General features: G+C 71.3%; 48 protein-coding genes (1 of these 48 running past the window's edge). 14 read left to right on the top strand and 34 right to left on the bottom strand.

The window, feature by feature from the left end:
- The first annotated feature begins 26 nt into the window (after positions 1-26).
- The gene (locus DEJ47_RS27365; RefSeq protein WP_150172598.1) at positions 27-644 is read left to right on the top strand and encodes a YceI family protein; all 618 of its coding nucleotides are present in this window, start codon (positions 27-29) and stop codon (positions 642-644) included.
- Positions 645-666: 22 nt separating this feature from the next.
- On the opposite strand, the gene DEJ47_RS27360 is transcribed toward DEJ47_RS27365, so the two are convergent.
- From DEJ47_RS27360 to DEJ47_RS27330, 6 genes are all read right to left on the bottom strand, one after another.
- Positions 667-1,578 (bottom strand): alpha/beta fold hydrolase, encoded by a 912-nt coding sequence (locus tag DEJ47_RS27360; protein ID WP_150172596.1) that lies wholly within the window; start codon positions 1,576-1,578, stop codon positions 667-669.
- A 107-nt stretch (positions 1,579-1,685) separates the two neighbouring features.
- The gene (locus DEJ47_RS27355; protein ID WP_223828527.1) at positions 1,686-3,071 is read right to left on the bottom strand and encodes a hypothetical protein; all 1,386 of its coding nucleotides are present in this window, start codon (positions 3,069-3,071) and stop codon (positions 1,686-1,688) included.
- A 53-nt stretch (positions 3,072-3,124) separates the two neighbouring features.
- Positions 3,125-4,729: a citramalate synthase gene (gene cimA / locus DEJ47_RS27350; protein WP_150172594.1), complete on the bottom strand. Its 1,605-nt coding sequence runs from the start codon at positions 4,727-4,729 to the stop codon at positions 3,125-3,127.
- 351 nt (positions 4,730-5,080) lie between these two features.
- Positions 5,081-6,343 (bottom strand): TolB family protein, encoded by a 1,263-nt coding sequence (locus DEJ47_RS27340; protein WP_150172590.1) that lies wholly within the window; start codon positions 6,341-6,343, stop codon positions 5,081-5,083.
- A 114-nt stretch (positions 6,344-6,457) separates the two neighbouring features.
- On the bottom strand, positions 6,458-7,066 hold the full coding sequence (locus DEJ47_RS27335; RefSeq protein WP_150172588.1) for a TetR/AcrR family transcriptional regulator: 609 nt from the start codon (positions 7,064-7,066) through the stop codon (positions 6,458-6,460).
- Positions 7,067-7,080: 14 nt separating this feature from the next.
- On the bottom strand, positions 7,081-8,118 hold the full coding sequence (locus DEJ47_RS27330) for an agmatine/peptidylarginine deiminase (protein WP_150172586.1): 1,038 nt from the start codon (positions 8,116-8,118) through the stop codon (positions 7,081-7,083).
- 162 nt (positions 8,119-8,280) lie between these two features.
- Here DEJ47_RS27330 and DEJ47_RS27325 point away from each other — a divergent pair, with 162 nt between their 5' ends.
- Positions 8,281-9,693 carry a cytosine permease gene (locus DEJ47_RS27325; protein WP_150172584.1) on the top strand — a complete coding sequence of 471 codons (1,413 nt, stop codon included), beginning with the start codon at positions 8,281-8,283 and terminating at the stop codon, positions 9,691-9,693.
- A gap of 4 nt (positions 9,694-9,697) precedes the next feature.
- A complete protein-coding gene (locus DEJ47_RS27320) occupies positions 9,698-9,892 on the top strand; it encodes a hypothetical protein (protein ID WP_150172582.1) in 195 nt (64 codons plus the stop codon).
- Between the two features lie 131 nt (positions 9,893-10,023).
- On the opposite strand, the gene DEJ47_RS27315 is transcribed toward DEJ47_RS27320, so the two are convergent.
- Both DEJ47_RS27315 and DEJ47_RS27310 read right to left on the bottom strand, forming a co-directional pair.
- A complete protein-coding gene (locus DEJ47_RS27315; RefSeq protein ID WP_150172580.1) occupies positions 10,024-11,115 on the bottom strand; it encodes a branched-chain amino acid aminotransferase in 1,092 nt (363 codons plus the stop codon).
- A gap of 246 nt (positions 11,116-11,361) precedes the next feature.
- Complete coding sequence (locus tag DEJ47_RS27310) at positions 11,362-12,411, bottom strand: 3-isopropylmalate dehydrogenase (protein WP_150172578.1); 1,050 nt, start codon at positions 12,409-12,411, stop codon at positions 11,362-11,364.
- A 128-nt stretch (positions 12,412-12,539) separates the two neighbouring features.
- Here DEJ47_RS27310 and DEJ47_RS27305 point away from each other — a divergent pair, with 128 nt between their 5' ends.
- The gene (locus tag DEJ47_RS27305; RefSeq protein WP_150172576.1) at positions 12,540-14,132 is read left to right on the top strand and encodes a purple acid phosphatase family protein; all 1,593 of its coding nucleotides are present in this window, start codon (positions 12,540-12,542) and stop codon (positions 14,130-14,132) included.
- Between the two features lie 11 nt (positions 14,133-14,143).
- Here DEJ47_RS27305 and DEJ47_RS37440 read toward each other — a convergent pair whose 3' ends face one another.
- Positions 14,144-14,272 (bottom strand): hypothetical protein, encoded by a 129-nt coding sequence (locus DEJ47_RS37440; RefSeq protein WP_263398816.1) that lies wholly within the window; start codon positions 14,270-14,272, stop codon positions 14,144-14,146.
- Positions 14,273-14,480: 208 nt separating this feature from the next.
- Positions 14,481-15,389 (bottom strand): LysR family transcriptional regulator, encoded by a 909-nt coding sequence (locus tag DEJ47_RS27300; protein ID WP_190415587.1) that lies wholly within the window; start codon positions 15,387-15,389, stop codon positions 14,481-14,483.
- Positions 15,390-15,487: 98 nt separating this feature from the next.
- On the opposite strand from DEJ47_RS27300, the gene DEJ47_RS27295 reads away from it, so the two are divergent.
- Positions 15,488-16,489, top strand: a complete 1,002-nt coding sequence (locus DEJ47_RS27295; RefSeq protein ID WP_150172572.1) for an NADP-dependent oxidoreductase — start codon at positions 15,488-15,490, stop codon at positions 16,487-16,489.
- A gap of 6 nt (positions 16,490-16,495) precedes the next feature.
- Here the strand turns inward: DEJ47_RS27295 and DEJ47_RS27290 are convergent, their stop codons facing one another.
- Complete coding sequence (locus DEJ47_RS27290) at positions 16,496-17,065, bottom strand: GNAT family N-acetyltransferase (protein WP_398338292.1); 570 nt, start codon at positions 17,063-17,065, stop codon at positions 16,496-16,498.
- An 85-nt stretch (positions 17,066-17,150) separates the two neighbouring features.
- On the opposite strand from DEJ47_RS27290, the gene DEJ47_RS27285 reads away from it, so the two are divergent.
- Positions 17,151-17,858 (top strand): nitroreductase family protein, encoded by a 708-nt coding sequence (locus tag DEJ47_RS27285; RefSeq protein ID WP_150172568.1) that lies wholly within the window; start codon positions 17,151-17,153, stop codon positions 17,856-17,858.
- Here DEJ47_RS27285 and DEJ47_RS27280 read toward each other — a convergent pair.
- A complete protein-coding gene (locus DEJ47_RS27280; protein WP_150172565.1) occupies positions 17,837-18,955 on the bottom strand; it encodes an alkene reductase in 1,119 nt (372 codons plus the stop codon). The genes DEJ47_RS27285 and DEJ47_RS27280 overlap by 22 nt on opposite strands.
- A gap of 81 nt (positions 18,956-19,036) precedes the next feature.
- Between DEJ47_RS27280 and DEJ47_RS27275 the strand changes: the two genes are divergently transcribed.
- Positions 19,037-19,420 carry a MerR family transcriptional regulator gene (locus tag DEJ47_RS27275; protein ID WP_150175899.1) on the top strand — a complete coding sequence of 128 codons (384 nt, stop codon included), beginning with the start codon at positions 19,037-19,039 and terminating at the stop codon, positions 19,418-19,420.
- Positions 19,417-20,331 carry a class A beta-lactamase gene (bla, locus tag DEJ47_RS27270; protein WP_150172563.1) on the top strand — a complete coding sequence of 305 codons (915 nt, stop codon included), beginning with the start codon at positions 19,417-19,419 and terminating at the stop codon, positions 20,329-20,331. The genes DEJ47_RS27275 and bla overlap by 4 nt, the downstream gene beginning before the upstream one ends.
- Before the next feature lie 117 nt (positions 20,332-20,448).
- Here bla and pruA read toward each other — a convergent pair whose 3' ends face one another.
- On the bottom strand, positions 20,449-22,089 hold the full coding sequence (gene pruA / locus DEJ47_RS27265) for an L-glutamate gamma-semialdehyde dehydrogenase (protein ID WP_150172561.1): 1,641 nt from the start codon (positions 22,087-22,089) through the stop codon (positions 20,449-20,451).
- 40 nt (positions 22,090-22,129) lie between these two features.
- Positions 22,130-23,056: a proline dehydrogenase family protein gene (locus DEJ47_RS27260; RefSeq protein WP_150172559.1), complete on the bottom strand. Its 927-nt coding sequence runs from the start codon at positions 23,054-23,056 to the stop codon at positions 22,130-22,132.
- A gap of 201 nt (positions 23,057-23,257) precedes the next feature.
- Here DEJ47_RS27260 and DEJ47_RS27255 point away from each other — a divergent pair, with 201 nt between their 5' ends.
- Positions 23,258-24,418: a PucR family transcriptional regulator gene (locus DEJ47_RS27255; RefSeq protein WP_223828525.1), complete on the top strand. Its 1,161-nt coding sequence runs from the start codon at positions 23,258-23,260 to the stop codon at positions 24,416-24,418.
- A 95-nt stretch (positions 24,419-24,513) separates the two neighbouring features.
- Positions 24,514-24,864, top strand: coding sequence for a hypothetical protein (locus DEJ47_RS27250; RefSeq protein WP_150172555.1), 351 nt, complete (start codon positions 24,514-24,516; stop codon positions 24,862-24,864).
- A gap of 60 nt (positions 24,865-24,924) precedes the next feature.
- Here the strand turns inward: DEJ47_RS27250 and DEJ47_RS27245 are convergent, their stop codons facing one another.
- Positions 24,925-25,509 carry a TetR/AcrR family transcriptional regulator gene (locus DEJ47_RS27245; protein WP_150172553.1) on the bottom strand — a complete coding sequence of 195 codons (585 nt, stop codon included), beginning with the start codon at positions 25,507-25,509 and terminating at the stop codon, positions 24,925-24,927.
- A gap of 97 nt (positions 25,510-25,606) precedes the next feature.
- Here DEJ47_RS27245 and DEJ47_RS27240 point away from each other — a divergent pair, with 97 nt between their 5' ends.
- The gene (locus DEJ47_RS27240) at positions 25,607-27,142 is read left to right on the top strand and encodes an MFS transporter (RefSeq protein WP_150172551.1); all 1,536 of its coding nucleotides are present in this window, start codon (positions 25,607-25,609) and stop codon (positions 27,140-27,142) included.
- A gap of 61 nt (positions 27,143-27,203) precedes the next feature.
- Here DEJ47_RS27240 and serA read toward each other — a convergent pair whose 3' ends face one another.
- From serA to DEJ47_RS27210, 6 genes are all read right to left on the bottom strand, one after another.
- Positions 27,204-28,808, bottom strand: a complete 1,605-nt coding sequence (gene serA, locus DEJ47_RS27235; RefSeq protein ID WP_150172549.1) for a phosphoglycerate dehydrogenase — start codon at positions 28,806-28,808, stop codon at positions 27,204-27,206.
- Between the two features lie 224 nt (positions 28,809-29,032).
- Positions 29,033-30,034 (bottom strand): ketol-acid reductoisomerase, encoded by a 1,002-nt coding sequence (gene ilvC, locus DEJ47_RS27230; RefSeq protein ID WP_150172547.1) that lies wholly within the window; start codon positions 30,032-30,034, stop codon positions 29,033-29,035.
- A gap of 104 nt (positions 30,035-30,138) precedes the next feature.
- Positions 30,139-30,666 carry an acetolactate synthase small subunit gene (gene ilvN, locus DEJ47_RS27225; protein ID WP_055568881.1) on the bottom strand — a complete coding sequence of 176 codons (528 nt, stop codon included), beginning with the start codon at positions 30,664-30,666 and terminating at the stop codon, positions 30,139-30,141.
- A 29-nt stretch (positions 30,667-30,695) separates the two neighbouring features.
- A complete protein-coding gene (locus DEJ47_RS27220; protein ID WP_190415585.1) occupies positions 30,696-32,543 on the bottom strand; it encodes an acetolactate synthase large subunit in 1,848 nt (615 codons plus the stop codon).
- 234 nt (positions 32,544-32,777) lie between these two features.
- The gene (locus DEJ47_RS27215) at positions 32,778-35,813 is read right to left on the bottom strand and encodes a putative bifunctional diguanylate cyclase/phosphodiesterase (protein ID WP_398338290.1); all 3,036 of its coding nucleotides are present in this window, start codon (positions 35,811-35,813) and stop codon (positions 32,778-32,780) included.
- Between the two features lie 384 nt (positions 35,814-36,197).
- Entirely contained in the window at positions 36,198-37,151 is a 954-nt protein-coding gene (locus DEJ47_RS27210; protein ID WP_150172541.1) for a 2-hydroxyacid dehydrogenase, read from the bottom strand.
- Between the two features lie 118 nt (positions 37,152-37,269).
- Between DEJ47_RS27210 and DEJ47_RS27205 the strand changes: the two genes are divergently transcribed.
- Complete coding sequence (locus DEJ47_RS27205) at positions 37,270-38,304, top strand: aldo/keto reductase (RefSeq protein WP_150175898.1); 1,035 nt, start codon at positions 37,270-37,272, stop codon at positions 38,302-38,304.
- A gap of 91 nt (positions 38,305-38,395) precedes the next feature.
- Positions 38,396-39,559, top strand: coding sequence for a PQQ-dependent sugar dehydrogenase (locus DEJ47_RS27200; RefSeq protein WP_150175897.1), 1,164 nt, complete (start codon positions 38,396-38,398; stop codon positions 39,557-39,559).
- Position 39,560: 1 nt separating this feature from the next.
- Here the strand turns inward: DEJ47_RS27200 and DEJ47_RS27195 are convergent, their stop codons facing one another.
- The 7 genes from DEJ47_RS27195 to DEJ47_RS27165 form a co-directional block, all read right to left on the bottom strand.
- Entirely contained in the window at positions 39,561-39,770 is a 210-nt protein-coding gene (locus DEJ47_RS27195) for a DUF6191 domain-containing protein (protein ID WP_150172539.1), read from the bottom strand.
- 81 nt (positions 39,771-39,851) lie between these two features.
- Positions 39,852-42,935, bottom strand: coding sequence for a helix-turn-helix transcriptional regulator (locus DEJ47_RS27190; RefSeq protein WP_150175896.1), 3,084 nt, complete (start codon positions 42,933-42,935; stop codon positions 39,852-39,854).
- A 67-nt stretch (positions 42,936-43,002) separates the two neighbouring features.
- On the bottom strand, positions 43,003-43,182 hold the full coding sequence (locus DEJ47_RS27185; protein WP_150172537.1) for a hypothetical protein: 180 nt from the start codon (positions 43,180-43,182) through the stop codon (positions 43,003-43,005).
- 198 nt (positions 43,183-43,380) lie between these two features.
- Positions 43,381-44,073 (bottom strand): hypothetical protein, encoded by a 693-nt coding sequence (locus tag DEJ47_RS27180; RefSeq protein WP_150172535.1) that lies wholly within the window; start codon positions 44,071-44,073, stop codon positions 43,381-43,383.
- Positions 44,074-44,108: 35 nt separating this feature from the next.
- Positions 44,109-44,693 carry a GNAT family N-acetyltransferase gene (locus tag DEJ47_RS27175; RefSeq protein ID WP_150172533.1) on the bottom strand — a complete coding sequence of 195 codons (585 nt, stop codon included), beginning with the start codon at positions 44,691-44,693 and terminating at the stop codon, positions 44,109-44,111.
- Complete coding sequence (locus DEJ47_RS27170; protein WP_150172531.1) at positions 44,662-46,923, bottom strand: MMPL family transporter; 2,262 nt, start codon at positions 46,921-46,923, stop codon at positions 44,662-44,664. Before DEJ47_RS27170 ends, DEJ47_RS27175 begins: the two co-directional genes overlap by 32 nt.
- A 213-nt stretch (positions 46,924-47,136) precedes the next feature.
- Positions 47,137-49,266 carry a phosphocholine-specific phospholipase C gene (locus DEJ47_RS27165; RefSeq protein WP_150172529.1) on the bottom strand — a complete coding sequence of 710 codons (2,130 nt, stop codon included), beginning with the start codon at positions 49,264-49,266 and terminating at the stop codon, positions 47,137-47,139.
- 215 nt (positions 49,267-49,481) lie between these two features.
- On the opposite strand from DEJ47_RS27165, the gene DEJ47_RS27160 reads away from it, so the two are divergent.
- Complete coding sequence (locus DEJ47_RS27160) at positions 49,482-50,702, top strand: SMI1/KNR4 family protein (protein ID WP_223828524.1); 1,221 nt, start codon at positions 49,482-49,484, stop codon at positions 50,700-50,702.
- A gap of 81 nt (positions 50,703-50,783) precedes the next feature.
- On the opposite strand, the gene gatB is transcribed toward DEJ47_RS27160, so the two are convergent.
- The 6 genes from gatB to ligA all read right to left on the bottom strand — a co-directional run.
- Complete coding sequence (gene gatB / locus DEJ47_RS27155; protein WP_150172527.1) at positions 50,784-52,298, bottom strand: Asp-tRNA(Asn)/Glu-tRNA(Gln) amidotransferase subunit GatB; 1,515 nt, start codon at positions 52,296-52,298, stop codon at positions 50,784-50,786.
- Positions 52,299-52,314: 16 nt separating this feature from the next.
- Positions 52,315-52,554 (bottom strand): hypothetical protein, encoded by a 240-nt coding sequence (locus tag DEJ47_RS27150; protein ID WP_150172525.1) that lies wholly within the window; start codon positions 52,552-52,554, stop codon positions 52,315-52,317.
- Positions 52,551-54,044, bottom strand: coding sequence for an Asp-tRNA(Asn)/Glu-tRNA(Gln) amidotransferase subunit GatA (gene gatA, locus DEJ47_RS27145; protein WP_150172523.1), 1,494 nt, complete (start codon positions 54,042-54,044; stop codon positions 52,551-52,553). Before gatA ends, DEJ47_RS27150 begins: the two co-directional genes overlap by 4 nt.
- Positions 54,045-54,049: 5 nt before the next feature.
- Positions 54,050-54,346 (bottom strand): Asp-tRNA(Asn)/Glu-tRNA(Gln) amidotransferase subunit GatC, encoded by a 297-nt coding sequence (gene gatC / locus DEJ47_RS27140; protein WP_010984178.1) that lies wholly within the window; start codon positions 54,344-54,346, stop codon positions 54,050-54,052.
- Positions 54,347-54,453: 107 nt separating this feature from the next.
- Complete coding sequence (locus tag DEJ47_RS27135; protein WP_411757267.1) at positions 54,454-56,667, bottom strand: putative bifunctional diguanylate cyclase/phosphodiesterase; 2,214 nt, start codon at positions 56,665-56,667, stop codon at positions 54,454-54,456.
- Positions 56,668-57,095: 428 nt separating this feature from the next.
- Positions 57,096-57,671: the end of an NAD-dependent DNA ligase LigA gene (gene ligA / locus DEJ47_RS27130; RefSeq protein WP_150172519.1), read on the bottom strand. 1,608 nt of this gene lie beyond the right edge of the window; only the last 576 of its 2,184 coding nucleotides appear in the window; its start codon lies beyond the right edge, outside the window; it ends in the stop codon at positions 57,096-57,098.

Raw genomic sequence — 57,671 nt, 5'->3', positions numbered from 1 at the left:
GAGCTCGTCCCCCCAAGGAGCACGCCATGGGAATCTTCGGCCGCAAGAACGACACCGTCACCGCCCCCGCTGCCACCACCCCCGTCGCGGTCAGCCCCGACCTCGCCGCACTGACGGGCGAGTACACGATCGACCCGACCCACACGACGATCGGTTTCGTCGCCCGCCACGCCATGGTCACCAACGTCAAGGGCTCCTTCCTCGACTTCACGGGCACCCTGCACCTGGACGGCACGGACCCGTCCCGTTCGACGGCCTCCCTCGACATCACGATGGAGAGCATCGACACCGGCAACGCCGACCGCGACGGCCACCTGAAGAGCGCGGACTTCTTCAAGACCGACGAGTTCCCCGAGATGACCTTCCGTTCCACGAAGACGGAGGCACTGGGCGGCGACGACTACCGCGTCACCGGCGACCTGACGATCCTGGGCACCACGAAGCCCGTCACGATCGACCTGGAGTTCAACGGCTCGGCCAAGGACCCGTTCGGCAACGAGCGCGTCGGCTTCGAGGGCAAGGCGGAGATCCTGCGCTCGGACTGGGGCCTCACCTGGAACGCCGCACTGGAGACCGGCGGCATGCTCGTCTCCGACAAGATCAAGCTGAACTTCGACATCTCGGCGATCAAGGCCGGTTCCTGAACCGCCCCGCGACCGTCGTGAGTCAGCGACCGGCCGGCACGCTCTCGACCGCACCTCCCGCCGCGTGCTCCAGGATCGCCTTCCCGAGCGGTCGGAGCACCGCCGGCGGCAGGGCGTGCCCCATGCCCGGGATCTCCACCAGTCGCGCACCCGCGACCACCTGAGCGATGTGCTGCGGGTGCGGGACCGGGAAGACGGGTTCCGCCGTGGCGGAGACGACGAGCACCGGCACCCGGTTCGCGGCGAGTTCGGCCGTGCGGACCATGCCGGAGCTGTCGGCGAGAGCGTGGGCCGATGACTCCAGGTGGCGGCCCGCGTGGTGGATGATGCCCCGCTCCAGTTCCCTGAAGTACGGTGCGTCGAACGGCAGCTGGTCGCCGCTCAGCAGGCGCCAGTGCTCCACGCGCCGGTCCAGCTCGGCCTCCGGACCATGGTCCTCCACGGGACGCGACCACATCTCCAGGATCTCGGGCGCGATGCCGGGCAGCTCCGCGACGGGAACACGCACGCCGTCCGGCCGCACGTACGGCGTCTCGCTCAGCGCACACGTCCCCATCAGGGTCGCGCTCAGCACCCGCTCGGGATGATCGGCGAGCACCAGCTGACAGAGCATGCCACCCAGGGACATCCCTACGAGGTGGGCCCGCTCGACACCGAGGCCGTCCAGGACCGCGATCGCGTCCCGGGCCAAGTCGGTGACGGCATAGGGGTTCTCGTCGAAGGGGCGGTCGGAGCGGCCCGTGTCGCGGTGGTCGTAGCGGATCACGTGGTGGCGCGCCGCGAGGGCCTCGACGAGCGGCTCGGGCCAGCCGAGCCCGGAGGCCTGGGCGCCCATGACGAGCAGCAGCGCGGGGGCGTCGGGCGCGCCGCGCCGCTCGGTCCACACGCGGACCCCCGGCGCGACCTCGACGTACTGCTCATGGACCTGGCTCATGGCGGCCTCCCGCATGCGAACGACGACGAACAACGCACTGACTCAACAAGACGGACCGTATCGTCTCGCTAGTGGGTCGTCAAGCGTCCGCCCCAGAGCCCCGCACCTCAGAACCCGCCCCCACCGCCGAAGTCCCCGCCACCGCCGAAGTCCCCTCCCCCGAAGTCGCTCCCGCCCCCGAAGTCCGACGGGTCGAAGTCCGCCCCCGAAAAGTCGCCGCCTTCGTGGCCGCCGCCGAAGTCCCCGTATCCGGAGCCGTGGTCCGCCGCGTACGCAGGGGTCGACATCAGGCCGCCGAGCATCGTGCCGACGAGGAGTCCCGGCAGGATGCCGCCGCCGAAGTAGCCGCCCGCCCACGGCCCGTACGCGGGACCGGCCTCCCAGTAGGGGCGCCGCTCCCCGGACTCCGTGGCCACGGTCCGCACCATCGGGTCCTCGCCGTCCGCCAGGCGCGCCGCGTCCGCCGCGCACACGGGGACCGAGCGTTCGGCGCCGTTCGCGGGTGCCCACGTCGCGTCCTCGACCGAGGGACCGTGCCGCGGGTCGAAGAAGCAGGGGGCCCGCCGCTCGGGCAGCTCACGTCCTTCCCGGCGCGCGGCGAGCAGGGCCAGCGAGAAGCGGCCGTCCTCCAGCGCCTGGGTGACGGCCCGCACATCCTCGGGGCGCGTCGCGGCCGCCATGTACGACTTCGCCTTCTCGTACGAGTCCAGCGCACGTTCGTAGTCCGCGCGCATCGCGTCGTCCGCGCCGGACTCCGCGGGGTGGAAGTCGAGCCGGTCGAGCTCCTCGCCGAACGCGGTGATGTCCTCGTCGACGACGACGGACAGCTTGCGCAGCGACTCGCGCTGCATCTCCTCGTGGCGCCGCTTCTTGCGCCGGACGATCGCGTACGCGCCTCCCGCCCCGGCCACCACGACCACGCCGACCCCTACGAGGGCGCCCGGCGAGACGCTGTTGTCGGAGCCGCCGCCCCAGGACTCGGGGGCCTTGCCGCCGGTCTGCACGAGGGCCTGGCCGACGAAGCGGTCGAGCTGCTGCGGAGCGCTCTCGCCCTGGACCAGGGAGACGAGGTTGGCGACGGCGTTGCCGGTCAGCACGGACCGGTCGGCCTTCGCGTCGAAGCCGTCGCCGAGCCGGACCGCGTACAGTCCGGTCACACCGGTCTCGGTGCGCAGCTGGCGGAAGAGGGCCTGCCGCGGGAAGTCGTCCGGCAGCACGGCCACGAAGACCGGCTTGTCGGCCTTCTTGATCTTCTCGGCGAGGGCGTCGGCCTGTCTCTCGGAGAGCTGGTCCGACGCCGCGGGATCGACGTAGACCGGGCTCTTCTTCCAGGCGTCGGCCACCACCGAGACGCTGGAGGCATCCTGCGCTCCGGATGCCGCCGAAGTTCCGGGTGCCGCCGAAGCCCCGGGCGCCGCCGTGAACGACACGGCACCCAGGGCGAGCAGCAGTCCGGAGAGTCCCACCGTGATCCGCTTCGTCCGATTCCTCATACTTCGAACGTAACCCAGACGGACCAGGCGGACCCCCTACGGGTGGGCGCGGACTACTCCACCGGCTCGACCCCGGCCCGCAGCAGCCCGTAGGTGTAGGCGTCCTCCAGGGCGCCCCACGACGCGGCGATGACGTTCTCGGCGACGCCGACCGTCGACCATTCGCCGACGCCGTCGGTCGTGGAGATCAGGACGCGCGTGGTGGAGGACGTGCCGTGCTTGCCCTCCAGGATGCGGACCTTGTAGTCCACGAGCTCCAGCTTGGCGAGCTGCGGGTAGATGCGCTCGAGGCCGACCCGCAGCGCCCGGTCGAGAGCGTTGACCGGGCCATTCCCCTCCGCGGTGGCGACGATGCGCTCTCCCTTGGCCCACAGCTTCACGGTGGCCTCGTTGGCGTGCGTGCCGTCGGGGCGGTCCTCGACGATGGCCCGCCAGGACTCGACACGGAAGTAGCGGCGGGCGCGGCCCTCGGCCTCCTCGCGGAGCAGCAGTTCGAAGGAGGCGTCGGCGGCTTCGTACGTGTAGCCCTGGAGTTCACGCTCCTTGACGCGGTCGACGACGCGCCCGATGAGCTCGCGGTCGTCGCCGAGGTCGACGCCGAGCTCCTTGCCCTTGAGCTCGATGGAGGCGCGACCGGCCATGTCGGAGACGAGCATGCGGATGCGGTTGCCGACGAGGTCGGGGTCGATGTGCTGGTAGAGGTCCGGATCGACCTTGATCGCGGAGGCGTGGAGTCCGGCCTTGTGCGCGAAGGCGGAGACACCGACGTAGGGCTGGTGCGTCGAGGGGGTGAGGTTCACGACCTCGGCGATGGCGTGCGAGACGCGCGTCATCTCGCGCAGCGAGCCCTCGGGCAGGACCCGCTTTCCGTACTTGAGTTCCAGGGCGGCGACGACGGGGAAGAGGTTGGCGTTGCCGACGCGCTCGCCGTAGCCGTTGGCGGTGCACTGGACGTGGGTGGCGCCCGCGTCGACGGCGGCGAGGGTGTTGGCGACGGCGCAGCCGGTGTCGTCCTGGGCGTGGATGCCGAGGCGGGCGCCGGTGTCCGCGACGACGGTGGAGACGACGGCCTGGACCTGGGCGGGCAGCATGCCGCCGTTGGTGTCGCACAGGATGACGACGTCGGCGCCTGCCTCGGACGCGGCGCGGACGACGGCCTTGGCGTACTCGGGGTTGGCGCGGTAGCCGTCGAAGAAGTGCTCGCAGTCGACGAAGACCCTGCGGCCCTGCGCGACGAGGTGGGAGACGGTGTCGCGGACCATCTCCACGTTCTCGTCGAGGGTGGTGCGCAGGGCGAGCTCGACGTGCCGGTCGTGGGCCTTGGCGACGAGGGTGATGACGGGCGCACCCGACGCGAGGAGGGCGTTGACCTGTGGGTCGTCGGCGGCCTTTGCGCCCGCGCGGCGCGTCGCGCCGAAGGCGACGAGCTGCGCGTGCCGGAATGTGATCTCTTCCTTGGCCCGCGCGAAGAACTCGGTGTCGCGCGGGTTGGCGCCCGGCCAGCCGCCCTCGATGAAGCCGACGCCGAAGTCGTCCAGGTGCCGCGCGATGGTCAGCTTGTCCGCGACGGTGAGGTTGATGCCTTCGCGCTGCGCGCCGTCGCGCAGCGTCGTGTCGAAGACGTGGAAGGAATCGTCGGGTGTGCTGGTTTCCGTCATGCTGATCTGGCTCCTGTGTCGGATCTCGGTCTACCGGAATGACCGGCTCCACCACCCCCATGATCCCTCGCGCTCCGTGTCCGGCTGCAGTTGGGCCGGGAAACGAAAAAACCCCTCGCGGGTGCGAGAGGTCTGCGCGCGGGTCGAGGCGACGGTGTCCGCCCGTACGTGATGGGTACGAGGCGGTCACTGCGGACCGGCGCGCCTGCTGCCAATAATCATGGCGAACGAGAGCACGGAGGCAGCTTGCCACGCTTCGCCGTGCCGCGGAGGCCCTGTCTCACGATGCGGGCGACGCGACGGACGCGCCGCCCGCGGGGTGGACCCGTACGGGTCCGCACAGCTGAGGCGTCAGCGCAGGTGGCGTACGAAGGCGTCGGCGCCGTCGTTCGTGTCACCCGGAAGGAGGGTCGCGTCCGGCGACATGAAGGTGACGCGGGCGCCGTTCCGCGCGATGCCGCCGGGCAGGACGTCCGCCGTCGCGGCGCCGCCGCCGGTGTCCGGGGAGACGAGCGTGGTGGTGCCCTTCCGCAGGTCGCGGAGGTAGGTCGGCCACTCCTTGCCGTACGCGCTGCCGGGCTCGGTGATCTCCGACATGTACGTCAGATACCGGCCGTCGGAGCTGATGGCGGGCGAGCGGGTATGGGCCTTGCCGGGGCCGCCCTGCGTGCCGTGGACGCGCTGGTTGCGGCCGGAGGCCACGTCGTGCACGAACACGTTCCATGCGGCGTCGTTGTCGTCGGGCACGAGGTGGGTGTCCCGTGACTCGAAGACGACGGTGCGGCCGTCGCCGCTGAGGGACGGCTTCAGGGACTCCTTCTCCGTCTTGGTGCCGTCGTGCGAGCGGTCGACCTGGGAGAGGGCGCCCGTCCTGCGGTCGCGCAGCCAGAGGTCGCTCCAGTCGTCGCCCCGCGGTCCGTTGACGAACGAGTCGGCGTAGACGACGTACCGGCCATTGTCGCTGACGGTCGCCGAGTGGGCGTCGCGTTCGCCGTCGCCGCCCGTGCAGGGGTGGCTGACCTTCTCCGTGGTGCCGGTCCTGCGGTCGCGCAGGAAGACCGCGGTGCCGTCGGAGCGCGGCCCGTCCGTGTCGAAGACCGCGTAGCGCGCGTTCGCGCTGAGGGAGACGCCGCCCGCGCTGTCGCCCGGGTAGCCGTCGGGCAGTTCGACGTCGAGGCGCTCGGTCCGCCCCGTCCCGCGGTCGTGGAGCCGCACGTCGCGGTCGGAGGAGGAGCCCGCGGGGCTGGAGACGAACGCGACGTAGCGGCCGTCGGCGCTCAGGGACGGGCCGCTGACCTGACGCCCGGCGACGGAGACGCGCTCCGTCTCCCCGGTGCGCAGATCGCGTACGAAGATGTCGCGCGCCCCGTTCGTGTCGCCTGCCACCAGGTCGGTCGCCTCGGAGTCGAAGGCCGCGAACCTGCCGTCGCGGCTGATCACGGCCCCTTGGGACCGGTCGTTCGCCGCGTTGCCCTGTGCGGTGACGCTGATGCCCTCGGTGCGGGGCGCCACGGACGCGTCGGCGGCGAAGGCGGCCGGCAGGGCGGTGACGGCGGCCGCGACGATGCCCGCCGCGGCGGCCAGGGCGAGGCGCTTGCGATGGGTGCAGTACATGTTCGAGTCCCCCGTTGTTCCCGCCGCTCGCCATTGAGCGATACCCACCGGGATACAAGCGCACCGGCAAGGGGGCAGGCAATCAGCCGGATTGCGTACAACCTCGACGGTCGGCTAGGCGTCCGGGGTGAGCGCGGCGTCCAGGAACTCCCTTACGTGTACGAGGACTTGGTCCCGGCCCGTCCCCCGAAGCCCGATGGCCACGTGGATGGAGAACCCGTCGAGCAGCGCCCGCAGCCGGGACGCGAAGCGGTCGGGGTCGACCGCGCCGAACTCGCCGCGCGAGACCCCCTCGGCGAGCAGCGCCACCAGGTCGCGGTGCCAGGCGCCCTCGATCGCTGCCTGCCGGTCGCGGCCCTCCTCGTCGGCGTTGAGGGACCGGTTCCAGACCTCCAGCCAGAGGGTCCAGTGCGGGTCGCCGACGGCGTCGGGGACGTACAGCTCGACGTACGCGTCGAGGCGTTCGCGTGCCGGGGCGGGCCGGGCGAGGAGCCGGCCTCGCTCGGCGCCGAGGCGGCCCTCGCTCCACTCCAGGGTGCGCAGGAGCAGCTCGTCCTTGGTGCGGAAGTAGTAGAGGAGATGGCCGGAGCTCATGCCGACCGCACGGCCGAGCGCGGCCATGGTCAGTTTCTCCAGGCCGCGCTCGGCGATCATCTCCATGGCGGCCGCCAACACGTCCTCACGCGGCGGGGCGTTCTTCCGCGCGCGGGCCTGACCGGCCATCCCGTACTCCTTGATCACACCTTCGGCTGCTGCTGGGTGATGCAGTGGATGCCACCGCCCCCCGCGAAGATCGTACGGGCGTCGACGAGCGTCACGGTCCGGTCCGGGAAGAGACCGCGGAAGATGCCCGCCGCGATCTCGTCGTTCGGGTCGCCGAAGGCGCACAGGACGACGCCGCCGTTGCAGAGGTAGTGGTTGATGTACGAGTAGTCGACCCAGCCCTCGTCGTCCTTCAGGACGGTCGGTGCGGGCACCTCGACGATCCGCAGGGTGCGGCCGCGGGCGTCCGTCTGCCCGGTGAGGGCCGCGACGACCTCCTTGCTGACCTCGAAGTCGGGGTGGGCGGGGTCGCGCTGGGAGTGCACGACGACGACGCCGGGCGCGGCGAAGGCGGCGACGATGTCGACGTGGCCGAGGGTGCCGAAGCCGTGGCCGGGGTAGTCGGCGGTGAGGCCGCGCGGCAGCCAGATCGCCTTGGTGGTGCCGAGGTGGGCGTGGACCTCCGCCTCGACCTGCTCCTTCGTCCAACCGGGGTTGCGCTCGGGGCCGAGCTGCACGGTCTCGGTGAGCAGCACGGTGCCCTCGCCGTCGACGTGCAGGCCGCCGCCCTCGTTGACGAGCTTCGAGGCGTACGTCCGCGCTCCGGCGAGGTCGGCGACGTACGCCCCGATCCTGGAGTCGTGGTCCCAGCGGGCCCACTCCTGGGCACCCCAGCCGTTGAACGTCCAGTCGACGGCGGCGAGTCCGCCCTTGCCGTCGGTGAGGAACGTCGGCCCGATGTCCCGCATCCAGGCGTCGTCGAGCTCCCGCTCGGTCACCTCGATGTCCGGGCCGAGGAGCTCCGCGGCGTACGCGGACTGCGCGGGCCCGCACACGACGGTGACGGGTTCGAAGCGGCGCACGGCGCGGGCGACGCGGGCCCAGGCCAGCCGCGAGTCGTCGAGGCCCTCCGGGTCGTCGAACGTGGGGTTGGGGCACGGCCACGCCATCCAGGTGCGCTCGTGCGGGGCCCACTCGGCGGGCATGCGGAAGCCGTCGGCGGCAGCGGTCATGGCGTACACCTTCACCAGGGGAGAACAAGACTTTAGAGCAACACTCTAACTGCGAAATCCGCAAGCGGGAAGGATTGACGACGGGGGGCCGGACAGGTCACATTGAGCGCTGCTCAAATTTGGGGCAACCATTGGGACCAAGCGAGCGTCAGGGGCACCCTCATGCCGATAGAACAGCGCGGAGTCGACACCATCCCGGACGGGGAGCGCACCAGCGGCCCCCGCGATCTCGTATCGATCCTCGTCGGGTCGAACCTCTGCCTGGGGGTGATCGTCTTCGGCTGGCTGCCGGTGTCGTTCGGCCTCGGCTGGTGGGAGTCGGTCAGCGCGGTCGTGGCGGGCACGGTGATCGGCACGGCGCTGACCGCGCCGCTCGCCCTGGTCTCGCTGCGCACCGGCACGAACCTCTCCACGTCGTCCGGCGCGCAGTTCGGGGTGCGCGGCCGCCTCGTCGGCTCGGTCGTCGGCCTGCTCCTGTCCCTCGGCTACACGGCGCTGACCATCTGGATCGGCGGCGACGTGATGGTCGGCACGCTGCACCGGCTGCTCGGCCTGCCCGCCGGCGGACTCTCGTACTCCCTGGTCTACGCCCTGCTCGCGGCGGCCACGGTGACCGGCGCGGTCTACGGCTACCGCGTCCTGCTGCGCCTCTCGCGCGTCCTCGCCGTCGGCATGACGGCACTGCTCGCGCTCGGTGTCATCGCCTACGCCCCGGACTTCACGACCGCCGCGCTGCCCGGCGCCGGGGGTTACGCGCTCGGTTCGTTCTGGCCCACCTGGTTGCTGGCCCTGGTGGCGGCGGGCCTCTCCGGCCCGATCGCCTTCATCACGCTCCTCGGCGACTACACGCGCTACATCTCCCCGGCCCGCCACAGCTCACGGGCGGTCCTCGGCGCGGCGTGGCTCGGTCTGCTCGCCGGACTGCTGCTCCCCCAGCTCTTCGGCACGTTCACGGCGTACGCGGCGCGCGCGGCCCTCGACTACGCGGGTGGCCTCGTCGAGGCGTCCCCCGCCTGGTACCTGATCCCCCTCCTCCTCGCCGCGTCCGCGGGATCGGTCGGCAACGCGGGCCTGATGCTCTACTCCATGGGCCTCGACCTGGACGCGATCCTGCCCCGCGCGTCCCGCGCCCGCGCCACGTACACGGTCGCCGCCGTCGCCACGGTCTGTGTCTTCGTGGGCCACTACGCGTGGGAGGCGCAGGACGCGATGACGTCCTTCGTGCTGCTCCTCACGGCGATCGGCACGCCGTGGGCGGTCATCACCCTCATCGGCTTCGTCCGCTGCCGCGGGGAGTACGACGCGGAGGCCCTCCAGGTCTTCAACCGCCGTGCCCGTGGCGGCGCCTACTGGTACCGCGGCGGTTGGAACGCGCGGGCCACCGCGGCGTGGGCGCTGGGCGCGACGGCGGGCGTCCTGGCCGTGGCCCTCCCCTCGTACGAGGGCCCGCTGCTCCCCCTGACCGGCGGGGTCGACTGCAGCTTCCTGCTCTCGGGCGTGGTGGGAGGCGCGGGGTACCTGGCCCTGACGGCCCGCGAACGGCAGCCGGTCGCACCCCTTGATCAAGTAGCCTGACCGCATGGAAGAACTCATAGGCCTCGGTGTCCGCGCGGCGAAGGGCGCGGGCGCGGCAGTGCTCTCCGCGGTGGACGCCCTGACGAGCGGCCCCCTCAACCCCGTCGGCTCGAACACCCCGAAGCCGGAGGACGTGAAGTCCGACGAGGGGGCCGCCGAAGGCTCGGGCGTGACCGAAGGCCGGCAGACGGACAAGTAGGGGAAAGGTCTGTCTCGCCCGCACTGGACGTCCACCTCAGGGACCGCCGGGCGCTCCGCCAGAACCCGTGTCGGCCCCCGGAACGTATGTTCCGGGGGCCGACCGACCTCCAAGTGCGTACCGCAGAGCCCTCAGCCGAGCCCGTGCATCCACCCGTGCCGGTCCCCCGCCTTGCCCCGCTGGATGTCGAGGAGTGCCTCGCGCAGCTTCAGGGTGACCTCGCCGGGCTGTCCCCCGCTCTGCTGCCACTCTCCCGCATTGCACTTGACCGTGCCGACCGGCGTGATGACCGCCGCCGTGCCGCAGGCGAAGACCTCCGTCAGCGTGCCGTTCTCGGAGTCCGTCTTCCACTGGTCGATGGAGACCCGTGCCTCCTCCGACTCGTACCCGAGGTCGCGGGCGACCGAGAGCAGGGAGTCGCGGGTGACGCCCGCGAGCAGCGAGCCCGTCAGGGTGGGGGTGACGATCTTGTTGCCGTACACGAAGTACAGGTTCATGCCGCCCAGTTCCTCGACCCACTTGTGCTCGACCGCGTCGAGGTAGGCGACCTGGTCGCAGCCCTTCGCCGCCGCCTCGGCCTGCGCGAGCAGCGACGCCGCGTAGTTGCCGCCGGTCTTGGCGTCGCCCATGCCGCCGGGCACGGCACGCACACGGTCCTCGGAGAGCCAGATCGAGACGGGCTTCACGCCGCCGGGGAAGTACGCGCCGGCGGGCGAGGCGATGACGACGAAGAGGTACTCGTTGGCGGGCTTCACGCCGAGCCCGACCTCCGTGGCGATCATGAAGGGGCGCAGGTAGAGGGACTCCTCGCCGCCGTGCGCCGGCACCCAGTCGATGTCCTGCTTCACCAGCAGGTCGCACGCCTCGATGAACGTCTCGACGGGCAGCTCGGGCATGCCGAGGCGGCGCGCGGAGGACTGGAAGCGGCGGGCGTTGGCGTCCGGCCGGAACGTCGCCACCGTGCCGTCGGGCTGCCGGTAGGCCTTGAGCCCCTCGAAGATCTCCTGGGCGTAGTGCAGGACGTTCGTCGCGGGGTCGAGGGAGAGCGGGCCGTACGGCACGAGCTGCCCGTCGTGCCAGCCACGGCCCTCCGTCCACTTGATCGTCACCATGTGATCGGTGAAGTGGCGGCCGAACCCGGGGTTCGCCAGGATCGCCTCGCGGTCGGCGGTGGCCAGCGGCGTCGATGAGGGCTTGAGCTCGATGCTCGGCGTCGTCGTCATGAGTACTTCGTCCTTCACGTGTGATGGTGACGGACCGCGCTCACATCCGTACGCCCAGTACTAGGACGTCCGAGTTTCCCTGCTGCTTTCACGGCCCCTCGTTCGATTATCGCTCGTGGGGTCCCGAGGGAGAAACGGCATGATTGCGGCCCGGGGGTCGATGGTGACACCCGGGCGGTACGCAAGAGAAGCCGCCGGGTGTCCTGCGTGGCCCGGCGGCCTCTGGTCGATCTTCGAGCTACCGGGTCAGCGCGCTACCCGTACGGCGAGCGCGTCGCCGATCTGCTCCGTGGTGCGGACCGTCTCGCCCCGCTCCGCCAGGTCGGCGGAGACCGCGTCCTCGATGCGCGCGGCCTCGGCCTCGAACCCGAGGTGGCGCAGGAGCAGGCCGACGGAGAGGACCGTGGCGGACGGATCCGCCTTGCCCTGGCCCGCGATGTCCGGGGCCGAGCCGTGCACCGGCTCGAACATGGACGGGAACTCGCGGCTCGGGTTGATGTTGCCGGAGGCGGCGACGCCGATGCCGCCGGAGACGGCCGCTGCGAGGTCGGTGATGATGTCGCCGAAGAGGTTGTCGGTGACGATCACGTCGAAGCGGCCGGGGTCGGTGACGAGGTAGATCGTCGCGGCGTCGACGTGGATGTAGTCGGTGGTGACCTCGGGGAATTCCTTGGCCACCCGGTTGAAGACGTTGGTCCAGAGGTGCCCGGCGTACGCGAGGACGTTGTTCTTGTGGACCAGCGTCAGCTTCTTGCGCGGGCGGGCCTGCGCGCGGGCGAAGGCGTCGCGGACGACGCGCTCCACGCCGAAGGCGGTGTTGACGGAGACCTCGGTGGCCACCTCGTGCGGCGTCCCGGTGCGGATCGAGCCGCCGTTGCCCGTGTACGGACCCTCGGTGCCCTCGCGCACGACGATGAAGTCGATCTCGGGCTGGCCCTTGAGGGGCGTCGCGACGCCCGGGAGCAGCTTCGAGGGCCGCAGGTTCACGTGGTGGTCGAAGAGGAAGCGGAGCTTCAGCAGGAAGCCGCGCTCCAGGACGCCGGACGGGACCGAGGGGTCGCCGATGGCGCCGAGCAGGATCGCGTCGTGCTGCTTGAGCTCTTCGACGTCGGCGTCGGTGAGGGTCTCACCGGTCGCGTGGTACCGCTTGGCACCGAAGTCGAATTCCTTCGTCTCGAGCTTCACATCCTGCGGAAGCACGGCGTTGAGGACCTTGAGCCCCTGGGCCACGACCTCTTGGCCGATGCCGTCTCCGGGGATGACTGCGAGATTGATGCTGCGAGAACTGGCCGACATGCAAGCACCGTACTCTTCGTCCCACGGGATGACATGCCGTGTCCGGCATGCGGACAGCCGCTTCACGGACCGCTCCTGTTCACCCGGGCGTAGGGCTGGAGTCGGGGCCCGCTGGGAAATTCCCTGCCATGGACACTCCCGATGTCGGCATCCCGGAACGGCTCGCGGCGCGGATGAGCATGCCCGAACAGCACGAGTACCTGCGCGCGAAGTTCTCCCGCCGCAAGGTCCTCGCCCGCTCGTTCGCGACGGCGGGGGCGGTGGGCGGGGTGGGCCTGCTGACCGGCAGTTCGGGGACCGCCGACGGCTCCGGCACGTCACCGGGGCACGCCGCGAGCGCGGCGAAAGTCCCCGCGCGCGTCGACGGCCGGTACGTGGCCCCCTTCGGCCGTCACCTCGCCTTCGGCGCCGACCCGAAGACGCAGATGCGGATCTCCTGGCAGGTGCCGCTCGCCGTCACGTCCCCTTACGTACGCGTGGGGACGAAGCCCTGGGAGCTCGACCGGAAGATCGAGGCGGAGGTGCGCGACCTGCACACCCCGTCGCTGTCGAAGAAGCTCCCCGCGGTCGAGCAGTACTACGTGCACGCGGCGCTCGACGGCCTGCGGCCGGGCACCACGTACTACTACGGCGTCGGCCACGACGGCTTCGACCCTGCGTCGCCCGAGCGGATGGCGACCGTCGGCTCGTTCAGGACCGCGCCCGCGCGCCCGGAGAAGTTCGTCTTCACGGCCTTCGGCGACCAGGGCGTCAGCTACCACGCACTCGCCAACGACCAGGTGATCCTGGGCCAGAACCCGTCGTTCCACCTGCACGCGGGCGACATCTGTTACGCGGACACGACCGGGCACGGCAAGGAGACGGACACCTACGACGCGCGCGTGTGGGACACCTTTCTCGCGCAGACGGAGTCCGTCGCCAAGTCGGTGCCGTGGATGGTGACCACCGGCAACCACGACATGGAGGCGTGGTACTCGCCGAACGGGTACGGCGGGCAGCGCGCCCGCTGGTCGCTCCCGGAGAACGGCTTCGACCCGCAGAACGCGCCGGGCGTCTACTCCTTCCGGTACGGGAACGTCGGCGTCGTCGCACTCGACGCCAACGACGTCTCGTACGAGATCCCCGCCAACAGGGGGTACACGGACGGGAAGCAGACCGCCTGGCTCGAGCGGCGCCTGCGCGAACTGCGCGCGGACGAGACCGTCGACTTCGTGGTGGTCTTCTTCCACCACTGCGTGTACTCGACGTCGACGCACGCCTCCGACGGCGGAGTGCGCGACGCGTGGCTGGAGCTGTTCACCAGGCACCAGGTGGACCTGGTCGTGAACGGCCACAACCACGTGTACGAACGCACGGACGCCATCAGGAACGGCGAGGTCGGCAAGCCCGTGCCGGTCGGCGCGTCGACCGATCCGACGCGCGACGGCATCGTGTACGTCACCGCGGGCGGCGCGGGCAAGGACCTGTACGGCTTCGGTCCGGGCGTGCGGGACAGCTACGAAAGCAACGTCCACGATCACGAGAGCATCGCGACCTTCCACTGGACGTCGTCACATCACGCCGACCCGGACAAGGTGGACTGGTCACGGGTGCGCTACACCGGCTTCTCGTTCCTCGCGGTGGAGGTCACGGCCGGGGCGCACCCCAGGCTCTCGGTCTCCGCGCTCGCCGGGACCGGCGAACGCGTCGACCACTTCGAGGTCGTGCGCGGGACGCGATGAGCCAGGCGAACTCAGTGGCCCGTCTCGCCGCCGTTGTCCCGGCGGTCGAGGGCTCGCTGGAGGGCGGCGGCGGCGTTCCTGCGCTCGGCGTCGCTGGTGCGGGAGGTGTGACGGACTCGGCGGGCGGTCGTCTCGGCCATGGGGGATCCACTCCTTGAGGGAAGGGTGTTTTCGTTCGAGACGCCGGGGGGCGGGGAGCTACGGAGCGGCAGGGTTCGCCTGCGCGCGGCTCCGGCTCACGACCGCCATTCGCTTGATCGAGCGAGACGTTCGGCTTCTTCCAAGCTAAGGGAGAACGGAGCGTGTGTCTCCACGATTACTCGGACTTCCTACTATCTGAGACGGGCTTCACGCGCATGCCGCCCTGAGCTCGCGGATCAGGGCGCGCACGGCTACCGAAAACGCCAGTTCAGGGGTGGTGACGTAGCCCACGGAGCGGGTCGGGCGCTCCCTTCCGAGATCGGTGATCTCGACGGTGTCCGGTGCTCCGGTGAGGGAGAGGGCGGGCATGATCGCCATACCGTGACCGCTGCTCACCATCGAGAGCACCGCTCCGTCGTCCTCGGTCAGGACGGTCGCCGAGGGAATCCAGTCCTGCCGACGCCACCACTCCCGTGTGTACGAGCCGCAGTTCTCGTGCCAGTCGACCAGCGGCAGCGAGCGCGGGTCGGGGTGGCCCGCCGGGTGCACCAGCGAGTAGGGCTCTTCGAGGAGTACGTGGCCGATGAGTCCGGCCGGCACCGGCGAGGTGCCTCCGAGCGTCGCGATCCCCACGTCGGCGCGCCCCTCGACGACCTCGCCCGCCGTGCCCGCGCCCAGTTCGCGCACCACCCGCACCTCCGGCCGGAGCCCGGGATGGCTCACGGCCAGGCGCTCCAGGGCGGCGGGCAGCAGATGCAGGGCGGCGCTGCGGAACGCGGCGATGCGCAGCGTCCCCTCTGCGGCACTCCCCTCCACACCCCCGTCGCCCCGGGCGGCCCCGCGCGCCTCCGCGACCAGGGTGTCGAGGAGTCGCAGCACGCGCCGGGCGTGCGCGGCCGCGGCGGTCCCGGCCGGAGTGGGCGTCGCGCCCTTCCTGCCGCGCTCGAAGAGCACGGCGCCGACCTTGCGCTCCGTGCCGCGGATGGAGTGCGAGACAGCGGACTGGGTCAGGCCGAGGGCCTGCGCGGCGGCGGAGAACCCGCGTTCCCTGTCGACCGCGACCAGGACGCGGAGCTCGTGGGGCGCGAGATCCGCAGGTGTCGTCGTCCGGGACACCGGCCTCACCTGCTTCTATGAGGGCCCTTCATGGTCCGGGCCGTTCCATGAACGCAACCCGCTCCCCGGCCGCCGCATTCCTGCCTACGGTCACGGACATGACCGACACCGCGCTCACCGTGCACCAGACGTCCCGCCCCCACGGCTTCCCCACCGCCGACCACTTCGCCTTCGTGGAGTCCCCACTCCCCCGGCCCACGCCCGGTACCGCCCTGGTCGAAGGCCTCTACTGGTCCGTCGACCCGTACCACCGCGAAATGATGGACGGCGACTTCGCGCTCCACGCCCCGCTGGAGGGCCGCACCATCGGCCGCGTCGTCGAGTCCCGCGACCCCGCCCTCGCCGAGGGCGACATCGTCGCCCACCGCCAGGGCTGGCGCACGCACGCCGTGGTCACCCCGGACGAGGTGCGCGTCCTCCCCCGCCTCGACGGCGTCCCCCTCTCCGCGCACCTGAGCATCCTCGGCGGCACAGGGCTCACCGCCTACGTCGGCCTCACCCGCATCGCCGAACTCCGCGCGGGCCAGGACCTGTTCGTCTCCGCCGCAGCCGGCGGGGTCGGCACGGCGACGGGGCGCCTCGCCCGGCTCATGGGCGCGGGACGCATGGTGGGCAGCGCGGGCACGGCGGCGAAGGCGGCGTACCTCACCGAACACGTCGGCTACGACGAGGTCTTCGACTACCACACGGGCCCGGCAGCCGACCTCCTCGCGAAGGCGGCGCCCGACGGCATCGACGTGTACGTCGACAACGTGGGCGGCGAGCACCTGGAGGCCGCGATCTCCTCCCTGCGCGAGCGCGGACGGATCGTACGGGTCGGCACGATCGCCCAGTACAACGCGACAGGCGCGCCCTACGCGCTGCGCAACCTCCCCGACATCGTCGAGAAGAGCCTCCGCATGGAGGGCTTCCTCGTCCGTGACCACTACGCGCTGCAGGAGGAGCTGTACGAATTCGTGGTGCCGCACCTGCGGAGCGGGCGGGTCGGTCTCGACGAGACGGTGGTCGACGGGTTCGACGCGATCGTGGACGCGTTCCTCGGAATGCTGCGCGGCGAGAACCGCGGAAAGATGATCGTCCGCGCGGGGGGCGGCCTGTAGCCGCCGCTAGTACACGTCCCCGTCGCGCCAGTCGATGAGGAGTTCGTGCGTCGGGTCGAGGTCCGCGCCCCAGAGCAGTGGGGGCTCCTCGTCGGGCATGTGGATCACGCCCGTCGGTCCGAGCGTGCCGACCGCGCCCTTCCACTCCTGCCAGCCGCGCGAGAGATAGAGCCGTGCGCCGTCGTCGGACGCGGACAGCGCGCCGAGTTCGTACGCGGCGTCGATGACCTGTTCCAGGGCGCCCATGATCTGTCCGCCGAGACCTCGCCGCTGCCGGTCGGGGCGGACGGCGACGGCCTCGACGTAACCGATCCGCAGGGAGCGGCCGTCGTGCAGGACGCGCCGCTGCACCACGGCGCCGTGGGCGAGCAGCGCTCCGGACTCGTCGTGGATGAGGGCGTGGACGCCGCCGAGTCCGTGCTCCCAGTCGTGGTCGCTGAAGTCGTCGTCGAAGGCGACGTCCATCAGGGCGCGCGCGTCCCGGAGTTCGGCCGCCGTCAGATCACTGGTGTGGGCTCTGCGCAGGGTGTTCACATCCCTACGGTACGCAGGCCGCGGCGGCGTACGCACCCCGATTTGGGCGTGCCCGGACGGCCGGGAGGTGATCCCGAATTGGTCTGCACCATGGCGCGGACACGGTCTCCCACCGCAGAATCGGAGCATGTCTCACACCGAGCAGCAGCGAGAGTGGACCCCCATCCACGGCGAGCCCTACAGCTCCGTCCCCTACCGCCCGGACCGTATGCCCGCCGCCGAATCCCTGGCGCACGCGGCCGAGTTGAGGGAGCGGATGCAGGAGCGCCGCACCGTGCGGCAGTTCGCGCCGGACCCCGTGCCCGAGCAGGTCGTGCGCGACGCCATCGCGTGCGCGGCGACCGCGCCGTCCGGCGCGCACCAGCAGCCGTGGACGTTCGTCCTCGTCCAGGACCCGGAGGTCCGCCGCCGCATCCGCGAGGCGGCGGAGCACGAGGAGCAGATCTCGTACGACGGCCGGCTCGGCGAGGAGTGGCTCGCGGCCCTGCGCCCCCTCGGCACGGACGAGGTGAAGCCGCACCTGACGGACGCGCCCGCCCTGATCGTCGTCTTCCAGCAGCGGTACTGGCTGGGCGAGGACGGCACCAAGCACAAGCATTACTACGTGGACGAGTCGGTCGGCATCGCGGTGGGGATGCTGCTGTCCGCCCTGCACCTGTCGGGCCTCGCCGCGCTGATCCACACGCCGAGCCCGATGCGGTTCCTGCGGGAGGTGCTCGGCCGCCCGGAGAACGAGAAGGCGTTCGCGGTGATCCCGGTGGGGTATCCAGCGGCGGACTGCCGGGTCCCCGACCTCGTACGGAAGTCGCTGGATCAGGTGCTCGTGGAGGTCTGAGCGGAGACCAGCAGGTCCGTCAGGGCCGGGTAGTCGGTGTAGCCCTCCGCGCCGTGCGTGTACAGGTGGGCCGCGTCGATCTCCTGGAGGGGCGCTCCCGCGGCGAACCGTTCCGGCAGGTCGGGGTTGGAGATGAACCCGCGCCCGTACGACACGAGGTCGGCGAGGCCGGCCGCGAGCACGGCCTCGCCCGCCTCCCGCGTCGTCGGGTCGCCGTTCTCACCGACGTTTCCGATCAGGAGGCCGTGCCAGCGGGGCCGCAGGTCGGCAAGGGCCGGGTAGCGGTCGTTGTCGGTGAGGTGGAGGTAGGCGAGGCCGAGTCCGTCGATCTCGTCGAGCAGCGCGCGGTAGACGGGCCCGGGGTCGGCCTCCGCCATGCCGAACTGCGGGTTGCCCGGCGAGAGCCGCAGCCCGAGCCGTTCGGCGCCGATGGCGTCGGCGACGGCGCGGACCACCTCGACGGCGAAGCGGATGCGGTCGGCGACCGAGCCGCGTCCGTACTCGTCGTCGCGGAGGTTGGTGTTGTCGGCGAGGAACTGGTGAATCAAGTAGCTGTTGGCACCGTGCAGTTCGACCCCGTCGAAGCCGGCCGTGACGGCGTTGCGGGCGGCGTCCACGAAGTCCTGGACCGCCGTGCGGATGTCGTCGCGGGTCATCTCGCGCGGGGCGACGTAGTCGGGCTTGGTGCCGTCGGGGCCGTGCGCGTGGCCGGGCGGCGTGACGGCCGACGGCGCGAGCGGCAGGTCCCCGTCGATACGGGCCAGCGGGTGGCCGTTGCGGCCGCCGTGCATGAGCTGCGCGTAGATGCGGCCGCCCGCGGCGTGCACGGCGTCGGTGACGCGCCGCCACCCCTCGACGTGGGCGGCGGTCTGCAGCCCGGGGTAGCGCCAGCCGCTCTGGCCGCGGCTGCTGGGCCAGATGCCCTCGGTGACGATGAGCCCGGCGCCCGCACGCTGGGCGTAGTGGTCGGCGACGACCGGCAGCGGGGTGCCGTCCTCCGCGGCCCGTGCGCGGGTCATGGGGGCCATCACCATGCGGTTGCGGAGGAGGCCGAGGGGGCCTGCGGAATAGGGCGAGAGAAGCGCGGTGTTCGTCATGCCGGAACGGTAGAAGCTGACACCGGTGTGAGATTCAAGTCCGGTAGTCACATGCGGGACCCAAGTACGAAGGAGCACGGCGTGCGGATCGGTGAGCTGGCGAAGCGTACCGCGGTGAGCGAGCGGTCCCTGCGCTACTACGAGGAGCAGGGCCTGCTGTACGCGGACCGCACCCCGGGCGGTCACCGCGACTACCCGGAGTCCGCGGTGGACCGCGTCGTCCACATCCAGGAGCTGTTCGCGGCGGGCCTGTGCAGCGCGAAGATCGTCCAACTCCTGCCGTGCATGCGGGACAAGGACGGCGGCCCGTCGGAGACCGCGACGCCGTGGCTCGTGGAGGAGTTGGCGCAGGAGCGGGCCAGGATCGACCGGCAGGTCGCGGAGTTGCTGCGGGCCCGCGACGTCCTGGACGAGGTGATCACGGCGGCGTCGCGGAACCCGCTGCCGGTACCGTCTGGATCATGACGTCATCCGCCTCCCGCCGCACCGTCCTCGGCACCGCGGCCGCCGCCCCCGTGCTCCTCTCGGTCCCCGGCACCGCGAGCGCCACGGCTCCCGCCGCCTCCGCCGCCCCCGCGACCCCGTCCGACGCCGCGCACCGCCTGCGCGCCCTGGAGGAGAGCTATCCGGGCCGCATAGGCGTCCACGCCCTGCACACGGGCACGGGCGCCGTCGTCGCCTACCGCGCCGACGAACGCTTCGCCATCGCCTCGACGTTCAAGGTCCTCGCGGCCGCGGCGATCCTGCGCCGGGCACGCGAACAGGAACCCGGACTGCTCGACGTACTCATCAGATACGGGCGCGACGACCTCGTCACGTACTCGCCGCGCACCGAGATGCACCTCGAAACGGGCATGACTGTACGGGAGTTGTGCGACGCCACCATCACCTACAGCGACAACTCCGCGGCCAATCTGCTGATGCGGCGCATCGGCGGGCCCGCCGGTGTCACCGAGTTCGCCCGCTCGCTCGGCGACTCCCGCACCCGGCTCGACCGGTGGGAGACCGACCTCAACACCAACATCCCCGGCGACCGGCGCGACACGACGACCCCGGCGGCGATGACCGCGAACCTGCGCGAGCTCGTCCTCGGCAAGGCCCTCCACCCGCTCGACCGCGGCCAGTTGATCCGCTGGCTCGTGGAGAACACCACCGGTGACAAGCGGATCAGGGCCGGGCTCCCGGAGGGCTGGCGGGTCGGCGACAAGACGGGATCGCCCGCATACGGAGGGGTCAACGACGTCGCCGTGGCCTGGCCGCCGAAGCAGGCGCCGCTGGTCGTCTCCGTGTACACGACCCGCCTCGACCCGGACACGCCCGGCGAGGACCGCATCGCGGAGGACATCACCCGCATCGCCGTCGACGCCCTGACCTGACCTGACCTCATCTGACCCTGGACATGACACCGCCTCCGACCGGGGTGGGGCCCAGATCGGAGGCGGGGTTCAGGGGGCGGACCGCCGGGACACAGGCCCTGGTCCGCCGGGAGGGCGTCAGCCCATGTGCGGGTAGCCGTACTCGGTCGGCGGGACCAGCGTCTCCTTGATGGCGCGGGTCAGCGTCCACCGCTGCAGGTTCTGCGGGGCACCGGCCTTGTCGTTGGTGCCGGAGGCGCGGCCGCCGCCGAAGGGCTGCTGGCCGACGACGGCGCCGGTCGACTTGTCGTTGATGTAGAAGTTGCCCGCGGCGTAGCGGAGCTTCTCCATCGTGTGCGCGGCGGCGGCGCGGTCGTTCGCGATGACCGAGCCGGTGAGCGCGTAGTCGGAGACCGACTCCATCTGGGTCAGCATCGCGTCGTACGCGTCGGCCTTGCTGTCGTCGTACACGTGCACGGCGAGGAACGGACCGAAGTACTCGGTCGTGAAGACCTCGTTGGCCGGGTCCGAGCACTCGACGACGGTCGGGCGCACGAAGTAGCCGACCGAGTCGTCGTACGTGCCGCCGGCGACGATCGTGCAGGTGTCGTCGGACTTGGCGCGGTCGATGGCCGCCTTGTTCTTGGCGAACGCGCGGTCGTCGATGACGGCGCCGATGAAGTTCGACAGGTCGGTGACGTCACCCATCTTGATGCCGTCGACCTCGGCCGCGAACTCCTCCTTGAAACCGTCGTTCCAGATGGAGGCCGGGATGTAGGCGCGCGAGGTCGCGGAGCACTTCTGGCCCTGGTACTCGAAGGCGCCGCGGGTCAGCGCGGTCTTCAGGATCGCGCGGTCGGCGCTCGGGTGGGCGACGACGAAGTCCTTGCCGCCGGTCTCGCCGACGAGACGCGGGTACGTGCGGTACTTCGCGATGTTCTCGCCGACCGTCTTCCACAGGTGCTGGAAGGTCGGGGTCGAGCCGGTGAAGTGGATGCCGGCCAGGTCGCGGTGGTGGAGGGCGACCTCCGAGACGGCGATGCCGTCACCGGTGACGAGGTTGATGACGCCCTTGGGCAGGCCCGCCTCCTCCAGGAGCTGCATGAGCAGCACGGCGGCGTGCGTCTGCGTCGGGGACGGCTTCCACACGACCACGTTGCCCATCAGGGCGGGGGCGGTCGGCAGGTTGCCCGCGATGGCCGTGAAGTTGAACGGCGTGATCGCGTAGACGAAGCCCTCGAGCGGGCGGTGGTCCAGGCGGTTCCAGACGCCGGTCGCGTTGGCCGGGGGCTGCTCGGCGAGCAGGTCACGGGCGTACTTCACGTTGAAGCGCCAGAAGTCGACGAGCTCGCAGGGCGTGTCGATCTCGGCCTGCTGGGCGGTCTTCGACTGGCCGAGCATCGTGGAGGCGGCCAGGGTCTCGCGCCACGTGGTGGAGAGCAGCTCGGCGGCGCGCAGGATGATCGCGGCGCGGTCGTCGAAGGACATCGCGCGCCACGCGGGGGCGGCGGCCAGGGCGGCGTCGATCGCGTCCTGGGCGTCCTGCTGGGTGGCGCCGCGGCCGGTGCCGATGACGGCCTGGTGGTTGTGCGGCTGCACGACCTGGAAGGGCTCGCCGCCACCGAGACGCTTCTCGCCGCCGATGGTCATCGGCAGCTCGATGGGGTTCTCGGCGAGCTCCTTGAGCTTGGTCTCGAGGCGGGCACGCTCCGGGGAACCGGGGGCGTAGCCGTGCACCGGCTCGTTGACCGGCGCGGGGACCTGGGTCACAGCGTCCATGAGTTCCGTATCTCCTTAAGGGGGGTCGGGGGAAGGGAGCTCAGCCCTTGGTGAGGATGGAGCGGCCGAAGAAGAGGAGGTTCGCCGGCTTCTCCGCGAGACGGCGCATGAAGTAGCCGTACCAGTCGGTGCCGTAGGCGGTGTACACCCGCATGCGGTGGCCCTCGGCGGCGAGCCGCAGGTGCTCGTCGCTGCGGATGCCGTAGAGCATCTGGAATTCGTACTCGTCCAGTTTGCGCCCCGCGCGCCGCGCGAGCTCCTGCGCGATGGAGATCAGGCGCGGGTCGTGGGACCCGATCATCGGGTACCCGTCACCCTCCATGAGGATGCGCATGATCCGCACGTACGCCTTGTCGATCTCCGCCTTGTCCTGGTACGCGACCTCGGCGGGCTCCTTGTAGGCGCCCTTCACGATGCGGACGCGGCTGCCGTTCGCGGCGAGGCGGCGGGCGTCGTCCTCGGTGCGGAACAGGTAGGACTGGATGACGCAGCCGGTCTGCGGAAAGTCCTTCCGCAGCTCGTCGTGGATGGCGAACATCGAGTCGAGGGTGGTGTGGTCCTCGGCGTCCAGGGTGACCGTGGTGCCGATCGCGGCGGCGGCCTCGACGACGGGGCGCACGTTGGCGAGGGCGAGCTCGTGGCCGCCCTCCAGCGCCTGGCCGAACATCGAGAGCTTCACGGACATCTCGGCCTTGGTGCCGAGCCCGAGGTCCTTCAGGCGCTCGATGAGCTCCAGGTACGCGTCGCGGGCGGCGTGGGACTGCTCGACGGTGGTGATGTCCTCGCCCACCACGTCGAGGGTGACCTCGAGGCCCTTGTCGGCGGCGTCCGCGACGATCGGGACGACCTGGTCGACACCCTCACCGGCGATGAACCGCGCCACGACCTGCTTGGTGCCGGGGGCCGCCGATACAAAACGGCGCATCTTGTCGCTGCGCGACGCGGCGAGGATCACGGGACCCAGCACGGGGCACCTCCACGGGTGTACGAAATCGGGGGCCATACCGACATAGCCCTACGTGAAGGGAATGCGGTGGTACGGCACGGAGAACCACCGTGAAATTTAAGGATCCACCCGAACGTGGGCCATCGACAGCTGTCACGCGTTCGTGCCCTGGATCTCAGACAAATGTATGAAGAATGTCCAGAGGCGCGCGAGAATGGGGCCATGAAGGGCGATTACCAAGAACTGGTCGACGAGATCTCGACACTGCTCGGCGCTCCCGCGACCCTGGAGAACCGGGATTTCGAGCTGATCGCCTTCGGCGCGCACGACGGCGGGGGCGACAGCGGCTTCGACGCGACCGTCCTCGACCCGGTCAGGACCCGGTCGATCCTGACCCGGCGCTCCACGGCCGAGGTCCGCTCCTGGTTCGAGAGCTTCGGCATCACCCGCGCCACGGCCCCGGTCCGCATCCCGCCCACCCCGGAGGCGGGCGTCCACCGCGGCCGCATCTGCCTTCCCGTACGCCATCGGGGGTTCGCCCTCGGATACGTGTGGCTGCTCGACGGCGACCCGGGCCCCAGCGACCAGCAGCTGACCGCCGCGATGGAGGTGGCGCACCGGATCGGCGCACTGCTCGCCGACGAGGCGCAGGCCGGGGCCGACCTGACCCGGGAGTTCCGTGCGGTCCTGACGGCCGAGCGCGGCTGGCAGCGCGACATGGCGGTGGCCGCGCTGCGCACGGCGCTCGGCTCGCGCGGCGAGGGCCTGCACGCCGTGGTGTGCGTGGCACCCTGGCGTTCGGCGGACCCGGACGACGCCCCGGCGGCGCGCACGGTGCCGGGCGCGGCGGCCGTGTGCACGGTGCCGTGGGGCACGACCGCGCAGTCCCTCGCGGCGCTGGTGCGGCTGCGCTCGGCCGACGCGCCGGCGCCCGCGCACACGGCGGCGTCGCGGCTGCTCGACGCGGCGCCGGGCGCGGCGGCCGGCGTCGCGGGGGCCCGGCACGGCCTGGAGGACCTGGGCGCGGCGTGGTGGGAGGCGTCGGGGGCGGCGCGCGCGGCGCTGGCGGAGCGGCGCTTCGGCCCGGTGGCGCAGTGGTCGGACGTGGGCCCCTACCGCCTGTTGACCGCCCTGCCCCCGGAGGCGGCGCACGACCCCGTGGGCACGGAGCTGCTCGGCCCCGCCCACCGCGAACTCGCCCGCACCGCCGAGGTGTTCCTCGACTGCGCGGGCCAGGCGGGCCGCGCGGCCGCCGAGTTGGGCATCCACCGCCAGACCCTCTACTACCGCCTGTCCCGCGTGGAACAGCTCACGGGACTCGACCTGGACGAGGGCGAGGACCGGCTGCTGCTGCACATGGTCCTGAAGTCGTCACGACTGTAAGAGTCGCGCAACGGACCGCCATGCTCATGATCGTGGGGCGATACGGTTCTCCGCGTCCGAAGATCCATCCCTCCACCCCGGAGAACCCACATCTCATGAAGTTCAGGCTGTTGGCCCCCGCGGTCGCCTTCTCCGCCCTGGCCCTCGTCGGCGGCACCGCCGTCACGAGCGGCACCGCCGTCGCCGCGTCGAAGCCCGACTGCTCCCGGCAGATCGTCAACGTCCCCGCCAAGGAAGCGGTCAAGGTGCGCACCTCCAAGAAGGTGAACGCCACCGCCGTCAGCCAGTGGAACAAGGGCAAGAAGGGCAGTCTCTGCAACGACGGCCACTTCTACACGGGCCAGAAGTACAAGAAGTGCGGCAAGACCAGCACCAAGTGGCTGTACGGCAGCGAGTTCGGCAAGAAGCGGGGCTGGATCCCCGCCGCCTGCATCAAGTGGTCGTAACCACCACAGCCCCGAGGCCGGTCCGCACCGCGGGCCGGCCTCAGCCGTCTCCGGCCCGCCTCAGTCGGTCTCCGCGACCCGCTCCATCACGCGCCGCAGCCCCTCGGTGAGTTGCTCGGCGGTCGTCGCCGAGTCCGGGTCGAAGAGCCACTGCACCATCAGGCCGTTGAGGAGCGTGGTGTAGAAACGGCCCTCGCTCTCCACCAGGTCCTCGGGGAGCTCGCTCTCCTCGATGCCGGTGAACAGCGCCGCCATCCCCGCCGTCCCCTCCTTCTGCGCCGCGATCAGCAACTCCCGGATGCCCGCGAGGCGTTCGCCCTGCGTGATCACTTCCAGCGTCATCATCCAGATCGGACGCATCTCGGGAACCGACCGGATGACGTTGCCCCACACCCGCTGGAAGCGCTCCAAGCCGCCCGCCTCGGCGGCAGCCCCGTCCCGCGCCCCCTCGAAGTCGGTCCCCAACGGCTCGACCAGCGCGATGTACGCCTCCGCGAGCAGCGCGTCCTTGGACCCGTAGTGGTAGCCGATGGACCCGAGGTTCGTGCCCGACTCCTTCACGATGTCGCGGGCCGTCGTACGCACGAACCCCTTCGCCAGCAGACAGCGTTTCGCGCCTTCGAGCAGATCTTCACGGTGTCCCATGCGAGGCACCCTAGCCCGATCCCATACAGACGTCCCACACAAACGTCCTATACGACCGTACTAGACAACCGTATAAGACGTCCGTACAGTCCTCGCCATGCAGATGAACCCGCGTGCCACCCGCAGGGAATGGGCCGCCCTCGCCGTCCTGATGCTCCCGCTCCTCCTGGTCTCCATGGACGTGTCCGTCCTCTACTTCGCGATCCCGGAGATCAGCGCCGACCTCGCGCCCAGCGGCACCCAACAGCTGTGGATCTTCGACATGTACGCCTTCGTCCTGGCCGGACTCCTGATGACGATGGGCGCGGTCGGCGACCGCATCGGCCGCCGCAGGCTCCTCCTGTTCGGCGCCGCGGCCTTCGGCGCCGCCTCCCTCGCCGCCGCGTACGCGAACAGCGCCGAGACCCTCATCGCGGCCCGCGCGGTCCTCGGCATCGGCGGCGCCACCCTCATGCCGTCCACGCTGGCGATCGTGCGCGACCTGTTCCGGGACGAAGGACAGCGCGCCAAGGCGATCGGCATATGGCAGGGCGTCCTGGTGGCCGGCGTGGCGCTCGGCTCGGTGCTGAGCGGCGTCCTCGTCGAGTACTTCTGGTGGGGCTCGGTCTTCCTGGTCAACCTGCCCGCGATGGCACTGCTCCTGGTCCTCGCGCCCCATCTGATCCCGGAGTCCAGGGACCCGCGCCCCGGCCGCTTCGACCTGCTGAGCGTGCCGCTGTCGATGGCCGCCGTGCTGCCGCTCGTCTGGGGCCTCAAGGAGATGCCCGCCGAAGGCGTCGAACTCCCCTACGTCGCGTCCGTCGCCGTCGGCCTCTCCTTCGCCGCCCTCTTCGTGCACCGCCAGCGCACCGCCGCCTCGCCGATGATCTCGCCGGACCTGTTCCGCGGCCGTGGCCGCGCCTTCGGTGCCGCCATCTCCCTCAACCTCATCTCCTCGCTGACGATGATGGGTTCGGCGTACTTCACCACGCAGTACCTGCAGTCCGTGCTCGGCAAGAGCGCGATGGAGGCGGCGCTGTGGGCGCTGCTCCCCTCGGTCCTCATCGGTTTCGCCGCCCCGGTCGCCACGGTGCTCGTGCAGCGCGGCATGGACCGCGCCCACGTCGTCGCCACCGGCTTCGCCGTCTCCGCCTGCGGCTACGGTCTGCTCGCCCTGACCGGCACGTCATCGCTCCGGCTCGTCCTCGCCGGGGCGGGCGTGCTGGCCTGCGGCGCGGTCATCGTCGGTTCGCAACTCACCGACCTGGCGCTCGGCACGGCTCCGCCGGAGAAGGCGGGCACGGCGTCCTCGCTCCTGGAGACCGGTCAGGAGTTCGGCGGCGCGATGGGCATGGCGCTGCTCGGCTCCATCGGCAACACGGTCTACCGGAGCCACATGCCGGAGACGTCCCCGGCCGAGGCCCGCGAAACCCTGACGGGCGCGGTGGCGACGGCCTCCCACCTCCCCACCCGAACGGGCGATGCCCTCCTGGCCTCGGCAAGGGAGGCCTTCACCACGGGCATGCACGTGGCGGCGGTGACGGGGGCGGTACTGCTGCTCACGGCGGCGGGGGTGGCGGCGGTGGCTCTGAAGGGCGTCCACACACGCCAAAACGCCGAACAGGCGGAGCATTCCAGCCTGTCCGGCGTTTGACGACGAACTCGGCGAAGCCGGTGACCCACGGCAACCGAAGCCGCGGGAGTACGGGTCCGTACTAGTCGGTCAGGTCGACCGCGCGGGCGGACTCCGCCCCGATCTCCGCCGCCAGCTCGTTCAGCACCGCCTGCGACACGTTGTCGTCCACGGTGAGGACGGCCAGCGCCTCGCCGCCCACGTCGGCGCGAGCGACCTGCATGCCCGCGATGTTGATGCCCGCCTCGCCGAGGACACGGCCGACCGTGCCGACGACGCCCGGACGGTCGGCGTACCGGAGGACGACCATGTGGTCGGCGAGCGCCAGGTCCACGTCGTACTCACCGATGGAGACGATCTTCTGCAGGTGCTTCGGTCCGGCCAGCGTGCCGGAGACGGCGATCTCCTCGCCGCCGGAGAGCGTGCCGCGCACGGTGACCACGTTGCGGTGGTCGGGCGACTCGGAGCTCGTGGTCAGCCGGACCTCGACGCCGCGCTCCTGCGCGAACAGCGGCGCGTTCACGTACGACACCGTCTCGTCGACGACGTCCTCGAACACGCCCTTCAGCGCGGACAGTTCGAGCACCTTCACGTCGTGCTGGGTGATCTCGCCGTACACCTCGACGTCGAGGCGGGCCGCGACCTCCTGGGCGAGCGCGGTGAAGATCCGGCCGAGCTTCTCGGCGAGCGGCAGGCCGGGACGGACGTCCTCGGCGATGACGCCGCCCTGCACGTTCACCGCGTCGGGCACGAGCTCACCGGCGAGGGCGAGGCGCACCGACTTGGCGACGGCGATGCCCGCCTTCTCCTGCGCCTCGTCCGTGGAGGCGCCGAGGTGCGGGGTGCAGACGACCTGGTCGAACTGGAAGAGCGGGGAGTCCGTGCAGGGCTCCTTCGCGTACACGTCCAGGCCGGCGCCGGCGACGCGGCCCTCCTTGAGGGCGGAGTGCAGCGCCTCCTCGTCGACGATCCCGCCGCGCGCGGCGTTGACGATGCGGACGGACGGCTTGACCTTGTGCAGCGCCTCGTCGCCGATGAGACCGAGGGTCTCGGGCGTCTTGGGGAGGTGCACGGTGATGAAGTCCGAGACTTCGAGCAGCTCGTCGAGGGAGAGCACCTTGACGCCCATCTGGGCGGCGCGCGCGGGCTGCACGTACGGGTCGTACGCGACGACCTTCATGCCGAAGGCGCTCATGCGCTGCGCGACGAGCGCGCCGATGCGGCCGAGGCCGACGACGCCGAGGGTCTTCTCGGCCAGCTCGACGCCGGTGTACTTCGAGCGCTTCCACTCGCCGTTCTTCAGGGCGGTGTTGGCCTGCGGGATGTTGCGCGCGGTGGCGAGGAGCAGGCCGCAGGCGAGCTCGGCGGCGGTGACGATGTTCGAGGTCGGTGCGTTCACGACCATCACGCCGGCCTTGGTGGCGGCCGACACGTCCACGTTGTCCAGACCGACACCCGCGCGGGCGACGACCTTGAGCTTCCTGGCGGCGGCGATGGCCTCCGCGTCGACCTTGGTCGCGGAGCGGACCAGGATCGCGTCGACGTCGGCGATGGCGGGCAGCAGCTCGGCGCGGTCCGCGCCGTTGCACTGACGGATCTCGAAGTCCGGCCCGAGCGCGTCGACGGTGGCGGGCGACAGCTCTTCGGCGATGAGTACGACCGGTTTGCCGGTTGCAGCAGTGCTCACGTGAGTCCTCACAAGTCCCTTGCGGACGGCCGTCCCGACGGCCGCAGGCGGAGTCGCTTAGCCGCGTGGAAGACGCACGACGCTGTGGGCCCGACGCGAATGTTGAACAGAAGTGTAGTGGCGCCATGGACGTCGTCGTGCTTCTCGGTGGAAGGATCACTCGTCCGTGGCTGGACACGATGGACAAGGGCCGGGACGGCTGCCCCGGCCCTTGTCGTCACGACTTACGCGTCGTCGTCGTTGACCCAGCTCATGAGCTTGCGCAGCTCCTTGCCGGTGGTCTCCAGGAGGTGGTTCTCGTCCTGGGTCTTGTACTCGTTGTACCTCTTCAGACCGCCGTGGTACTCGTCCATCCAGTTCTTGGCGAACGTGCCGTCCTGGATCTCGGCGAGGACCTTCTTCATCTCGGCCTTGGTGGCGTCCGTGATGATCCGCGGGCCGGTGATGTAGTCGCCCCACTCGGCGGTCTCGGAGACGGACCAGCGCATCTTCTCCAGGCCGCCCTCGTACATGAGGTCCACGATCAGCTTCAGCTCGTGGAGGCACTCGAAGTACGCGATCTCCGGCTGGTAGCCCGCCTCGGTCAGGGTCTCGAAGCCCGCCTTGACCAGCGCGGCGGTGCCGCCGCAGAGCACGGCCTGCTCGCCGAACAGGTCGGTCTCGGTCTCCTCGGTGAAGGTCGTCTTGATGACGCCCGCACGCGTGCCGCCGATGCCCTTGGCGTACGAGAGCGCCAGCTCGAAGCCCTTGCCGGTGGCGTCCTGCTCGACGGCCGCGATGCACGGGACGCCGCGGCCCTCCTCGTACTGACGGCGGACCAGGTGGCCCGGACCCTTGGGGGCGACCATGCAGACGTCGACGCCCTCGGGGGCCTTGATGAAGCCGTAGCGGATGTTCAGGCCGTGGCCGAAGAACAGGGCGTCGCCGTCCTTGAGGTTGTCCTTGATGGACTCCTCGTAGACCTTGGCCTGGATCGGGTCCGGCACCAGGATCATGATGACGTCGGCCTCGGCCGCCGCCTCGGCGGGGGTGACGACGCGCAGGCCCTGCTCCTCGGCCTTCGTCTTCGACTTGGAGCCCTCGTGCAGACCGACGCGGACGTCGACACCCGAGTCACGGAGCGACAGCGCGTGGGCGTGGCCCTGGCTGCCGTAACCGATGACCGCGACCTTGCGGCCCTGGATGATGGACAGGTCGGCGTCGGCGTCGTAGAACAGCTCGGCCACTGGGAATCTCCTATGTGTGCTGGTGTTGCGTCCCACCGTACGGCGGGTTCAGGGAGGGAAGGTCTCGGGTCTCGGTATCCGAGAGGGGTACCGGCGCGTACCGGTCAGGCGCTGCGGTCGAGCGCCCGCAGGCTGCGGTCGGTGATGGAGCGGGAGCCGCGGCCGATGGCGATCGTGCCGGACTGGACGAGCTCCTTGATGCCGAAGGGCTCCAGCATCTTGAGCATGGCCTCCAGCTTGTCGCTGCTGCCGGTCGCCTCGATGGTGACGGCCTCCGGGGAGACGTCCACGGTCTTGGCGCGGAACAGCTGGACGATCTCGACGATCTGGGAGCGGGTCTCGTTGTCGGCGCGGACCTTCGCCAGGACGAGTTCGCGGGCGACCGCGGCGCCCGGCTCCAGTTCGACGATCTTCAGGACGTTGACGAGCTTGTTGAGCTGCTTCGTGACCTGTTCGAGCGGCAGGTCCTCGACGTTCACGACGATGGTGATGCGCGAGATGTCGGGGTGCTCGGTGACGCCCACGGCGAGCGAGTCGATGTTGAAGCCGCGGCGGGAGAACAGGGCGGCGATCCGGGCGAGGATGCCGGGGGTGTTCTCGACCAGGACGGAGAGCGTGTGCTTGGTGGACATGACTCTTGGTCTCTCTTTCGCTCTCGGTCTCAGTCGTCTTCGTTGTCGCCGAAGTCGGGGCGGACGCCCCGGGCTGCCATGACCTCGTCGTTCGAGGTGCCGGCGGCGACCATCGGCCACACCTGGGCGTCCTCGTGGACGATGAAGTCGACGACGACGGGCCGGTCGTTGATGGCGTTGGCCTCGGCGATGACCTTGTCGAGGTCCTCGGGGCGCTCGCAGCGCAGCGCCACGCAGCCCATGGCCTCCGACAGCTTCACGAAGTCCGGGACGCGGGTGCCCTTGTTGGGGCCGATGTCCTCGGGACCGCTGTGCAGCACCGTGTTGGAGTACCGCTGGTTGTAGAACAGCGTCTGCCACTGGCGGACCATCCCGAGGGCGCCGTTGTTGATGATGGCGACCTTGATCGGGATGTTGTTCAGGGCGCAGGTGGTGAGCTCCTGATTGGTCATCTGGAAGCAGCCGTCGCCGTCGATCGCCCAGACCGTGCGGTCGGGCCGCCCGGCCTTGGCGCCCATCGCGGCCGGGACCGCGTAGCCCATCGTTCCGGCGCCGCCGGAGTTGAGCCAGGTGGCGGGCTTCTCGTACTCGATGAAGTGCGCGGCCCACATCTGGTGCTGGCCGACGCCCGCCGCGAAGATCGTGCCCTCCGGGGCGAGCTGTCCGACGCGCTCGATGACGTGCTGCGGCGAGAGCGAGCCGTCCTCGGGCTGCGTGTAGCCCAGCGGGTAGGTGTCGCGCCAGCGGTTGAGGTCGGCCCACCAGGCGGCGTAGTCACCCGTGTGGCCCTCGGTGTGCTCGGCCTGGACGGCCTGGACGAGGTCGGCGATGACCTCGCGGGCGTCGCCGACGATCGGCACGTCGGCGGCGCGGTTCTTGCCGATCTCGGCCGGGTCGATGTCGGCGTGGACGATCTTCGCGTACGGCGCGAAGCTGTCCAGCTTGCCGGTGACGCGGTCGTCGAAGCGGGCTCCGAGGGCGACGATCAGGTCGGCCTTCTGCAGCGCGGTGACGGCGGTGACCGCACCGTGCATGCCCGGCATTCCCACGTGCAGCGGGTGGCTGTCGGGGAATGCGCCGAGCGCCATCAGTGTGGTGGTGACGGGCGCTCCGGTGAGTTCGGCGAGGACCTTCAGCTCCGCGGTGGCCCCGGCCTTGATGACACCGCCGCCGACGTAGAGCACCGGCCGCTTGGCGGCGGTGATCAGCTTGGCGGCCTCGCGGATCTGCTTGGCGTGCGGCTTGGTCACCGGGCGGTAGCCGGGCAGGTCCTGCTGCGGCGGCCAGGAGAACGTCGTCTGCGCCTGGAGGGCGTCCTTGGCGATGTCCACGAGGACGGGTCCCGGGCGTCCGGTCGAGGCGATGTGGAAGGCCTCGGCGATGGTGCGCGGGATGTCCTCGGCCTTGGTGACCAGGAAGTTGTGCTTGGTGATCGGCATCGTGATGCCGACGATGTCCGCCTCCTGGAAGGCGTCCGTGCCGATGGCCTTGGAGGCCACCTGGCCGGTGATCGCGACCATCGGGACGGAGTCCATGTGGGCGTCGGCGATCGGGGTGACCAGGTTGGTGGCGCCGGGGCCGCTCGTCGCCATGCAGACGCCGACCTTGCCGGTGGCCTGCGCGTAGCCGGTCGCGGCGTGACCGGCGCCCTGCTCGTGCCGGACCAGGACGTGCCGCACCCGGGTGGAGTCCATCATCGGGTCGTACGCGGGGAGGATGGCGCCGCCCGGAATGCCGAACACCGTGTCGGCCCCGACTTCCTCGAGAGAACGAATGAGGGACTGCGCACCCGTGACGTGCTCGACGGGGGCGGACTGCTGTCCTGAGGATCGGGGCCGCGGCTGCGGATGGTGGGCCCCGGTGGCCTGCTCGGTCATCGGCATTCTCTTCTCGAAGCTGAGGGTTTTTGCGGGGTGTTTGCGGGGGTTTGGCAGGTGCCAGTGCAACAAAAAACCCCTCGTGCCGTGAGGCAAGCGAGGGGAGCGCGCCGGGTGCGGTCGCTGGGGATCCGGTGTTCGGACCGGTCGTTCCCAGCTTCAGCCGACGCGCTTTCCAAGTACGAGAATTCGGGTGCGCATGGCATTGACCCTCCCCCCGGCACGCAGTACCTGTCAAGTAGGTGGGACGGGGGTCTCATTATGTGAACGCGCATAGGCCGCGGGGCCGCCCGTGAGCGTCCCCGGAGGGCCCCCCGCGTACGCTCCGGGAGGCCCGACCGCGTACGGGGACGCGCCGCCCGCGAACGCTCCGGCCGGCCCGCCGTACGCCGCCGCCGAGCCGCCCGCGTACGCCGCGGGACGGCCGCCCGCGAGCACCGGTTCGGCCGGGCCGTGCGGCACCGGGTACTCGCCCATGGTGAGCGCCCGGCGCAGCCGGTACTCGTCGAGCGGTCCGGCGAACGCCATGCCCTGTCCGTGCGTGCAGCCCATCGCGCGCAGGGCCACGACCTGCTCGGGCAGGTCGACGCCGTCGGCCACCGAGTCGAGGCCCAGGTCGCCCGCGATGCGCAGCAGTCCGGAAGTGATCTTGTGCAGCCGCGCGGACTCGACTACGCCCTCGACGAGGCCGCGGTCCAGCTTCAGTACATCGATGGGGAGCCGTCGCAGGGCCGTGATCGCCGCGTACCCGCTGCCGAACCCGTCGAGCGCGATGCGCACCCCGAGCCTGCGCAGGGCGGCCAGCCGGCGCTCCAGATCGTCGAGGGAGACTCGCGGGTCGGTCTCGGCGAGCTCGATGACGAGCGCGCCGGAGGGCAGCCCGTGGCGGGTCAGGAGCGCCTCGATGGAGCCCAGCGGCATGGAGCGGTCCAGGAGGCGGCGCGCGCTCATCCGGACGGCGACGGGCACGGCGTGCCCGGTCCTGCCGCGCTCGGCGGCCTGCTCCACGGCCTTCTCGAACGTCCAGCGGCCCAGCTCGGCGGCCCGCTTGTCCTGGCCTTCCTTGGAGTCGGCGACCCGCAGGAACTCGGCGGGCGTGAAGAGGACGCCCTGCGCCGAGCGCCAGCGTGCCTGGGCCGCGACCGCCGTGATCCGGCCGTCGTCCAGGCAGACGACGGGCTGGTGGAGCAGCGCGAACTCGCCGTCGTGCAGTGCGGCGCGCAGCCGGGTGGCGAGCTCCGCCTTGCGGACGACGTCGGCCTGCATCTGGGGTGCGTACAGCTCGACGCGCCCCTTGCCCGCGGCCTTGGCCCGGTACATCGCGAGGTCGGCGTTGCGGAGCAGTTCCCCCGCGCCGATGCCCGGTTCGGCGAAGGCCACGCCGATGGACGCCGCCACGCGCACGTCGTTGCCGTCGATGGCGTACGGCTGGGACAGGGTGATTCTGAGCCGGTCGGCGAGTTCGTAGATGTGCTGTTCTCTCGCGGCCTGGTCCCGGGTCCCGTCGCCGACGATGAGGGCCGCGAACTCATCGCCGCCGAGCCGGGAGGCGGTGTCGCCCGAACGCACCGCCTCCTGGAGTCTGCGTGCGGCCTGGATGAGGAGCTCGTCCCCGGCCTGGTGTCCGATGGTGTCGTTGACGGCCTTGAAGCCGTCGAGGTCGATGAAGAGCACGGCCGTGCCGCGGTCGGTGACTCTTCGGCCGGTCAGCGCCTGGCTCACGCGCCGGGTGAACAGGGCGCGGTTGGGCAGGTCGGTGAGCGGGTCGTGCTCGGCGTTGTGCTGCAACTGGGCCTGGAGCCGCACCCGTTCGGTGACGTCTCTGCTGTTGAAGATGAGTCCGCCCTGGTGGCGGTTGACGGTGGACTCCACGTTCAGCCAGTCGCCGTCGCCGGACTTGAAGCGGCACTCGATGCGGGTGGTGGGTTCCTCGACGGGGTTGGCGGCGAGGAACCTGCGCACTTCGTGGACGACGCGCCCGAGGTCCTCGGGGTGCATGAGGGAGGCGAGTTCGGAACCCACGAGCTCCTCCGCGTCCCTGCCGTAGACCCCGGAGGCGGCCGGGCTCACGTAGTGCAGGATGCCGTTCGGTGCGGCGATCATGATGACGTCGCTGGAGCCCTGGACCAGGGACCTGAAGTGGTTCTCCTTCTGGGCCAGTTCCTGGGTGAGCGTGATGTTGTCCAGGAGCATGATGCCCTGGCGCACCACGAGTGCGAGGACGACGGTGCCCGCGGTGAGGAGCACGACGCGGTCCACACTGCGGCCGTTCAGCACGTTGTAGAGGATCCCCAACGTGCAGACGGCGGCGGCCAGATAGGGCGTGAGGGCGGCCAGCGATCCGGCGATCGGACGGGTGGCGGGGACCGGGTCCTCGGGCTCGCTGTCGTACGGCACGCGCGCGCGGCCCGTGCCGAGCCCTTCGCGCACGTGCCATGGCGCGGCCCACGGGGCGTACGCGAGGAGGAGCGAGCCCGCGAACCAGCCGGCGTCCAGCATCTGGCCCGAGCGGTAACTGGTGTGCAGCAGCGGTGAGGTGAACAGCGCGTCGCACATCACGGTCAGGGCGAGCGCGCCGATCGCGGTGTTCACCGCGGAGCGGTTGGCGGACGACCGCCTGAAGTGCAGCGCCAGGACCATGCTGACCAGCGCGATGTCGAGCAGGGGGTACGCGAGCGAAAGCGCGGCGTACGCGACGCTCTGGCCCTCGAACTGCGCGGTGTGCGCGAGCGCGAGACTCCATGAGAGGGTGAGGAGCGAACCCCCGATCAGCCACGAGTCGAGCGCCAGGCACCCCCAACCCGCTTTGGTCACCGGGCGTTTGGCGAGCACGAGAAGCCCGATGATGGCGGGCGGCGCGAAGCAGAGGAAGAACAGGTCGGCGAGGCCCGGACTGGGGACGGGGCGGTCGAGGACGACCTCGTACCAGCCCCAGACGCCGTTGCCGAAGGCCGCCATCGCGGAGGAGAGCGCGAAGAGCAGCCATGCGGGTCGAAAGCGGCTTCGCCGGGTGCGTGAGTAGCGGAAGCAGGAGACCGCGGCGGCGGCCGCGGCGACGCTCAGGCCGAAGTCGCCCATGATCAGGGCCAGCCGTTCGGATCCCCAGCCGAGGGCCGATCCGGTGGCGTACGCCCCGCAGAGCAGCAGCAGCGCCAGCTGGGAGACGACGCCTCGACCTCCGGGCAGCGGACGCCGGGCCAGCGGGATCCTGGGCGGCAGCGCCGCCACCCCTCCGTCGAGGACGGGGGTGGAGGTCACGCGGGCGTTCACCGGGCCGCCCCGGTCCGTGCCGCCCCCGTGTCCGTCCGGCTCGCGCGTCGGCCGGGCCGACAGGGGCGCTGTGGTGTGCGGCGGCATCCGGCCGTGCGGCTCGCGGTGCGCCTGCGTCTGCGGGTCGGTGTGCGTCGGAGTCGCCGGCTGAGGTTCCGCCGCGTCGGATCGTTCACCCATAGGCCGTGCATCGCCCGTCGCCCCCCTCGCGTCTGCTGTCTCTTCCCCGCGCCGAACGGTCCACGGCGCATCCCCAGTCGGGACGATACACCAGAGTCGTCACTCAGGGACATAGCTCCTCTACGCTCCGTGACCGCACTCGCGGAAGTGGGCACGGGGCGCACACGGACAGACGCGGAGCGTGCACAAACCGCTCCAGGGTGATCAACTGCCCGTCGTCAGCACCACGTTGTCCAGGGGCTGTCCGGCCACGTGCCTGGTCAGCTGGGCGGCCAGCAGGCGTTTGGCACGGGGCAGGAACGCGGAGGACGAGCCGCCCACGTGCGGGCTGACCAACGCTCCTGGAGCGTGCCACAGCGGGTGACCTGCGGGCAGCGGTTCGGGGTCGGTCACGTCGAGCGCGGCGGTGATGCGGCCGGACTCCAGTTCGGCGAGGAGCGCCTTGGTGTCGACGACGGGTCCGCGGGCCACGTTCACGAGCAGCGCGCCGTCCTTCATGCGGGCCAGGAAGTCCGCTCCCACCAGCCCGCGCGTGGCCTCGGTGAGCGGTGTCGAAAGGATGACGACATCCGCCTGGGGCAGCAGGGACGGCAGCTCGGCGAGCGGGTGCACGGGGCCGCGCTCCGTGGCACGGGCAGAGCGCGCGACGCGCGCCACCCGCGCGCACTCGAAGGGGGTGAGCCGGTCCTCGATGGCGGAGCCGATCGATCCGTATCCGACGATGAGCACGGATCTGTCGGCGAGCGCCGGGTAGAAACCGGCCCGCCACTCCTCCTGCCGCTGCCCCTCCACGAAGCGCGGGATGCCGCGCAGCGAGGCGAGGACCAGGGTCAGCGCGAGCTCCGCGGTGCTCGCCTCGTGGACCCCGCGGGCGTTGCACAGTTCCACGCCGGGCGCGAGGAACTTGATGCCCGGCTCCACGTGATCGATGCCCGCGGTCAGTGTCTGTACGACGCGCAAGGACGTCATGGCGGACAGGGGACGTACCGCGATCTCCGTGCCCTTCATGTAGGGCACCACATAGAAGACGCAGTCGGCCGGGTCCGCGGGGAACTCCGGGCCGCCGTCCCAGTAACGGTAGGTGAGCCCGGCGTCGGCGGCCCCGGGCAGGCCCTGGATCTCGTGCGCCTCGAACGGAAGCCATACATCTGTCGTCATGGCCTGGAGGCTAATGCGCGCCGGAGTACGCCGTCCCCGGGAGGGCAACGGTCGAGGCCACCGGGGCGAAAGGTTAGTTTGGGTGATCTCCGAACGAGGGGCGGGAGGGCACGACCAGGTGGAGCGCAGGACGATCGGCGCGGGGGCGCTCGAAGTGGGCGCCGTCGGACTCGGCTGCATGCCGATGAGCTGGGCGTACACCGGCTCGCGGCAGCGGGGCGACGCGTCGGTGCGCACCGTGCACGCGGCACTGGACGCGGCGGGGGCCGCGGACGGCGGTCGCGGCGGGGGAATGCTGCTCGACACGGCGGACATGTACGGGCCCTTCACCAACGAGCTGTTGATCGGCCGGGTCCTGAAGGAACGGCGCGCGGAGGCGTTCGTCTCGACGAAGTGCGGGCTGCTGGTGGGTGAGCAGCACATCGTCGCCAACGGCCGCCCCGGCTATGTGAAGCGGGCCTGCGACGCGTCGCTGCGGCGGCTCCAGACGGACACCATCGACCTGTATCAGCTGCACCGCGCCGATCCCGAGGTACCCATCGAGGAGACGTGGGGCGCGATGGCCGAACTCGTCGCCGCGGGGAAGGTGCGGGCCCTGGGGCTGTGCGCCGTGGGGGCGCGCGCCCAACGGCGTTCTGCGCCGGGGCGCCCGGGTCCGGGGCTGCACGATCTGACGATCCGGCAGCTGGAACGGGTGCAGCAGGTGTTTCCGGTGAGCGCGGTGCAGGCCGAGCTGTCGGTGTGGTCGCCGGAGGCGCTGGACGCGCTGCTGCCGTGGTGCGTGGCGCGCGGCGTCGGGTTCCTCGCGGCGATGCCGCTGGGGAACGGTTTCCTCACGGGGACGCTGAAGCCCGGCATGGGCTTCGAGCCCGACGACCTGCGGGCCCGGCATCCCCGGTTCACCGCGGAGATGATGGCGGCGAACCAGCCGCTGGTGGTGGGGTTGCGCAGGGTGGCGGAGCGGCACGGGGCGACGCCCGCGCAGGCCGCGCTGGCGTGGGTGCTCGCGCAGGGGCGGCATGTGGTGCCGATTCCGGGGGCCAAGCGGGAGCGGTGGGCGGTCGAGAACGCCGGGGCCGCGGCGATCCGGCTCACGGAGCGTGACCTCGCGGAGATCGCGGCGCTGCCGCCGGCGCTGGGGTCGTGGGACTGAGCCATGACGTTGTGATCTCGTGGCGGCGGATCGGGAACCCGCCGGGGCGCGGGCGGTGTATGAACAGGAGAAGCACCGCGTCGAAGGGATCCTGATCGTGCATCGACCTGCTGTTACGGCCGCGACGGCCGCCGTCGTCCTCGTCCTCGTGGCCGGGTGCTCGTCCGGCGACGGTGAACCGGACCGCGCCGAGAGTCCACCGGAACGGGGCGGGACCAGCCAGTCCCCCACCGGCAGGGCGGGTGCCGACGCCCCGCCGGAGAAGGGCTCGGCGAAGGTCACCCGCACCCTCACCACGGGCCTCAAGTCCCCCTGGGGCCTCGCCGCGCTGCCCGACGGCGACCTGCTGGTGTCCTCGCGCGACGAGGGGACGATCACCAGGATCGACGGGAAGACGGGCAAGAAGACGGAGCTCGGCTCGGTGCCGGGCGTCTCCTCCGGCGGTGAGGGCGGCCTGATGGGCCTCGCGCTCTCCCCGTCGTACGCCTCGGACCACTTCGTGTACGCGTATTTCACGACGGAGTCCGACAACCGCATCGCCCGGATGCTGTACGACGAGAAGAAGCCGAAGGGCGAACAACTGGGCGCTCCCGACACGGTCTTCAAGGGCATCCCGAAGGGCACGATCCACAACGGCGGCCGGATCGCGTTCGGCCCGGACAAGATGCTGTACGCGGGCGCGGGCGAAACGGGGGACACGGGCCTCGCGCAGGACAAGAAGTCCCTGGGCGGCAAGATCCTCCGCCTCACCCCGGACGGCGAGCCCGCCCCCGGCAACCCCTTCGGCGACTCCCCCGTGTACTCGTTCGGGCACCGCAATGTGCAGGGTCTGGCCTGGGACGAGCAGAAGCGGCTGTGGGCCTCGGAGTTCGGCCAGGACACGTGGGACGAACTGAACGAGATCAAGTCCGGCGGGAACTACGGCTGGCCGGAGGTGGAGGGCAAGGAAGGCAAGGAGGGTTTCCGCGATCCGGTCGCGCAGTGGAAGACCTCCGACGCCTCCCCGAGCGGGGTCGCCCATGCGGAGGGCTCGGTGTGGATGGCGGGGCTGCGGGGCGAGCGGTTGTGGCGCGTCCCGGTGCGGGGCGTGGAGGGCGACCCGGAGCCGCAGGCGTTCCTGGAGGGCGAGCACGGCCGCCTGCGCACGGTGCTCGCGGCGGGCGGCGACAAGCTGTGGCTGGTCACCAATGAGACGGACTCGCGGGGCACGCCGGAGAAGGGGGACGACAAGATCCTGGAGGTGCGGGTGGAGTAGCTCAGCTCTCCGGCTCGTCGGAGTCCGGGGTTGCGTCGGCGCGCGGCGACGGCACGGGTGGGCGTACGACCACCTTGCCCGAGGACAGGTCTATCGGTCCGCGCCCCGGGTCGCCGTCGGCGAGGTCGACGCGGGTCAGTTCCAGGCGCTTCCGCTCGTCGTCGGTGTGCTTGCGGCCCGGCGCGAACAGGGCCTCGATCGCGTTGAACACTGCGCCTCCCAGGAGCCGTGATTGCGCAGTCCAGCGTAGGCGAGGCCGCCACAGTCCGACTGGGGCGCGGGAACGTGCAGGTCAGCGCAGCGCCGACGGGAACAGGCGCAGGCGGTGGGCGAGTGCGGCGGCCTCACCGCGGCCGGTGACGGACAGCTTGGCGAGGATGTTGGAGACGTGGACGCTCGCCGTCTTCGGGGAGATGAAGAGCTCCTCGGCGATCTGCCGGTTGCTGCGGCCCACGGCGACCAGCCGCAGGACGTCCCGCTCCCTGCTGGTCAGACCCAGCGCCTCCGCGGGGTCGGCCGGGGGCTCGGGGGCGCGGGTGGCCTCGGCGGGGTTCAGGGTGAGGCGGGCGCGCTGGGCGAGTCGGGTGATCTCGTCGGAGAGCGGGCGGGCGTCGAGCCGGTCGGCGACCTCCGCCGCCTGGCGCAGCAGGCCCGTGGCGCGCTCGCGGACGGTGGTGTCCGGGCCGAGGAGGGACTCGGCGAGGCGCAGGCGGACGCGGGCCAGGTCGAAGGGGCGGTCGAGGGGTTCGACGGCGGTGACCACGGTGGTCCAGTCGGCGGGGGTGTCGCGGCCTTCGGCACGGCGGAGTTCGGCGCGGGTCCATTCGTCGTAGGCCCGCCAGAGCGGGATGGGGGTGGCGAGGGTCTTCGTGGCGGAGCGGATGCGGGCGAGGGCGGCGGGACGGCCGGGTTCGGCGACGGGCAGGCCGCGGGCGTCGGCCTCCATCCGTGCGGCGGCGAGCAGGAGGGGCCAGCCGTACTTGTAGGTGCCGAAGGGGAGGCCGGGGGCGAGGCCGCGTTCGAGTTCGGCGCGGGCGTCGAGGATGCGGCCCTCGGCGGCCGCGACGCCCAGGGCGATGCGGAGGAGAACGAGGAGGTACTGGGGCTGGGGGTCGTGGGTGCCGAGGTGATGGTGGGCGGTCTGCATGTGCCGGGTGGCGGCGGCGTGGTCACCGCGGTGGAGGGCCATGCGGGCCAGGCGTTCGGCGGCCGAGACGCGGGGTTTTGAGCTCTGGACGCAGCGCTGGGTGTGGGCGACGGCGTCGGCGGCCTCGTCCCAGCGGCCGAGGGAGATCAGGGACTCGGCGACGTTGGCCCAGACCCAGCCCTCGGTGTCGACCAGGCCGTACTTGCGGCAGAACTCGATGCCCTCCATGCCGACGCGGACGGCTTCGGCGGAACGACCGACGCCTTCCAGGGAGGAGGGGAGGTTGATGTGGACGCGGCTCAGGTTGGTGACCAGGCCGTCGCGGACGACGCGGTCCCTGATCTCGTACATCTCGGCGAGGCCTGCCTCGGGGTCGCCGGCCTCGACGAGGAGGGCGCCGCGGGTGAGGCGGGCGTTGAGCTCGATGACATCGGCCTTGACCATGCGGGCGTATTCGACGGCGCGTTCGGCGGCGGCGAGAGTCTCTGGGCCCGGGTCGTGGAGCATGCCCCAGGAGGCGCGGTGGACGAGGACCTCGGCGTGCACCTCGGAGGGCGGCAGGCCGCGCATCAGCTCCTCGGCCTTGGCTATCTCGTCCCAGCCGTCGCTGCGGCCCAGGGTGGAGACGAGGCGGGAGCGGGCTATCCAGAACCAGGCGGCGCGGTGCGGGTCGTGGCCGTCTTCGAGGGTGCGCAGGGCGCGTCTGGTGATTTTCAGGGCACGTTCGCGTTCACCGCAGAGACGGCCCGCGACGGTGGCCTCGGCCATCAGGTCCAGGTAGTCGAGGGGGGTGGTGGCGGGGTCGCAGCCGCAGGGGGGATAGCCCTCGACGTAGTCGGCGGGGCGCAGTTCCTGACGGACGGTGTCAGGTGCGTCGTCCCACAGCTCCATGGCGCGTTCCAGCAGGCGCAGTTGCTCGCTGTAGGCGTGACGGCGGCGGGCTTCGACGGAGGCGCCGAGGACGGCGGGCAGGGCCTTGGCCGCGTCGTGCGCGTGGTACCAGTAGGTGGCGAGGCGGGCGGCGCGCTGGTCGGCGGCGACGAGCGAGGGGTCGGCCTCCAGTGCTTCGGCGAAGCGGCGGTTGATGCGGGAGCGTTCGCCGGGCAGCAGGTCGTCGCTGACGGCCTCGCGGACCAGGGAGTGCCGGAAGCGGTAGCCGTCGCCGTCCGGGGAGGCGAGCAGGATGTTGGCGCCGACCGCGGCCCGCAGCGCCTCGATCAGGTCGTCCTCGCCGAGCCCGGCGACCTCGGCGAGCAGTTCGTACTCGACGGTGGAGCCGCCCTCGGCGACGATCCGCGCCACTCGCTGGGTGTCCTCGGGGAGCTCCTCCACGCGGACGAGGAGCAGGTCGCGCAGGGAGTCGGTCAGGCCGGCGCAGCTGTCGCCGCCGTGGGAGGCGACGGCGAGCTCCTCGACGAAGAACGCGTTGCCGTCGGAGCGCTCGAACACGTCGTCCACCAGGGACGGTTCGGGTTCGGTGGCGAGGATCCCGGCCATCTGGCGGGCGACCTCGTCCTTGCTGAGACGGCCCAGTTCGACGCGGCGCACGGTGCGCAGCCGGTCGAGTTCGGCGAGGAGGGGGCGCAGGGGGTGGCGGCGGTGGATGTCGTCGGCGCGGTAGGTGGCGAGGAGGACGAGGCGGCCGCCGCGCAAGGTGCGGAAGAGGTAGGCGAGGAGGTGGCGGGTCGAGGCGTCGGCCCAGTGCAGGTCCTCCAGGGCGACGACGACGGTGCGGTCGCGTGAGACGCGTTCCAGGAGGCGTGCGGTGAGTTCGAAGAGGCGGGCCGTGCTCTCGTCGGAGCGGCCGCCGGGGGTGTGTCCGTGTGGGGCGGGTCCCGCGAGTAAGGGCAGGAGTCTGGCGAGCTCCTCCTCCTGGCCCTCGGCCGCGGCGGCGAGTTCGTCGGGGAGTCGGCGGCGCAGGGCCCGCAGGGCGGTGGAGAAGGGGGCGAACGGCAGGCCGTCGGCGCCGATCTCGACGCAGCCGCCGACCGCGACGACGGCGCCCTGAGCCTCGGCGACCGCGGTGAACTCCTCGACGAGGCGGGTCTTGCCGACCCCCGCCTCGCCGCCGAGCAGCAACGCCTGGGGCTCGCCCGGGCCGCCGGGGCCCCCGGCTCCTTCGAGCGGGGTGCCCGTGGCGCGGGCGAGCGCTTCGTTCAGTACGCCCAGTTCGTCGGTGCGGCCGACGAACACCGGGCTGACGGACCTGGTCTCCACAGCCGCGAGCATCGCACAGTGCGAGGACACCGCGGCACCCGTTATCCGCGGAGCGGACAGGGGTGCGGAGTTCGTCATGTCAGGCGGCCCGCATGAAGCGGATCTTCCGGAGGGGCGTACTCACCGGCCCCTCTGCTTCGTCGCGGGCCGATCGGCGGGCGGTGGCGCGGCTCTTGCGGGCCTCGCCGACCAGGCGCTGGTGGTCGGCCCGGCGGACCAGCTCGGCGGCGCGCATCTGGTGCATCTCGTACTCGAACATCTCGTGCCCCTCGGGGTTGTGGGTGGTATCGCCGGTGTCGTTCCCTGCGATGTCTCCACTTTCGTCTCCCAGGGGGGTCGCCCACATCGGGCGGCTGCCGCATCTCCGGAGCGCGAGGGTCCTTAGACACGACGGAGGGCGGGGCGGGGGCCTTAGCCCCTGCCCCGCCCTTGCCTTAGGCGTCCCGCGACGGCCCGCTCACGAAGGGACCGAGGGCAGTCCGAGCAGCAGGTCGGAGTACTTCGCGATGGCGAGGACGAGCCCGATCACGCCGAGCGCGAAGCCCGCCCACGCGACGGACTTGATCCATGGCGCCTGCTCCTTGCCGGGGGCGCCGAACGCGGGCCGGACGAGGACCAGGAAGCCGATGACGAGCGCGGCGAGCGCGAAGAGCCCGGCGACCATCGCGGTGGCCTGCCAGGAGTCGCCGTACACCGACTGGAGCTGGTCGGAGACGCTGGCGGACTGCCGGGCCTTGGTGTCCAGCTGCCCCATGAGGGTCGAGCGCGCCCCGGCGATCGTGCCGAGCCAGCCGCCGGAGAGGCCGATCACGCCGAGCGCGGCGGAGACGACGGCCGCGGCGCCCTGGCCGACGCCGGCGGACTTGGCGGCGGGCACGGGCACCGCGTCGGAGTCTGCGTCGGTGTCGGAGTCGGCGTCGGCGTCGGCGTCGGACGCATCCAGCGCCTCGTCGTCCGTGCCCGACTCGGCGTCCGCGTTCACGTCCGTGTCCGTGTCCGTGCCCGTGTCCGGCTTCGTGGCGGCCGCGTCGGACTTCGTGACGTCGACCGTCTCCGGCTCTCCGGCCGCGGTCACCTCGTCGGCCCCGGCGTCGGCCCCGGTCCCTGGCGCGCCCTTGGGGGCGGCAGCGTCATCTGTCTTAGTACCCATGCTCCGCACCGTACGGACGGAGTCTGAGAGCTCTCTTAACGCGCGTCCCCGGCGTCCCTCGCGTCCCCCGCGTCGCGCAGCGCCCGCCACTCCGGCGCGAGGACGGACCAGACCTCCATGTCGTGCCGGATGCCCTGCCAGGGAAAGCTCTCCCGCAGCACGCCGTCCCTGGTGAAGCCGAGCCGCTCGGCGGCCGCCTTGCTGCGCTCGTTGCGCGAGGAGACGAGCCACTCCACGCGGTGCATGCCGCGCTCGTCGACGGCCCAGTCGATGAGGACCTTGGACGCCTTGTTCACCAGACCGCGCCCCGCGGCCGACGGTTCGAGCCACACGCCGATCTCGCAGCCGTCCACACTGGTGTCGAAGATGCGGAAGAGGACGCCGCCGACGAGCGTGCCGTCCAGCCAGATCCCGTAGAAGCGGCCGGTGTCGGCGGCCTGCCGGTCGGCGAAGGTCTGGAGGTGCTTCCGCGCGGACTCCACGTCCTTCACCGTCGCGGTGAACGGCACCCACGCCTGCGCGTACTCCCGCGCCCGCTCGACGTGTTCGAGGAACTCCTGCGCCTGCCACGGCTCGATCGGCCGCAGCTCAGCGCCCTCGCCCAGCGATATCGCGAACATCCTGCTCCTTCGGCCCTGTCATGTCTTCGGCTACGTCCCGCTGTTCCGGGATCTTCGCAGATGCGCCGCCCGCGTTCGAACGACATTCGGGCGGCTCGATGCTGATGCGCGGCAGGAAGCGGTCCAGGCGGCGCGGCAGCCACCAGTTGGCGCCGCCGAGCAGATGCATGAGGGCCGGCACGAGCAGCGTGCGCAGCACGAAGGCGTCGAGCGCGACGGCCGCAGCGAGCGCGATGCCGAACATCGCGATGACGCGGTCGCCGCTGAGGACGAAGGCGAGGAAGACCGAGATCATGATGACGGCGGCGGAGTTGATGACGCGGCTCGTCTCGGCGAGCCCGACGCGGACGGCCCGCCGGTTGTCGCCGGTCTCCAGCCACTCCTCGTACATCCGGCTGACCAGGAAGACCTGGTAGTCCATGGAGAGCCCGAAGAGCACGGACACCATGATCACGGGGAGGAAGGGCTCGATCGGGCCCGCCCTGCCGAGGCCGAGCAGTTCGCTCCCCCACCCCCACTGGAAGATCGCGACGACGACGCCGAAGGCGGAGGCGACGGCGGCGACGTTCATCGCGGCGGCCTTGAGGGGGATGCCGACGGAACGGAACGCCAGCAGGAGCAGGACGCAGCCGAGCCCGATGACCACGCCCACGAAGAGCGGCAGTTTGCCGATGATGACCTCGGCGAAGTCGTCGTAGCTCGCGGTGACGCCGCCGACGCGCAGGTCGAGGGAGCGGTCCGCCTCGGCCCGCGGCAGGACGTCCTCGCGCAGCCGGTCGACGAGCGCGCTGGTGGCCTCGGACTGCGGTGCCGATTCGGGGACGACGGTGAGGAACGCGGCGCGGCCGCCGTCGTCGTACGTCACCGGGCTCACGGAGGCGATGCCCTCGGTCGACTTGAGCGTCGTGACGAGATCGTCGAGGGCGACCCGGCCGCCCGCTCCGTAGACGTCGCCCACCAGGGTCAGGGGGCCGTTCACGCCGGGCCCGAAGCCGTCGGCGAGCAGGTCGTACGCCTGCCGTGTCGTGGCTTTCGCCGGGTTGTTGCCCTGGTCGGACGTGCCCAGGTGCAGGCCGAGCGTCGGCAGCGCGAGCACGGCCATCACCAGGACCGCGACGGCGCCGAGCAGCTTGGGGTGGCGCTCCACGAAGGCGGCCCAGCGGGCGGCGAACCCGGTCGGCACCTCGGGTTCGGGCCCGTGCTCCGCGAGCCTGCGGCGTTCGCGGCGGCTGAGGGCGCGCGGGCCGATCCAGCCGAGGAGGGCGGGCAGCAGCGTCACGGACGCGGCGACGGTGAGGACGACGGTCAGCGACGCGGCGATGGCGACGCCGTTGAGGAAGCCGAGCCGCAGGATGAGCATGCCGAGGAGGGCGATGCAGACGGTGGCGCCCGCGAAGACGACGGCGCGTCCGGTGGTGGCGACGGCGCGTTCGGCGGCGACGGCGACGGGCAGGCCGCGTTTGAGGCCCTTGCGGTGCCTGGTGACGATGAAGAGGGCGTAGTCGATGCCGACGCCGAGGCCGATGAGGGTGCCGAGCATCGGCGCGAAGTCGGCGACGGTCATCAGGTGGCCGAGCAGCACGATGCCCGCGTACGCGGTGCCGACGGACACCAGGGCGGTGGCGATGGGCAGGGCTGACGCGGCGAGGGAGCCGAAGGCGAGGAAGAGGACGACGGCGGCGACGGCCACTCCGACGACCTCGGCGACCTGGGCGCTCTTGGACTCGGTGAGCCCGATGGCGGTGCCGCCGAGCTCGACCTGGAGCCGGTCGGATTCGGCCTCCTCGGCGGCGTCGACGACGGCCTGCGCGTCGGCCTTCGCGATGTCGTCGGCCTGTTCGCGGAAGGTGACGGTGGCGTACGCCGTGCGGCCGTCGGCGCTGATCCGGCTCGCGCCCCCGTGGTCGTAGGGGCCGGCGACGGATGCCACGGCGGGCTGGTCGGCGATCTTGCCGAGGGCGTCGGACATCGTCTGCTCGACGTCGGCGGCGCGGACGGAGGTGCCGGGTCCGGTGTGCCAGACGACGGTGTCGCTGTCGCCGCCGAGGCCGTGGAAGTTCTCGTTCAGGAGCTGGGTCGCGCGACCCGACTCGGTGCCCGGCACTTCGTAGTCGTTCGAGTACGCCGATCCCGCGACGGACGCGGCGGACGCGGCGCCGCCGAGAGCGAGGAGCCACAGGAGGACGACGACGAGGCGGTGCCTGACGCACCAGCGGGCAAGTGCTGCCACGGACCGGCTCCCTGATTGTTTCGTGGATCTTCACCGGGAGCGGCAGTCGACGAACTGAACGGCCCGCAAAGAACGCATGAGTGGCGACATGTGCGCCGCAGACACTTTCGCAGCCCTTGATGATCGTTGGTCCGGTTCGTGGCCTTACTCACAGGAGTACAGGAAGCGCGGGGGCGCACCGTGAGCCCCTCGCGCCCCCGCATGGACCGTGCCTCAGCCCGAGACGCTCGCACGGCCGTTCTCGATGTGCCCCATGAGCCGGCGCCGGAAGGCCGCGTCACCGTCGGCGGTCACCTCGACGTCGTACCAGCCGTGCTCGTCGGCGGTGTGCCAGGCGACCGTACGGCTGCTGCGGGCCTTGACGCGGACGGTGCGTGTTCGCGACCGGACGTCCGATTCGTCCACGTATCCGAGCGGCTTGACGGTGAAGACGAGGTCGCGGCGGCCACGGTTGGCCAGCGTGAGGTGGATCTCGCGCCGCGTGATCGCGGAGGCGACCCGCGCCCCGCCGTCCTTGCCGTGCCCGTCCTTGCCCCCAGAACCCGTGGCCCCGGCGAACTCGCGCCGGAAGCCGTTCGGCCCGACGACGGTGAAGGCGTAGGTGTCGCCCGGCACCGGCACGGTCCAGGAGCCCTTGCGGACGACGTCCTGGTGCTGCGGGACCGCGAACTCGCCCGCGTACGGGTAGAGCGCGAAGTGGGCGCTGGAGCTGCCGCCGTTGCGCAGCCGCACCTCCAGCGTGCCGTCCTCACCCGGCCTGGCGTCGGCGTCGGGCTGGTAGGGCAGCGGGCGGGCGCGGCGGACACCCGGTTCCTGGACCGGCATGGACTGCTCCAGGGGCGGCTGCGGGGACCAGCGGCCGCTGAACGGCGGGATGGCGCCCGGCCGCTCGACGTCGGGCCGCCGGTGGCCGCGCCGGAAGTCGAAGGCGCCGGTGAGGTCGCCGGTGACCTTGCGGCGCCAGGCGCTGATGTTGGGCTCCCGCACGCCGGTCCACTTCTCCAGGAAACGTACGACGGAGGTGTGGTCGAAGACCTCGGAGCAGACGTATCCGCCGACGGTCCACGGCGAGACGACGAGCATCGGCACGCGCGCGCCGAGCCCGGTCGGCCTGCCCTCCCAGCGCTCCTCCCGCTCCTCGGCGGAGTCGCCGCCGGGCACGGGCGGCGGGACGTGGTCGAAGAAGCCGTCGTTCTCGTCGTAGTTGATGAAGACGGCGGTGCGGCGCCAGACGTCCGGGTGCGAGGCGAGGGCGTCGAGCACCTTGTAGACGATGGTCGCGCTGTGGATCGGCGAGGAGACGCTGGGGTGCTCGGAGTCCACGGCGGACGGCACCAGGTAGCTGACCTTCGCCAGCTTGCCGCGCGCGACGTCCTTGGCGAACTCCTCGGCGAGCGCGCCGGTGGGGACGCGCCGCAGTCCGCGCTCGAAGAGGGACCGCTCCCGCTTGTCCAGCGTGGCGACGCCCTCCTCCAGGGTGGCGAGCAGCTTGGTGCGCGCGGCCTCGTCCTTCGCGTCGCGCACCTTGGCGTAGAAGGCCTCCATGAAGGTGAGACCCGTCTTGGCCAGGGCCTTGCGGGCGATGGCCTTGAAGGTGGTGAAGAACTCGATCTGGTTGTCGGTGAAGTTCTCCCACTCGGTGTACGTCTGCCAGCTGACGCCCGCCTTCTCCAGGCGCTCGGCGTACGTGCCCCAGCCGTACCCCGGGTGCGTGCCCTCGGCGTACGCGTCGTTGCCGACGGCCCGCTTGCCGTTGGCCTCGTAGCCCGTCTTGCCGCTCCACAGGTGGTTGCGGTTGGGGCTGGTGGAGGTGTGGATGGAGGAGTGGTAGGCGTCGCAGACGGTGAAGGTGTCGGCGAGTTCGTAGTGCAGCGGGATGTCCTCGCGCGTGTAGTACGCCATGGTGGCCGCCGTCTTGGCGGTGACCCAGCCGTCCATCCAGCCGTCGTGCCAGGCCTTGGCGCCGCCGTTCCAGGAGTGGTCCAGGTCGCCGATGTACTGGAGGTCCTTCTTCTGCGTCTCGGCTGCCTGCCGTACGGAGAAGGGCAGGATGGTGCGCAGGGCGCCCGGCTGCTCGAAGACCGAGGTGCCGCCGGGCAGGCGTATCGCGTTGCGGTCGCCGAAGCCGCGCACGCCGCGCAGGGAACCGAAGTAGTGGTCGAACGACCGGTTCTCCTGCATCAGGATGACCACGTGCTCGATCTTGTCGAGACCGCCGTGGACCGGCGGCTCATGCGCGAGCGCCTCCTGCAGCGACGGCGGCAGGAACGAGCCGACGGCGGCGGTGCCGAGCGCGCCGCCGCCGATCGCCATCAGGCGTCTGCGCGAAATCTCCGGAGTCACGTGGGACCTCCCAGTAGTCCTGGCCGACATCCAATGGTTCTCTGCTGATCCATTGACCTGTACGGCGGGGACGCTAGTGACGCCCGGTTTCCTTGTGAAGACCGCGGGACGAAGTCGCGGTGAACGTCCAAAAGTTCACCGCGGCAGTCCATGGCGGAGGGCGCCGCCGACGGCGGCGGGCGGCGTTGTCAGTGGCGGGTGTCATTCTCGGACACATGGAACACGCCCACCGCATCGCCGCCTTCACGGAGCTGGTCGGACCGCCCGCCGACGCCGCGCCCGCCGTCGACTGGGCCTCCGTCGAGGCCTGGCTCGAAGTCCCGCTCCCCGGGGACTACAAGTCATTGGTGACGGCGTACGGCCCGGCCGAAATAGGCCGCCCCGGCACGGTTTCCCTGCGGCTGCACACGCCCTGCGTGAGCGCCGACGGCCGGTATGCGTACGGGGCGTGGGTGGTCGAGACCCATCGGCACTCGGCCATCAGGCCGGGCATGTTCACCCAGGAGCGGCGCCGCTTCCTGCCCGACGAGGGCGGTCTCCTCGCCTTCGCCACCACGTCGGCGGGCGACCACCTCTTCTGGGACACCTCGGTCTCGAAGGACCCCGACGCGTGGCCGGTGGTGCTCCTGACCACGTCCGTCGCGGTCGGCGGCGCCGCTCCCTGGGCGGCGTACGAGATGCCGCTCCTGGAGTTCCTGCACACCGCGGTCCACGACGGGGTGCCCCACCCCGGCGAACCCGGCGGCCTCCTCGGCCCGCTGGCACCCGAGGCGCGCACCTGGCCGCCGCTGGCCGGAGCCGCGCCGTGGTCGCCGCCGCCCCGGGGGACGTACGTCGACGCCCGCCAGCACGCCGCGCTCACCGAGGGCGAGGGCCTTGAGGCGATCACCGCCCTGATACCCCCGCCGCTCACTCCCCACCTGGGCAGGGGCAGTTGGGAGGCGCTCTTCGAACGGCTCGGGACACGCCTCCCCGCGGACTTCGTCGCGCTGGCCGGGGCGTACGGCGCGGGGAACTGGAGCTGGTGGCTCGACATGCCGGCGCCGCTCGACCTCGACCACCGGCTCGGCCTCGCGCGGGGCACGGAGGAGATGCTGGAGGGCTACCGCGGCCTGCGCGAGAGCTTCCCCCCGTACTACCCGATGCCCGCCTGGCCCGAGCCCGGCGGCTTCCTGCCCGTCGCCTCGACGATCGACGGCGACCAGATCGGCTGGTGCGTCGAGGGCGACGACCCCGACCGGTGGCGCGTCGCGGTCAACCCGCGGCACGCGGACCAAGGACCGCCCCTGGAGACGAACTTCACCGGGACGCTGCTGAACTGGCTGCGCGGCGGCAGTCCTGTCGGCGACGGCTTCTTCTGGCTGCGCAAGGACCAGGACCCGCTGGAGCACATGTTCTTCGAGCCGTTCGGGGCACCGCGGGAGGAGAACCCGTGACGGGTGAGAGCTGATGCGTACGCGAAAGGGCGGCGCGTCCCGAAGAACGCGCCGCCCTCACTCGGAGCCTGTCCCTGGACCTCAGCCTTCGCTGACGCCCAGCTTCTCCAAAATCAGCTCCTTGACGCGGGCCGCGTCGGCCTGGCCACGGGTGGCCTTCATGACCGCGCCGACCAGCGCACCGGCCGCCGCGACCTTGCCGCCGCGGATCTTGTCCGCGACACCGGGGTTGCCTGCGATGGCCTCGTCGACGGCGGCCGTCAGGGCGCCCTCGTCCGAGACGACCTTCAGGCCGCGCTTCTCGACGACCTCGTCCGGCGTGCCCTCGCCCTTCAGGACACCCTCGATGACCTGGCGGGCCAGCTTGTCGTTGAGGTCGCCCGCGGAGACGAGCGCGGTCACCCGGGCGACATGCGCCGGAGTGATCGGGAGCTCCTCCAGGGCGACACCCGACTCGTTGGCGTTACGGGCCAGCTCGCCCATCCACCACTTGCGGGCCGACGCCGCGTCGGCGCCCGCCTCGATGGTGGCGACGATCGGCTCGACCGCACCCGCGTTGAGGATCGACTGCATGTCGTGCTCGCTGATCCCCCACTCCTCGCGGAGGCGGTTGCGGCGGACGCGCGGCATCTCGGGCAGGCCGGCCCGCAGCTTCTCGACCCACTCGCGGGCCGGGGCGACGGGGACGAGGTCGGGCTCCGGGAAGTACCGGTAGTCCTCGGCGTTGTCCTTGATGCGCCCGGAGGTGGTGGAGCCGTCGTCCTCGTGGAAGTGACGGGTCTCCTGCACGATGGTGCCGCCGGAGTTGAGCACCGCGGCGTGGCGCTGGATCTCGAAGCGCGCCGCGCGTTCCACGGAGCGCAGCGAGTTGACGTTCTTCGTCTCGCTGCGTGTGCCGAACTCCTGCTGCCCCTTGGGGCGCAGCGAGAGGTTCACGTCGCAGCGCATCTGGCCCTTGTCCATCCGGGCCTCGGAGACGTCGAGCGCCTTGATGAGCTCGCGCAGCTCGGCGACGTACGCCTTGGCGACCTCGGGGGCACGCTCGCCCGCGCCCTCGATCGGCTTGGTGACGATCTCGATGAGCGGGATGCCGGCGCGGTTGTAGTCCAGGAGGGAGTGCGAGGCGCCGTGGATACGGCCCGTCGCGCCGCCCACGTGCGTGGACTTGCCGGTGTCCTCCTCCATGTGGGCGCGCTCGATCTCGACGCGGAAGACCTCGCCGTCCTCCAGCTGGACGTCCAGATAGCCGTTGAAGGCGATCGGCTCGTCGTACTGGGAGGTCTGGAAGTTCTTCGGCATGTCCGGATAGAAGTAGTTCTTCCGGGCGAAGCGGCACCACTCGGCGATCTCGCAGTTCAGCGCGAGGCCGATCTTGATCGCGGACTCGACGCCGATCTCGTTGACGACCGGCAGGGCGCCGGGCAGGCCGAGACAGGTCGGGCAGGTCTGGCTGTTGGCGTCCTGCTTGAGCGCGGTCGAGCAGCCGCAGAACATCTTGGTCTTGGTGCCGAGCTCGACATGGACCTCGAGGCCCATGACGGGGTCGTACGTCGCGAGGGCTTCCTCGTACGACACCAGGTCAGAAGTGACAGTCACGGTGAAACTTTCCCTCTCAGCCCAGCAGGACGTCGTCGTCGCCGAGGCGCTTGAGCTCGCGTACGAGCAGCGCGACGCCGGTGACGATGGCGGCAGCGGAGACGACGGCATCCACGAGACGGAGCGTGTCGTGCTCCGAGCGGGCCATCCTGGCCTGCTTGAGCACGCTGACCGCGCCGAACGCGGTGGTGCCGATCGACAGGTACGTGCCGGTCTTGGACTTCTTGAAGCCCTTGGCCTTGTTCAGTGCACTCACAGCGACGGTGCCTCCTCAAGCAGCGGGTGACCCCACTTTTCCACGAAGGCGGCCTCGACGGCAGCGCCGACCTTGTACAGCCGGTCGTCCTTCATGGCGGGGGCGATGATCTGCAGCCCGACGGGCAGGCCGTCCTCCGGCGCGAGGCCGCAGGGCAGCGACATGGCGGCGTTGCCCGCCAGGTTGGTCGGGATGGTGCACAGGTCGGCGAGGTACATCGCCATCGGGTCGTCGGCGCGCTCGCCGATCGGGAACGCGGTGGTCGGCGTCGTCGGGGAGACGATCACGTCGACCTGCTCGAACGCCGCTTCGAACTCGCGGGTGATGAGCGTGCGGACCTTCTGGGCGCTGCCGTAGTACGCGTCGTAGTAGCCGGAGCTGAGCGCGTACGTTCCGAGGATGATGCGGCGCTTGACCTCGTCGCCGAAGCCGGCCTCGCGGGTCAGCGCGGTGACGTCCTCGGCGGACTTCGTGCCGTCGTCGCCGACGCGCAGGCCGTAGCGCATGGCGTCGAAGCGGGCGAGGTTCGAGGAGCACTCGGAGGGCGCGATCAGGTAGTACGCGGAGAGCGCCAGGTCGAACGTCGGGCAGTCCAGCTCGACGATCTCGGCGCCGAGCTCCTTGAGGAGCTCCACCGACTCGTCGAAGCGCTGGACGACACCGGCCTGGTAGCCCTCGCCGCGGAACTGCTTGACGACGCCGACGCGCATGCCCTGGACGGAGCCGTTGCGGGCGGCCTCGACGACCGGCGGGACCGGGGCGTCGATGGACGTCGAGTCGAGCTCGTCGTGCCCCGCGATGACCTCGTGCAGCAGCGCGGCGTCGAGGACCGTGCGGGCACAGGGGCCGCCCTGGTCGAGGCTGGAGCTGAACGCGACCATGCCGTAGCGGGACACGCCGCCGTAGGTCGGCTTGACGCCGACCGTGCCGGTGACGGCCGCGGGCTGGCGGATCGAGCCGCCGGTGTCCGTGCCGAGGGCCAGGGGGCTCTCGTACGAGGCGAGGGCGGCGGAGGAGCCGCCGCCGGAGCCGCCGGGGATGCGGGTGAGGTCCCAGGGGTTGCCGGTGGGGCCGTACGCGCTGTTCTCCGTCGAGGACCCCATGGCGAACTCGTCCATGTTGGTCTTGCCGAGGATGACGACGTCGGCGGCCTTCAGGCGCTTGGTGACGGTCGCGTCGTACGGCGGGATCCAGCCCTCGAGGATCTTCGAGCCGACGGTGGTCGGCACGCCCTCGGTGGTGAAGATGTCCTTGAGTGCGACGGGGACGCCCGCCAGCGGGCCGAGCTTCTCGCCCCGGGCGCGCTTCTCGTCGACGGCGCGGGCCTGCGCGAGGGCGCCCTCGCGGTCGACGTGCAGGAAGGCGTGGACCTTCTCGTCGACGGCGTCGATGCGGGCCAGGTGGGCCTCGGTGACCTCGACCGCGGTGAGCTCGCCGGAGGCGATCCTCGACGCGATGTCTGCTGCGGTGAGCTTGATGATGTCCGTCATGACTTTCAGTCCTCCCCCAGGATCTGCGGCACCTTGAAACGCTGCTGCTCCTGGGCGGGGGCGCCCGAGAGCGCCTGCTCGGGGGTGAGCGACGGACGGACCTCGTCCGCGCGCATGACGTTCGTCAGCGGCAGCGGGTGCGAGGTCGGCGGTACGTCTTGGTCGGCGACCTCCGAGACGCGGGCGACCGCGCCGATGATGTCGTCGAGCTGTCCGGCGAAGTGGTCGAGCTCCTCGGCCTTCAGCTCCAGACGTGCAAGGCGGGCGAGGTGGGCGACCTCCTCGCGCGTGATGCCAGGCATGCGGCGATCCTCAGGGGTGAGTGTGCGGGTTGTGCCCCAATCCTATGGGTCCCCGGCCCGTGCCCGTGAAACGGTTTCTTCCCGGGGCTCCGGGGCGCCGGTGAGGGTTACTGGACCACGTGGCCCGGGGACTGGTCCGCGGAGGCGTTCGCCGCTTCCGCCGCTACGTCTGCAGGGCGGCGCCACCCGCGGGAGCCGCGGGCGCGGAGCCACGCCGTCGTCTCCTCGGCCGGCATCGCGGCGGCGACGAGCCAGCCCTGGACCGCGTCGCATCCGAGGTCCCGCAGCCGCTCCCACGTCTCGTCGTCCTCGACGCCCTCGGCGACGACGAGCAGGCCGAGGGAGTGGGCGAGGTCGACGGTGCAGCGGACGATCTCCGCGTCCTCGTTGTCGACGGCGAGGCGGGCCACGAAGGAGCGGTCGATCTTCAGCTCGCTGACCGGGAGGCGGCGCAGGTGGACCAGGGAGGAGTACCCCGTGCCGAAGTCGTCGAGGGACATCTTGACGCCGTGGCCGGTCAGCCCGGCCAACGTGTCCGCGGCGCGTTGTGGGTCCTCCAGGAGGACGTGCTCGGTTATCTCCAGTTGCAGGGCTCCCGCGGGGACCCCGTGGCGGGCGAGGCGGGCGGCGACCGCCCCGGCGAAGCCCGGCGTGTGGACGTCGCGCGGGGAGACGTTCACGGCGACGGGGACCTTCAGGCCCTGCGCCTGCCACTTGGCGACCTGGCCGAGCGCGGTCTCCAGGACGTACTCCGTGAGGTGCGGCATGAGGCCGGACGACTCGGCGATGGCGATGAACTCGTCGGGCGGCACCTTCCCCCGTTCGGGGTGCACCCAGCGCACCAGCGCCTCGAGGCCGGCCACCTGTCCGTCGAACTGGACCTTCGGCTGGTAGTGCAGCTCCACGTCGCCCGCGTCGAGGGCCCGGCGCAGGTCGCCGAGGAGGCCGAGGCGGTCCGGGGTGTTGGAGTCGCGCTTGGATTCGTAGACCTCGACGCCCGTGCGGTCCCGTTTGGCCTGGTACATCGCGACGTCCGCACGGCGGAGCAGGCCTTCGGCGTCGAGTGCGTGGTCGGGGAAGACCGCGAGGCCCGCGCTGGCCTCCAGGACGAGGGTGAGGCCGTCGAGGTCGAGCGGGGAGCCGAGCGCGGCGACGAGCTGGCGGGCCACCCGCGTGGCCGACGTGGTGGAGTCGGCGACCGGCAGCAGGACGGCGAACTCGTCACCGCCGAGGCGCGCGGCCTCCGCGCCGCGGGGCAGCGCGAGACGCAGCCGGTCCGCGATCTGGAGGAGCAGCCGGTCCCCCGCGAGGTGGCCGAGGGTGTCGTTGACCGACCGGAAGCGGTCCATGTCGATGAGCATTAACGCGGCCCGCACGCCGATCCGCTCGGCGTCGTCGAGGGCGGTCCAGGTCCGTTCGAGGAGCCACTGCCGGTTGGGCAGCCCGGTGAGGGGGTCGCGGAGCTGCTCCTCGGCGCGTGCGCGGGCGATCCAGAGGGTGGAGTCGAGGGCGACGAGCGGGATCGCGAAGAGGGGCAGCAGGATCGGCAGGGAGATCGCGACGACGCAGATCAGCGGGGCGATGCCGAGCAGCGCGATGCCGAGGAGGCCCTGCCGGACGAGCGCGGTGCGGGTGACGGTGGGCAGGGCTTCGGTGCGCGGCGCGTGGACGTACCAGAGCAGGACGCGGGTGACGACGAGGTAGGCGACGGCGACCAGGGCCACTTGGGGCGCGGTGTAGAGGTCCCAGGTCTCGGGGAGCCAGGGCGTTTCGGCGCTGGGCGCCGTGCCGAACGCGGCCAGGGTGAGCGCGCCCGCGCCGATGCCGAGGATGTCGACCGCGCCGTGCAGCAGGCCCTGGCGCCAGCGGTGCCTGCGCGCGACGCCGACGAGGACGACGACGGTGAGGCTGACCATGCCGGCGGGCACCCAGCCGTAGAGGAGCAGGACGGCGACGGTGAGGGCGCCGCCGGAGCCCGTGCCGCCCCACCAGCGGTCGCGGCCGAGGGCGACGAGGTGCCCGACGATGAGCCCGGTGAGGATGGCGAGGGACCAGCCCGCGGCGCCGGTGGGGAACAGGGCGTGGCGTCCCGTGAAGGCCTGGAAGAAGCCGGTGCCGAGCAGCACGGCGGCCGCGGCGACGGTCAGGAGGGGCAGCAGCGGCCAGGGGTCGCGGGCGTCCTGCGCGGCCGGTGCGCCGGGACCCGCGAGAGTCGCCGGGGTGTCGGTGCCGTGCTGGGGTGCGGCCGTCCAGGCCCGTTCGCGTGGTTCGACGGCAGTGCTCAGGGTGCAGGGTCCGGAGCCGGGGGCGGGCTGCGGCATGCCGCCCGGGTCGGTGTCCGTCACGGCCCGGCGGCCGCGCAGCCAGGCTCCCGGCGCGCGCCACAGGCGCGCGCGCAGCCGTGAGTCGGGGGCGGCGCTCTCGGTCGGTTCCATTCCCGTCCCTCTCACAGCCGGCGGTGCCCACGCCATGCGGACTCGGCCCTGATGCGGCCGCGCCCGTGAATCCGTCCCCGCATTCCGCTCGAGCGGGGAGATGCGGTTCTCCCGCACTCGCGCCGAGCAGGGGATGCCCCCTTCCAAGCTCTTGATGAGCAGGTGATACCCCGTTCGCAGCGGGGCACGGCAGGCGCACACCTCAACAGTAGGCCGCAGAAGGCTTCCACGGGCAGCGGTCGACTACGGTTGCCCGAATGCGACCCGGCCACCCGTATGCCTCTGGTATGCGCCGAACGGGTGGCCTTCAACCGCTACTCCTCGGTCGGAAGCGCGACTTCCCGCGCCGCGTCCGGTCCTTGTTCGAGCAGGACGGCGAACCCTTCCTCGTTGAGAACCGGAACCTTCACCTGCATGGCCTTGTCGTACTTCGACCCGGGGTTGTCGCCGACGACCACGAACGATGTCTTCTTGGAAACGGAACCGGTCACCTTGGCTCCGCGACTCTGCAGCGCCTCTTTCGCGCCATCCCGGGTGTGGTGTTCGAGTGTTCCGGTGACGACGACCGTGAGGCCCGCGAGCGGCCGCGGGCCCTCGTCCTCGCCGCTCGCCTCCTCCTCCATGCGCACGCCGGCCTCCCGCCACTTGCGCAGGATCTCCCGGTGCCAGTCCTCGGCGAACCACTGTTTGAGGGAGGCCGCGATGGTCGGGCCGACGCCCTCCGTCGTGGCGAGTTCCTCCTCGGTGGCCTGATCGATGCGGTCGATGGACCGGAACTCGCGGGCCAGCGCCTCGGCGGCCACCGGGCCGACGTGCCGGATCGAGAGGCCCGTGAGGACGCGGGCGAGCGGGCGTTCCTTGGCCGCCGCGATGTTCTCCAGCATGGCCAG

Source organism: Streptomyces venezuelae, from assembly GCF_008642355.1.
GTDB lineage: Bacteria > Actinomycetota > Actinomycetes > Streptomycetales > Streptomycetaceae > Streptomyces > Streptomyces venezuelae_B.
Note: the sequence above shows the minus strand (reverse complement) of the source record. Positions and strands in the feature narration are given on the sequence as shown.

Bases quoted from the DNA above. Each gene is read 5' to 3' on its own strand.
- DEJ47_RS27330 (WP_150172586.1), bottom strand. From the start codon at position 8,118: ATGACCGCTGCCGCCGACGGCTTCCGCATGCCCGCCGAGTGGGCCCCG.
- DEJ47_RS27310 (WP_150172578.1), bottom strand. From the start codon at position 12,411: ATGTCGGCCAGTTCTCGCAGCATCAATCTCGCAGTCATCCCCGGAGAC.
- DEJ47_RS27285 (WP_150172568.1), top strand. From the start codon at position 17,151: ATGTCTCACACCGAGCAGCAGCGAGAGTGGACCCCCATCCACGGCGAG.
- DEJ47_RS27240 (WP_150172551.1), top strand. From the start codon at position 25,607: ATGCAGATGAACCCGCGTGCCACCCGCAGGGAATGGGCCGCCCTCGCC.
- DEJ47_RS27355 (WP_223828527.1), bottom strand. From the start codon at position 3,071: ATGAGGAATCGGACGAAGCGGATCACGGTGGGACTCTCCGGACTGCTG.
- DEJ47_RS27320 (WP_150172582.1), top strand. From the start codon at position 9,698: ATGGAAGAACTCATAGGCCTCGGTGTCCGCGCGGCGAAGGGCGCGGGC.
- DEJ47_RS27305 (WP_150172576.1), top strand. From the start codon at position 12,540: ATGGACACTCCCGATGTCGGCATCCCGGAACGGCTCGCGGCGCGGATG.
- DEJ47_RS27340 (WP_150172590.1), bottom strand. From the start codon at position 6,343: ATGTACTGCACCCATCGCAAGCGCCTCGCCCTGGCCGCCGCGGCGGGC.
- ilvN (WP_055568881.1), bottom strand. From the start codon at position 30,666: ATGTCCACCAAGCACACGCTCTCCGTCCTGGTCGAGAACACCCCCGGC.
- DEJ47_RS27315 (WP_150172580.1), bottom strand. From the start codon at position 11,115: ATGACGACGACGCCGAGCATCGAGCTCAAGCCCTCATCGACGCCGCTG.
- DEJ47_RS27190 (WP_150175896.1), bottom strand. From the start codon at position 42,935: ATGCTCGCGGCTGTGGAGACCAGGTCCGTCAGCCCGGTGTTCGTCGGC.
- DEJ47_RS27210 (WP_150172541.1), bottom strand. From the start codon at position 37,151: ATGACGACAGATGTATGGCTTCCGTTCGAGGCGCACGAGATCCAGGGC.
- DEJ47_RS27245 (WP_150172553.1), bottom strand. From the start codon at position 25,509: ATGGGACACCGTGAAGATCTGCTCGAAGGCGCGAAACGCTGTCTGCTG.
- DEJ47_RS27160 (WP_223828524.1), top strand. From the start codon at position 49,482: ATGGAACACGCCCACCGCATCGCCGCCTTCACGGAGCTGGTCGGACCG.
- DEJ47_RS27295 (WP_150172572.1), top strand. From the start codon at position 15,488: ATGACCGACACCGCGCTCACCGTGCACCAGACGTCCCGCCCCCACGGC.
- DEJ47_RS27255 (WP_223828525.1), top strand. From the start codon at position 23,258: ATGAAGGGCGATTACCAAGAACTGGTCGACGAGATCTCGACACTGCTC.
- DEJ47_RS27360 (WP_150172596.1), bottom strand. From the start codon at position 1,578: ATGAGCCAGGTCCATGAGCAGTACGTCGAGGTCGCGCCGGGGGTCCGC.
- DEJ47_RS27250 (WP_150172555.1), top strand. From the start codon at position 24,514: ATGAAGTTCAGGCTGTTGGCCCCCGCGGTCGCCTTCTCCGCCCTGGCC.
- DEJ47_RS37440 (WP_263398816.1), bottom strand. From the start codon at position 14,272: ATGGCCGAGACGACCGCCCGCCGAGTCCGTCACACCTCCCGCACCAGC.
- gatC (WP_010984178.1), bottom strand. From the start codon at position 54,346: ATGCCTGGCATCACGCGCGAGGAGGTCGCCCACCTCGCCCGCCTTGCA.
- bla (WP_150172563.1), top strand. From the start codon at position 19,417: ATGACGTCATCCGCCTCCCGCCGCACCGTCCTCGGCACCGCGGCCGCC.
- DEJ47_RS27220 (WP_190415585.1), bottom strand. From the start codon at position 32,543: ATGACCGAGCAGGCCACCGGGGCCCACCATCCGCAGCCGCGGCCCCGA.
- gatA (WP_150172523.1), bottom strand. From the start codon at position 54,044: ATGACGGACATCATCAAGCTCACCGCAGCAGACATCGCGTCGAGGATC.
- cimA (WP_150172594.1), bottom strand. From the start codon at position 4,729: ATGACGGAAACCAGCACACCCGACGATTCCTTCCACGTCTTCGACACG.
- DEJ47_RS27135 (WP_411757267.1), bottom strand. From the start codon at position 56,667: ATGCCGCAGCCCGCCCCCGGCTCCGGACCCTGCACCCTGAGCACTGCC.
- DEJ47_RS27335 (WP_150172588.1), bottom strand. From the start codon at position 7,066: ATGGCCGGTCAGGCCCGCGCGCGGAAGAACGCCCCGCCGCGTGAGGAC.
- DEJ47_RS27365 (WP_150172598.1), top strand. From the start codon at position 27: ATGGGAATCTTCGGCCGCAAGAACGACACCGTCACCGCCCCCGCTGCC.
- pruA (WP_150172561.1), bottom strand. From the start codon at position 22,089: ATGGACGCTGTGACCCAGGTCCCCGCGCCGGTCAACGAGCCGGTGCAC.
- DEJ47_RS27185 (WP_150172537.1), bottom strand. From the start codon at position 43,182: ATGTTCGAGTACGAGATGCACCAGATGCGCGCCGCCGAGCTGGTCCGC.
- DEJ47_RS27180 (WP_150172535.1), bottom strand. From the start codon at position 44,073: ATGGGTACTAAGACAGATGACGCTGCCGCCCCCAAGGGCGCGCCAGGG.
- DEJ47_RS27175 (WP_150172533.1), bottom strand. From the start codon at position 44,693: ATGTTCGCGATATCGCTGGGCGAGGGCGCTGAGCTGCGGCCGATCGAG.
- DEJ47_RS27325 (WP_150172584.1), top strand. From the start codon at position 8,281: ATGCCGATAGAACAGCGCGGAGTCGACACCATCCCGGACGGGGAGCGC.
- DEJ47_RS27280 (WP_150172565.1), bottom strand. From the start codon at position 18,955: ATGACGAACACCGCGCTTCTCTCGCCCTATTCCGCAGGCCCCCTCGGC.